57 protein-coding genes and 1 pseudogene (2 of these 58 cut by a window edge) are annotated in these 55,793 nt (G+C 72.5%); 43 read left to right on the top strand and 15 right to left on the bottom strand.

Annotation, left to right across the window (positions count from 1 at the left end; all coding sequences use genetic code 11):
* From leuD to ACFW6A_RS16610, 3 genes are all read left to right on the top strand, one after another.
* On the top strand, positions 1-461 hold the 3' portion of the coding sequence (leuD, locus tag ACFW6A_RS16620) for a 3-isopropylmalate dehydratase small subunit (protein ID WP_351843444.1). Its footprint begins 133 nt before the window's first position; the window shows 461 of its 594 coding nt (coding positions 134-594); its start codon lies off the left edge, out of view; its stop codon occupies positions 459-461.
* A 104-nt stretch (positions 462-565) separates the two neighbouring features.
* Entirely contained in the window at positions 566-793 is a 228-nt protein-coding gene (locus ACFW6A_RS16615) for a hypothetical protein (RefSeq protein ID WP_150231977.1), read from the top strand.
* A 143-nt stretch (positions 794-936) separates the two neighbouring features.
* A complete protein-coding gene (locus ACFW6A_RS16610) occupies positions 937-1,647 on the top strand; it encodes an HU family DNA-binding protein (protein WP_351843442.1) in 711 nt (236 codons plus the stop codon).
* An 86-nt stretch (positions 1,648-1,733) separates the two neighbouring features.
* Here ACFW6A_RS16610 and ACFW6A_RS16605 read toward each other — a convergent pair whose 3' ends face one another.
* Positions 1,734-1,943 carry a hypothetical protein gene (locus tag ACFW6A_RS16605; RefSeq protein WP_351843440.1) on the bottom strand — a complete coding sequence of 70 codons (210 nt, stop codon included), beginning with the start codon at positions 1,941-1,943 and terminating at the stop codon, positions 1,734-1,736.
* 10 nt (positions 1,944-1,953) lie between these two features.
* Positions 1,954-2,601 carry a 2-phospho-L-lactate guanylyltransferase gene (cofC, locus tag ACFW6A_RS16600; protein WP_351843438.1) on the bottom strand — a complete coding sequence of 216 codons (648 nt, stop codon included), beginning with the start codon at positions 2,599-2,601 and terminating at the stop codon, positions 1,954-1,956.
* Positions 2,602-2,728: 127 nt separating this feature from the next.
* On the opposite strand from cofC, the gene ACFW6A_RS16595 reads away from it, so the two are divergent.
* From ACFW6A_RS16595 to ACFW6A_RS16585, 3 genes are all read left to right on the top strand, one after another.
* Positions 2,729-3,481, top strand: a complete 753-nt coding sequence (locus ACFW6A_RS16595) for a lysophospholipid acyltransferase family protein (RefSeq protein WP_351843436.1) — start codon at positions 2,729-2,731, stop codon at positions 3,479-3,481.
* Positions 3,478-4,479 (top strand): NAD(P)H-dependent glycerol-3-phosphate dehydrogenase, encoded by a 1,002-nt coding sequence (locus ACFW6A_RS16590; protein WP_351843434.1) that lies wholly within the window; start codon positions 3,478-3,480, stop codon positions 4,477-4,479. The genes ACFW6A_RS16595 and ACFW6A_RS16590 overlap by 4 nt, the downstream gene beginning before the upstream one ends.
* A gap of 97 nt (positions 4,480-4,576) precedes the next feature.
* Entirely contained in the window at positions 4,577-5,716 is a 1,140-nt protein-coding gene (locus ACFW6A_RS16585; protein ID WP_351843432.1) for a D-alanine--D-alanine ligase family protein, read from the top strand.
* 43 nt (positions 5,717-5,759) lie between these two features.
* On the opposite strand, the gene ACFW6A_RS16580 is transcribed toward ACFW6A_RS16585, so the two are convergent.
* Together ACFW6A_RS16580 and ACFW6A_RS16575 are read right to left on the bottom strand one after the other, a co-directional pair.
* Positions 5,760-6,248 (bottom strand): DUF3515 domain-containing protein, encoded by a 489-nt coding sequence (locus ACFW6A_RS16580; RefSeq protein WP_351843430.1) that lies wholly within the window; start codon positions 6,246-6,248, stop codon positions 5,760-5,762.
* A 20-nt stretch (positions 6,249-6,268) separates the two neighbouring features.
* The gene (locus tag ACFW6A_RS16575) at positions 6,269-6,502 is read right to left on the bottom strand and encodes an Lrp/AsnC family transcriptional regulator (protein WP_017947604.1); all 234 of its coding nucleotides are present in this window, start codon (positions 6,500-6,502) and stop codon (positions 6,269-6,271) included.
* A 233-nt stretch (positions 6,503-6,735) separates the two neighbouring features.
* Between ACFW6A_RS16575 and ACFW6A_RS16570 the strand changes: the two genes are divergently transcribed.
* Positions 6,736-7,698 (top strand): thiamine-phosphate kinase, encoded by a 963-nt coding sequence (locus ACFW6A_RS16570; protein ID WP_043229333.1) that lies wholly within the window; start codon positions 6,736-6,738, stop codon positions 7,696-7,698.
* A complete protein-coding gene (gene thiD / locus ACFW6A_RS16565; RefSeq protein WP_351843428.1) occupies positions 7,695-8,498 on the top strand; it encodes a bifunctional hydroxymethylpyrimidine kinase/phosphomethylpyrimidine kinase in 804 nt (267 codons plus the stop codon). The genes ACFW6A_RS16570 and thiD overlap by 4 nt, the downstream gene beginning before the upstream one ends.
* A gap of 138 nt (positions 8,499-8,636) precedes the next feature.
* Here the strand turns inward: thiD and rpmB are convergent, their stop codons facing one another.
* Positions 8,637-8,822, bottom strand: a complete 186-nt coding sequence (rpmB, locus tag ACFW6A_RS16560) for a 50S ribosomal protein L28 (protein WP_003957616.1) — start codon at positions 8,820-8,822, stop codon at positions 8,637-8,639.
* A gap of 231 nt (positions 8,823-9,053) precedes the next feature.
* Here rpmB and ACFW6A_RS16555 point away from each other — a divergent pair, with 231 nt between their 5' ends.
* From ACFW6A_RS16555 to mutM, 9 genes are all read left to right on the top strand, one after another.
* Positions 9,054-10,745, top strand: coding sequence for a DAK2 domain-containing protein (locus tag ACFW6A_RS16555; protein WP_386641179.1), 1,692 nt, complete (start codon positions 9,054-9,056; stop codon positions 10,743-10,745).
* A gap of 62 nt (positions 10,746-10,807) precedes the next feature.
* Complete coding sequence (gene recG / locus ACFW6A_RS16550; RefSeq protein WP_351843424.1) at positions 10,808-13,012, top strand: ATP-dependent DNA helicase RecG; 2,205 nt, start codon at positions 10,808-10,810, stop codon at positions 13,010-13,012.
* 68 nt (positions 13,013-13,080) lie between these two features.
* Positions 13,081-13,662, top strand: a complete 582-nt coding sequence (rsmD, locus tag ACFW6A_RS16545) for a 16S rRNA (guanine(966)-N(2))-methyltransferase RsmD (RefSeq protein WP_351843422.1) — start codon at positions 13,081-13,083, stop codon at positions 13,660-13,662.
* Positions 13,663-13,688: 26 nt separating this feature from the next.
* Positions 13,689-14,168, top strand: coding sequence for a pantetheine-phosphate adenylyltransferase (gene coaD / locus ACFW6A_RS16540; RefSeq protein WP_351843480.1), 480 nt, complete (start codon positions 13,689-13,691; stop codon positions 14,166-14,168).
* Positions 14,169-14,278: 110 nt separating this feature from the next.
* Complete coding sequence (locus ACFW6A_RS16535) at positions 14,279-15,313, top strand: ATP synthase F0 subunit B (RefSeq protein WP_351843420.1); 1,035 nt, start codon at positions 14,279-14,281, stop codon at positions 15,311-15,313.
* 142 nt (positions 15,314-15,455) lie between these two features.
* Entirely contained in the window at positions 15,456-16,094 is a 639-nt protein-coding gene (locus tag ACFW6A_RS16530) for a DUF177 domain-containing protein (RefSeq protein WP_351843478.1), read from the top strand.
* Between the two features lie 2 nt (positions 16,095-16,096).
* Positions 16,097-16,270 (top strand): 50S ribosomal protein L32, encoded by a 174-nt coding sequence (gene rpmF / locus ACFW6A_RS16525; protein ID WP_043229344.1) that lies wholly within the window; start codon positions 16,097-16,099, stop codon positions 16,268-16,270.
* A gap of 20 nt (positions 16,271-16,290) precedes the next feature.
* Positions 16,291-17,085, top strand: a complete 795-nt coding sequence (gene rnc / locus ACFW6A_RS16520) for a ribonuclease III (protein WP_351843418.1) — start codon at positions 16,291-16,293, stop codon at positions 17,083-17,085.
* Positions 17,086-17,275: 190 nt separating this feature from the next.
* Positions 17,276-18,139, top strand: a complete 864-nt coding sequence (gene mutM, locus ACFW6A_RS16515; RefSeq protein WP_351843416.1) for a bifunctional DNA-formamidopyrimidine glycosylase/DNA-(apurinic or apyrimidinic site) lyase — start codon at positions 17,276-17,278, stop codon at positions 18,137-18,139.
* Between the two features lie 45 nt (positions 18,140-18,184).
* Here the strand turns inward: mutM and ACFW6A_RS16510 are convergent, their stop codons facing one another.
* Positions 18,185-18,583 (bottom strand): helix-turn-helix domain-containing protein, encoded by a 399-nt coding sequence (locus ACFW6A_RS16510; protein ID WP_351843415.1) that lies wholly within the window; start codon positions 18,581-18,583, stop codon positions 18,185-18,187.
* Between the two features lie 31 nt (positions 18,584-18,614).
* Positions 18,615-19,583 (bottom strand): CAP domain-containing protein, encoded by a 969-nt coding sequence (locus ACFW6A_RS16505; RefSeq protein ID WP_351843413.1) that lies wholly within the window; start codon positions 19,581-19,583, stop codon positions 18,615-18,617.
* Between the two features lie 226 nt (positions 19,584-19,809).
* On the opposite strand from ACFW6A_RS16505, the gene ACFW6A_RS16500 reads away from it, so the two are divergent.
* The 4 genes from ACFW6A_RS16500 to ACFW6A_RS16485 all read left to right on the top strand — a co-directional run bounded on the left by ACFW6A_RS16500 (position 19,810) and on the right by ACFW6A_RS16485 (position 26,051).
* The gene (locus tag ACFW6A_RS16500) at positions 19,810-20,091 is read left to right on the top strand and encodes an acylphosphatase (RefSeq protein WP_351843411.1); all 282 of its coding nucleotides are present in this window, start codon (positions 19,810-19,812) and stop codon (positions 20,089-20,091) included.
* Between the two features lie 420 nt (positions 20,092-20,511).
* The gene (locus ACFW6A_RS16495; RefSeq protein ID WP_351843409.1) at positions 20,512-20,727 is read left to right on the top strand and encodes a hypothetical protein; all 216 of its coding nucleotides are present in this window, start codon (positions 20,512-20,514) and stop codon (positions 20,725-20,727) included.
* Between the two features lie 232 nt (positions 20,728-20,959).
* Positions 20,960-24,511 carry a chromosome segregation protein SMC gene (gene smc, locus ACFW6A_RS16490; protein WP_351843407.1) on the top strand — a complete coding sequence of 1,184 codons (3,552 nt, stop codon included), beginning with the start codon at positions 20,960-20,962 and terminating at the stop codon, positions 24,509-24,511.
* Positions 24,512-24,617: 106 nt separating this feature from the next.
* Complete coding sequence (locus ACFW6A_RS16485; protein ID WP_351843405.1) at positions 24,618-26,051, top strand: sugar porter family MFS transporter; 1,434 nt, start codon at positions 24,618-24,620, stop codon at positions 26,049-26,051.
* 3 nt (positions 26,052-26,054) lie between these two features.
* Here the strand turns inward: ACFW6A_RS16485 and ACFW6A_RS16480 are convergent, their stop codons facing one another.
* The gene (locus ACFW6A_RS16480; RefSeq protein ID WP_351843403.1) at positions 26,055-27,026 is read right to left on the bottom strand and encodes an LLM class flavin-dependent oxidoreductase; all 972 of its coding nucleotides are present in this window, start codon (positions 27,024-27,026) and stop codon (positions 26,055-26,057) included.
* A gap of 150 nt (positions 27,027-27,176) precedes the next feature.
* Between ACFW6A_RS16480 and ftsY the strand changes: the two genes are divergently transcribed.
* Positions 27,177-28,403: a signal recognition particle-docking protein FtsY gene (gene ftsY / locus ACFW6A_RS16475; protein ID WP_351843401.1), complete on the top strand. Its 1,227-nt coding sequence runs from the start codon at positions 27,177-27,179 to the stop codon at positions 28,401-28,403.
* Between the two features lie 69 nt (positions 28,404-28,472).
* On the opposite strand, the gene ACFW6A_RS16470 is transcribed toward ftsY, so the two are convergent.
* The gene (locus tag ACFW6A_RS16470; protein WP_351843399.1) at positions 28,473-29,126 is read right to left on the bottom strand and encodes a bifunctional DNA primase/polymerase; all 654 of its coding nucleotides are present in this window, start codon (positions 29,124-29,126) and stop codon (positions 28,473-28,475) included.
* 438 nt (positions 29,127-29,564) lie between these two features.
* Between ACFW6A_RS16470 and ACFW6A_RS16465 the strand changes: the two genes are divergently transcribed.
* From ACFW6A_RS16465 to ftsH, 6 genes are all read left to right on the top strand, one after another.
* Positions 29,565-31,040 (top strand): hypothetical protein, encoded by a 1,476-nt coding sequence (locus tag ACFW6A_RS16465; RefSeq protein WP_351843397.1) that lies wholly within the window; start codon positions 29,565-29,567, stop codon positions 31,038-31,040.
* A gap of 345 nt (positions 31,041-31,385) precedes the next feature.
* Positions 31,386-32,732 carry an ammonium transporter gene (locus tag ACFW6A_RS16460; RefSeq protein ID WP_351843395.1) on the top strand — a complete coding sequence of 449 codons (1,347 nt, stop codon included), beginning with the start codon at positions 31,386-31,388 and terminating at the stop codon, positions 32,730-32,732.
* Complete coding sequence (locus tag ACFW6A_RS16455; RefSeq protein ID WP_015036464.1) at positions 32,729-33,067, top strand: P-II family nitrogen regulator; 339 nt, start codon at positions 32,729-32,731, stop codon at positions 33,065-33,067. The genes ACFW6A_RS16460 and ACFW6A_RS16455 overlap by 4 nt, the downstream gene beginning before the upstream one ends.
* Positions 33,068-33,241: 174 nt before the next feature.
* The gene (locus ACFW6A_RS16450; RefSeq protein ID WP_351843476.1) at positions 33,242-35,632 is read left to right on the top strand and encodes a [protein-PII] uridylyltransferase; all 2,391 of its coding nucleotides are present in this window, start codon (positions 33,242-33,244) and stop codon (positions 35,630-35,632) included.
* Between the two features lie 102 nt (positions 35,633-35,734).
* Positions 35,735-37,288 carry a signal recognition particle protein gene (gene ffh / locus ACFW6A_RS16445; protein ID WP_351843393.1) on the top strand — a complete coding sequence of 518 codons (1,554 nt, stop codon included), beginning with the start codon at positions 35,735-35,737 and terminating at the stop codon, positions 37,286-37,288.
* A 153-nt stretch (positions 37,289-37,441) separates the two neighbouring features.
* Positions 37,442-39,400 carry an ATP-dependent zinc metalloprotease FtsH gene (gene ftsH / locus ACFW6A_RS16440; RefSeq protein WP_351843391.1) on the top strand — a complete coding sequence of 653 codons (1,959 nt, stop codon included), beginning with the start codon at positions 37,442-37,444 and terminating at the stop codon, positions 39,398-39,400.
* 226 nt (positions 39,401-39,626) lie between these two features.
* On the opposite strand, the gene ACFW6A_RS16435 is transcribed toward ftsH, so the two are convergent.
* Positions 39,627-40,352, bottom strand: coding sequence for a methyltransferase type 11 (locus ACFW6A_RS16435; protein ID WP_351843389.1), 726 nt, complete (start codon positions 40,350-40,352; stop codon positions 39,627-39,629).
* Between the two features lie 363 nt (positions 40,353-40,715).
* On the opposite strand from ACFW6A_RS16435, the gene ACFW6A_RS16430 reads away from it, so the two are divergent.
* The 15 genes and pseudogenes from ACFW6A_RS16430 to ACFW6A_RS16360 all read left to right on the top strand — a co-directional run.
* Complete coding sequence (locus tag ACFW6A_RS16430; RefSeq protein WP_043229367.1) at positions 40,716-41,309, top strand: hypothetical protein; 594 nt, start codon at positions 40,716-40,718, stop codon at positions 41,307-41,309.
* 169 nt (positions 41,310-41,478) lie between these two features.
* Complete coding sequence (rpsP, locus tag ACFW6A_RS16425; protein WP_030496986.1) at positions 41,479-41,910, top strand: 30S ribosomal protein S16; 432 nt, start codon at positions 41,479-41,481, stop codon at positions 41,908-41,910.
* 2 nt (positions 41,911-41,912) lie between these two features.
* A complete protein-coding gene (locus ACFW6A_RS16420; RefSeq protein WP_005311361.1) occupies positions 41,913-42,152 on the top strand; it encodes an RNA-binding protein in 240 nt (79 codons plus the stop codon).
* A gap of 79 nt (positions 42,153-42,231) precedes the next feature.
* Positions 42,232-42,807, top strand: coding sequence for a ribosome maturation factor RimM (rimM, locus tag ACFW6A_RS16415; protein ID WP_351843386.1), 576 nt, complete (start codon positions 42,232-42,234; stop codon positions 42,805-42,807).
* On the top strand, positions 42,804-43,625 hold the full coding sequence (gene trmD, locus ACFW6A_RS16410) for a tRNA (guanosine(37)-N1)-methyltransferase TrmD (protein WP_351843384.1): 822 nt from the start codon (positions 42,804-42,806) through the stop codon (positions 43,623-43,625). Before rimM ends, trmD begins: the two co-directional genes overlap by 4 nt.
* A gap of 127 nt (positions 43,626-43,752) precedes the next feature.
* Positions 43,753-44,103 (top strand): 50S ribosomal protein L19, encoded by a 351-nt coding sequence (gene rplS / locus ACFW6A_RS16405; RefSeq protein ID WP_030496989.1) that lies wholly within the window; start codon positions 43,753-43,755, stop codon positions 44,101-44,103.
* 69 nt (positions 44,104-44,172) lie between these two features.
* The gene (gene lepB / locus ACFW6A_RS16400; protein WP_351843382.1) at positions 44,173-45,018 is read left to right on the top strand and encodes a signal peptidase I; all 846 of its coding nucleotides are present in this window, start codon (positions 44,173-44,175) and stop codon (positions 45,016-45,018) included.
* On the top strand, positions 45,011-46,021 hold the full coding sequence (lepB, locus tag ACFW6A_RS16395) for a signal peptidase I (protein ID WP_351843380.1): 1,011 nt from the start codon (positions 45,011-45,013) through the stop codon (positions 46,019-46,021). The genes lepB (ACFW6A_RS16400) and lepB (ACFW6A_RS16395) overlap by 8 nt, the downstream gene beginning before the upstream one ends.
* Positions 45,957-46,898 (top strand): signal peptidase I, encoded by a 942-nt coding sequence (gene lepB / locus ACFW6A_RS16390; RefSeq protein ID WP_351843378.1) that lies wholly within the window; start codon positions 45,957-45,959, stop codon positions 46,896-46,898. Before lepB (ACFW6A_RS16395) ends, lepB (ACFW6A_RS16390) begins: the two co-directional genes overlap by 65 nt.
* A gap of 53 nt (positions 46,899-46,951) precedes the next feature.
* Entirely contained in the window at positions 46,952-47,707 is a 756-nt protein-coding gene (gene lepB / locus ACFW6A_RS16385; RefSeq protein ID WP_351843376.1) for a signal peptidase I, read from the top strand.
* Positions 47,704-48,330: an NUDIX hydrolase gene (locus tag ACFW6A_RS16380; RefSeq protein WP_351843374.1), complete on the top strand. Its 627-nt coding sequence runs from the start codon at positions 47,704-47,706 to the stop codon at positions 48,328-48,330. Before lepB (ACFW6A_RS16385) ends, ACFW6A_RS16380 begins: the two co-directional genes overlap by 4 nt.
* A 55-nt stretch (positions 48,331-48,385) precedes the next feature.
* Positions 48,386-48,694 (top strand): DUF2469 domain-containing protein, encoded by a 309-nt coding sequence (locus ACFW6A_RS16375; RefSeq protein ID WP_005311352.1) that lies wholly within the window; start codon positions 48,386-48,388, stop codon positions 48,692-48,694.
* Between the two features lie 113 nt (positions 48,695-48,807).
* Positions 48,808-49,173 carry a YraN family protein gene (locus tag ACFW6A_RS16370; RefSeq protein ID WP_351843372.1) on the top strand — a complete coding sequence of 122 codons (366 nt, stop codon included), beginning with the start codon at positions 48,808-48,810 and terminating at the stop codon, positions 49,171-49,173.
* A 1-nt stretch (position 49,174) separates the two neighbouring features.
* On the top strand, positions 49,175-50,788 hold the full coding sequence (locus ACFW6A_RS16365) for a YifB family Mg chelatase-like AAA ATPase (protein ID WP_351843370.1): 1,614 nt from the start codon (positions 49,175-49,177) through the stop codon (positions 50,786-50,788).
* 116 nt (positions 50,789-50,904) lie between these two features.
* Positions 50,905-51,537 (top strand): annotated as a pseudogene (locus tag ACFW6A_RS16360) (DNA-processing protein DprA); the annotation flags it as partial.
* Positions 51,538-51,661: 124 nt separating this feature from the next.
* Here ACFW6A_RS16360 and ACFW6A_RS16355 read toward each other — a convergent pair.
* From ACFW6A_RS16355 to ACFW6A_RS16335, 5 genes are all read right to left on the bottom strand, one after another.
* Entirely contained in the window at positions 51,662-52,150 is a 489-nt protein-coding gene (locus ACFW6A_RS16355; RefSeq protein WP_386641167.1) for a PIN domain-containing protein, read from the bottom strand.
* A gap of 12 nt (positions 52,151-52,162) precedes the next feature.
* A complete protein-coding gene (locus ACFW6A_RS16350) occupies positions 52,163-52,339 on the bottom strand; it encodes a hypothetical protein (protein WP_386641164.1) in 177 nt (58 codons plus the stop codon).
* Positions 52,340-52,424: 85 nt separating this feature from the next.
* The gene (locus ACFW6A_RS16345) at positions 52,425-52,964 is read right to left on the bottom strand and encodes a DUF6262 family protein (protein WP_386641161.1); all 540 of its coding nucleotides are present in this window, start codon (positions 52,962-52,964) and stop codon (positions 52,425-52,427) included.
* Positions 52,961-55,438: a hypothetical protein gene (locus tag ACFW6A_RS16340; RefSeq protein ID WP_386641158.1), complete on the bottom strand. Its 2,478-nt coding sequence runs from the start codon at positions 55,436-55,438 to the stop codon at positions 52,961-52,963. The genes ACFW6A_RS16345 and ACFW6A_RS16340 overlap by 4 nt, the downstream gene beginning before the upstream one ends.
* Positions 55,438-55,793 carry the 3' portion of a tyrosine-type recombinase/integrase gene (locus tag ACFW6A_RS16335; protein WP_386641155.1) on the bottom strand. It continues 811 nt past the right edge of the window, so 356 of the gene's 1,167 nt are visible here — the last part of the coding sequence; its start codon lies off the right edge, out of view; the stop codon is at positions 55,438-55,440. Before ACFW6A_RS16335 ends, ACFW6A_RS16340 begins: the two co-directional genes overlap by 1 nt.

Below are 55,793 nucleotides of genomic sequence, written 5' to 3'. Positions count from 1 at the left end.
CCTGGCGCAAGGACTCCGAGTTCGTCCTCAACCGCCCCGAGCGGCAGGGCGCCACGGTCCTGGTGGCCGGCCCCGACTTCGGCACCGGCTCCTCCCGCGAGCACGCCGTCTGGGCGCTCCAGAACTACGGCTTCAAGACCGTCATCTCGGCCCGCTTCGCCGACATCTTCCGCGGCAACTCGCTGAAGAACGGTCTGCTGACCGTCGTCCTGCCCCAGGCGACCGTCGACGCCCTCTGGGAGCTGACCGAGGCCGACCCGACCGCCGAGATCACCGTCGACCTGGAGGCCCGCAAGGTCCTGGCGGCCGGGATCGACGCCGACTTCGAGCTCGACGAGAACGCCCGCTGGCGGCTCCTGAACGGTCTCGACGACATCAGCCTCACCCTTCAGAACGAAGCCGACATCGCGGCCTACGAGGCGGCAAGGCCGTCCTTCAAGCCCCGTACAATTACGGCCTGAGCAGCGCTTTTCCACGACTGCGCCCCCCACCCTCCGGTGGGGGGCGCAGTCGCTTGTTGAGACCCTGTCGGGCGACAACTCGCCCTAGATGGCACAATCGGTGCATGGAACGCGACAACCAACTCAAGCTCTACGAGGAAGTCGCCGACCGATTGAAAGAAGCGCACTCCCGGGTGCGCGCACTGCAAGTCCCGGAGGGCGTAAGGATGGCGCTGTCCCGGAAGCTGCTGGTCGTCACGGCCGCGGCGAAGCACGATCTCGCGGACGCGGCGACGCGTCTGGACCGGTTGATGAAGGACCTCGACGAGGGCCGATTCCCTGAAGGCGACTGACACCAGGAACTCCGCAACGGCACTTCCGCGTTGCGGCACAAGGGTGATTAGACCGTTTCGTGTTTGATTTGCGGTATATACATGCCTAACGTGCGAAAACGCTTGAACAGTTTCGTTCCGGCAAAGTCTCCGAAGGGGAAGACGTGAACAAGGCGCAGCTCGTAGAAGCGATTGCCGACAAGTTGGGCGGTCGCCAGCAGGCCGCCGAAGCCGTCGACCACGTGCTCGACGCCATCGTGCGCGCCGTGGTCTCCGGCGACCGGGTCTCGGTCACGGGCTTCGGCTCGTTCGAGAAGGTCGACCGCCCGGCCCGCTACGCCCGCAACCCCCAGACGGGTGAGCGCGTGCGGGTCAAGAAGACCTCCGTTCCGCGCTTCCGCGCGGGTCAGGGCTTCAAGGACCTGGTCAGCGGCTCGAAGAAGCTCCCCAAGGGCGGCGAGGTCTCCGTCAAGAAGGCCCCCAAGGGCAGCCTGACCGGCGCCGCCTCCGCCACCGTCAAGAAGGCCGCCGCCAAGAAGGCCACCACGGCCAAGAAGGCCGCCGCCAAGAAGGCGACCCCGGCGAAGAAGACCACCACCGCCGCCGTCGCGAAGAAGGCGACCCCGGCGAAGAAGACCGCCACCACCGCCGCCGCGAAGAAGACCTCCGCGGCCGCCAAGAAGACGACGACGGCCGCCAAGAAGACCACCACCACCGCCGCCGCCGCGAAGAAGGCGACCCCGGCCGCCACGGCCAAGAAGGCCACGGCGAAGAAGACCGCCCCGGCCAAGAAGGCCACGGCGAAGAAGGCGCCCGCCAAGAAGACCACGGCGCGCAAGACCGCCACGGCCAAGAAGGCCGCCGCCAAGAAGTAGGACGGTCGTCGCACGTCCGCCGGGCCGGGCTCCCACCACGGGAGCCCGGCCCGCGGCGCGTTCCCCCGGCCGGGCGGGGGAGCGGCTCAGAAGGTCTGCAGCGTCACCAGGGTGATCCGCGGGCCCGTGCCCGGCTCGCCCGGCTCGGTCTCGATCCGCACCCGCTGACCCGGACGGAGCAGTCGCAGCCCGCCCGCGTCGAACGCGTCCGCCCCGAACTCCACCGGGGTGCCGTCGTCGAGCAGCACGCTGCCGCTGCGCTGCTCGGGGTCGTACGTGTACGCGGTCGCCTGCATGGGCCGCAGCCTATCCGGCCGCCGCCGGCCGCCGGGCCGACGTCCGCGGGCCGAGGCCCAGGCGGCCCGCCGCCGCCAGGTCCTCGCCGGTGTCCACGTCCCGGCGGACGGAATCCACACCGGCCAGCAGGATTTCCACCGCCCCCGACGACAAATGCCGAAGCCGCGACGGGCCCCCGAATGCCGGTTCCAATTCCACCCCCGGCGCGGCCGAGAGGAATGTCGTACCTATTTCGGCGGCATCCGCGAGAAATGCCCTGGGGAATTGCCGGGCCGCCGCGAGGACCCGCGCCAGTTCCGCCGGGCGCAGCGCCGGCAGATCCGCGTTCAGCGCCGCCACGCGCGCGTGCGGCCGCCGCTCCCGCACCGCCCGGGCCCCGTGCGCCAGTGCCGCGTTGAGCCCCGCCGCCGGGGAGTCCGGCACCACCCGGGCCCCCAGCGCGGCCAGCGCCCGGCCCGCCGCCGGATCGTCCGTGACCACCACCACGCCCCGCACCCCCGGGCACTCCAGGGCCGCCGCCACGGTGTCCTCGGCGAAGGCCAGGGCCAGCCGGGGCCGCAGCAGCTCCCCGGCCGAGGGGCCCAGCCGGCTCTTCGCCAGGGCCAGGGGCTTCAGGGGTACGACCAGGGACCAGCCGTCGTCCGCATCCGTGTTCATCGCCGACCATTCTGTCCCGCCCCGGCGGTACCGCCCCGGCCCCGGGGCGTACGGTGTCCTCGACAGAGCAGGAGCAGGGGGCGACACTTGACCCCCTGCCAGCAAGACCCGGAGAAAGGTGCCCCGAGTGCCCCGCCGCAGAATCGGCTTCTGGTACCGCCTCGCGGCGGTCATCGCCAAACCCCCCCTGGTGGTTCTGTTCAAGCGGGACTGGCGCGGCACGGAGCACATTCCGGCCGAGGGCGGCTTCATCACGGCGGTCAACCACAACTCGTACCTGGACCCGCTCTCCTACGCGCACTACCAGTACAACACCGGCCGCGTGCCCCGCTTCCTGGCCAAGGCCGGCCTCTTCAAGGCCGGATTCGTCGGCACCATGCTCCGCAACACCGGCCAGATCCCCGTCTACCGCGAGACCGCGAACGCCCTGGACGCCTTCCGCGCCGCCGTGGACGCCATCGAGCGGGGCGAGTGCGTCGCCTTCTACCCCGAGGGCACCCTCACCCGCGACCCCGACATGTGGCCCATGCCCGGCAAGACCGGCGCCGCCCGCGTCGCGCTGCTCACCAAGGCGCCGGTCATCCCGGTGGCCCAATGGGGCGCCAACCTCGCGATGCCGCCGTACGCCAAGACCGACAAGTTCCGGCTCTTCCCCCGCAAGACGCTCATCGTGCAGGCCGGCCCGCCGGTCGACCTCTCCCGCTTCGACGGCCTGGAGCCCACCCCCGAGGTGCTGCGCGAGGCCACCGAGACGATCATGGCCGCCATCACCGCCCTCCTGGAGGAGGTCCGCGGCGAGCGGGCCCCCGCCGAGCCGTACGACCCGCGCCGGGCCCGCCAGGCCCAGCGCCGCAAGGCGGCCGAAGGGGGTGCCAAGTGACCAGGGCCGCCGTCTTCGGGAACGGGTCCTGGGGCACCGCCTTCGCCATGGTGATGGCCGACGCCGGCTGCGAGGTGAGCCTCTGGGGCCGCCGTCCCGCGCTCGCCGAGACCATCAACACCACCCGCACCAACCCGGACTACCTGCCCGGCGTCGAACTCCCCCGGGGCGTCACGGCCACCGCCGACGCGGCCGAGGCCGCCGAGGGGGCCGACTTCGCCGTCCTCGCCGTCCCCTCCCAGACGCTGCGCGAGAACCTCGCCGCCTGGGCGCCGAAACTCGGCCCCGACACCGTCTTCGTCTCCCTCATGAAGGGCATCGAACTCGGCACCGCCAAGCGGATGAGCGAGGTCATCACCGAGGTCGCCGGCGTCCCCGCCGAGCGCGTGGCCGTCCTCACCGGCCCCAACCTGGCCCGCGAGATCGCCGCCCGGCAGCCCGCCGCCGCCGTCGCCGCCTGCGTCGACGAGACGGTCGCCCAGCGGCTCCAGGCCGCCTGCATGACCCCGTACTTCCGCCCGTACACCAACACCGACGTCGTCGGCTGCGAACTCGGCGGCGCGGTGAAGAACGTCATCGGCCTCGCCGTCGGCATCGCCAACGGCATGGGCCTCGGCGACAACTCCAAGGCCACCCTCATCACCCGCGGCCTCGCCGAGACCACCCGCCTCGGCCTCGCCATGGGCGCCGACCCGCTCACCTTCTCCGGCCTCGCGGGCCTCGGCGACCTCGTCGCCACCTGCTCCTCGCCGCTCTCCCGGAACAACACCTTCGGCACCAACCTCGGCCGCGGGATGACCCTCCAGGAGGCCGTCGCGGCCACCAGGCAGACGGCGGAGGGCGTCAAGTCCTGCGAGTCGGTGCTCGACCTGGGCCGCCGGCACGGCGTCGACATGCCCATCACCGAGACCGTCGTCTCCATCGTCCACGACGGCAAGCCGCCGACGGTCGCCCTCAAGGAACTGATGTCGCGCAGCGCCAAGCCCGAACGGCGCTGAACCGTCCCGCCCCGGACCGACACCGCTGGTCCGGACGGGCGGGACGCCACGCGGGGCGCTCAGGAGTTCGGACACCGCAAGGTACGCTCAACGCGATATGAGCGAGAACACCCAGAGCCCCCGCAAGCCGCGCGTGGCCGTCGTCTTCGGCGGACGCAGCTCCGAGCACGCCATCTCCGTCGTCACCGCCGGCGCCGTCCTCAGGGCGATCGACCGGACCAAGTACGACGTGCTGCCCATCGGCATCACCCGGGAGGGGCGCTGGGCGCTGACCGCCGACGCCCCCGAGCGGATGGCGATCTCCGAGCGCTCCCTGCCGGACGTCGACCAGCTCGCCGAGTCGGAGACCGGCGGCGTGGTCCTCCCGGTCGACCCGGCGGACCGCGAGGCCGTCCTCCACGAGCCCGGCTCCCTGCCGAAGGCCCTCGGCGAGGTCGACGTCGTCTTCCCCGTGCTCCACGGCCCCTACGGCGAGGACGGCACCCTCCAGGGCCTCCTGGAGCTCTCCGGCATCCCGTACGTCGGCGCGGGCGTCCTCGCCTCCGCCGTCGGCCAGGACAAGGAGTACATGAAGCGGGTCTTCGTCTCCTACGGCCTGCCCGTCGGCCCGTACGAGGTGATCCGGCCCCGCGAGTGGGACCGCAACCCGGCCGAGGCCCGCAAGAAGATCGTCGAGTTCGCCGCCGATCACGGCTGGCCGCTCTTCGTGAAGCCGGCCCGGGGCGGCTCCTCCGTCGGCATCACCAAGGTCGACGACCTCTCCGGCCTCGACGAGGCCGTCGAGGAGGCCCGCCGCCACGACCCGAAGATCATCGTGGAGGCGCTGGTGCGCGGCCGCGAGATCGAGTGCGGCGTCCTGGAGTTCGAGGACGGCCCGCGCGCCAGCGTGCCCGCCGAGATCCCGCCGGTCACCGACCACGACTTCTACGACTTCGAGGCCAAGTACATCGACTCGGCCTCCGGCATCGTGCCCGCGCCGATCGGCGACGAGGCCACCGCCGAGATCCAGCGCCTGGCGGTCGCCGCCTACGACGCCGTCTCCTGCGAGGGCCTGGTCCGCGCCGACTTCTTCCTCACGGAGGACGGCGACTTCGTCATCAACGAGATCAACACCATGCCCGGCTTCACCCCGATCTCCATGTACCCCCGCATGTGGCAGGAGAGCGGCGTGAGCTACCCCGAGCTGGTCGACCGGCTCGTCCAGGCCGCGCTGACCCGCTCCACGGGCCTGCGCTAGCGCCCCCGGGGCCCGGCCGGGGAGACCGGGCCCGCGGCACGGCCTAACGGCACTCGGGCTCCAGGGCGCACGGCACCGCGCGGTCCACCGGAGCGGCCAGGTCGACCAGCGGCGCGATGTCGTGGGCGTACCGCTCGTCCAGGGCGACCTCGACGTACGTCTTCCGGTACACCGAGGTGAAACGGGGCCCGCCGGCCTCCGGCTGCTCCAGCATCCAGCGGACGTTCTCGGCCGAGACGCCCCGCGCCTGGGGATCGCTCATCTTTTCGGGCCGGGGGACCCCGCAGCGCAGTACGATCGCTCCGTCACCCCACCCGGCGGTCAGCTCCGAGTCGGGGGACGGATCGCTCCGCTCCTGCCCCGCCACGGTGTCCGGGAGCTCCTTCGCCAGCGCACGGCAGAGCGCCGCCTCCGCCGCGGGCGGCGTCGGCACCGGTACCGGCGCCCCGGCGCCGGTGGAACAGCCGGTGACGGCCAGCAGCAGGACGGCGACCGAGGCGGGCAGGCCGAGAGGCCGGTGGGAAGAGGTCACCGGCCAAGGGTAGACGGGGGCTACAGATGGACGACCGGGCAGGTCAGGGTGCGCGTGATGCCGTCCACTTGCTGGACCTTCGCGACCACCATGCGGCCGAGCTCGTCGACCGTGTCGGCCTGCGCCCGCACGATCACGTCGTACGGACCGGTCACGTCCTCTGCCTGGATCACCCCCGGGATCTTGGAGATGGTGTCGGCGACGGTCGACGCCTTGCCCACCTCGGTCTGAATCAGGATGTACGCCTGTACCACGGAACCTCCAGGGCGGCCACGAGGATCTTGTGGGAGAAAGAGACGCCACGGTACCGCGTCGCCGTTGGCCGCGGGGAGACCCGCGCCTTCCGGGGCGCCCGGGGTGTGGCGTACACAGGACAGAAGTTGACGGTCAACTTGACGGTACCCAGCACGGTGACGGCCCGCGACCCGCGGCGCGCACAGGCGCTCCGCCGACCCCAGGCCGGCACGACGACACGAGGTGAGACGCGGTGAAGGGCACAGTCGGAGAACTGGGCGAGTTCGGGCTCATCAAGGAGCTCACGTCCCGGCTCACCTCCACCCCGGCGGTACGGATCGGGCCCGGCGACGACGCCGCCGTGGTCTCCGCCCCGGACCGGCGCGTGGTGGCCAGCACGGACATCCTGCTCGAAGGACGTCACTTCCGCCGCGACTGGTCGACGGCCTACGACGTCGGCCGCAAGGCCGCCGCACAGAACCTCGCCGACATCGCGGCCATGGGCGCGGTCCCCACCGCGCTCCTCCTCGGCCTCGTCGTCCCCGCCGAACTCCCGGTCACCTGGCCCACGGAACTCATGGACGGGCTGCGCGACGAATGTCAGGTCGCGGGCGCCGCGGTGGTCGGCGGGGACGTCGTCCGCGGCGACACGATCATGGTCTCCATCACCGCCCTCGGCGACCTCCGCAACGCCGACCCGGTCACCCGGGGCGGCGCCCAGCCAGGCGACGTCGTCGCCTACACCGGCTGGCTCGGCTGGTCCGCCGCCGGCTACGCGGTCCTCTCCCGCGGCTTCCGCTCCCCGCGCGCCTTCGTCGAGGCCCACCGCCGCCCCGAACCGCCCTACCACGCGGGTCCGGCCGCCGCCGGGCTCGGCGCCACCGCCATGTGCGACGTCAGCGACGGCCTCATCGCCGACCTCGGCCACATCGCCGAGGCCAGCAACGTCCGCATCGACCTGCGCTCCGGACTCATCGACATCCCCGGCCAGATGCACGACATCGGCCAGGCCGTCGGCGTCGACCCCCTCCAGTGGGTCCTCACCGGAGGCGAGGACCACGCCATCGTCGCCACCTTCCCCCCGGACGTGAAGCTCCCCGCCCGCTGGAAGGTCATCGGAGAGGTCATCGCCCCCTCCGCGCTGCCCCAGGTGACCGTCGACGGCGCCCCCTGGCACAGCGTCGGCGGCTGGGACCACTTCGGGGAGACCGAGTGACCGCCCCGCCGCCCCTGGTGCTCACCGTCGCCGGATCCGACTCCGGCGGCGGCGCCGGCATCCAGGCCGACCTCAAGACCATGCTCGCCCTCGGCGTCCACGGCATGAGCGTGGTCACCGCCGTCACCGCCCAGAACTCGCGCGGGGTCCACGGCGTCTGGGAACTCCCCGAGGAGGCGGTCCGCGCCCAGTACCGGGCCGTCGCCGACGACATCGGCGTCCACGCCGTCAAGACCGGCATGCTCGCCACCGCCCCGCTCGTCGAGACCGTCGCCGAACTCCTCGCGGGCACCGACGCGCCCGTGGTCGTCGACCCGGTCGGCGTCTCCAAGCACGGCGACCCGCTGCTCGCGGCCTCCGCCCTGGAATCCGTACGGAAACGGCTGCTGCCGACCGCGACCGTCGCCACCCCCAACCTGGACGAGGTGACCCAGCTCACCGGCATCGAGGTCGAGGACGAGGACGGGATGCGCCGGGCCGCCGACGCGATCCTCGGGTACGGACCGCGCTGGGCGCTCGTCAAGGGCGGCCACCTGCCCGGGGGCGCCGCCGAGGCCGTCGACCTCCTCACCGACGGCACCGAGGAGCACTGGCTGCGCGCCCCCCGGTACGACAACCGGCACACCCACGGCACCGGCTGCACCCTCGCCTCGGCGGTCGCCTCGGGCCTCGCCAAGGGACTGCCCGTGCCGCAGGCCGTACGGGAGGCGAAGGCGTACGTGACCGGCGCGCTCGCCGCGGGCTTCGCCCTGGGGGAGGGCATCGGGCCCGTGGACCACGGATGGGAGGCGCGCCGCTGACACGGCGAAGGGCGGGCCCGGCCCCCGAGGCCGGACCCGCCCCCCGTCACGCGGGCAAGGCGAAAGGCCGGTCCACCGAGGTGGACCGGCCTTTCAAGGCAACCGCAGGGGCTGCGCTACGACTCGGAAACGTCGCGATTAGCGCGAGACCTTGCCGGCCTTGATGCACGAGGTGCAGACGTTGAGCCGCTTCGGCGTCCGACCGACCACGGCACGCACACGCTGGATGTTCGGGTTCCAGCGACGAGACGTACGGCGGTGCGAGTGCGAAATGTTGTTGCCGAAGCCCGGCCCCTTGCCGCAGACGTCGCAGTTGGCAGCCACGGGTCACTCCAAAGACTTCAGATTTACAGTGAGATCCGGCGCACCGGAATCAGGAGTCTGAAGTGGCTTGCCGGGGATGGCCCGGCGAGTGCCGGGCAACCGAAGCAGCATACAACGACTGCTCCGGTGGAACGAAACTACCACGGTCCGGTCCGACCCCGTCCCGGCCCCCGGATCCAGAAGGCCCCGGTCTACCCTGCGGTGAGCTTCACCGCCGAAGGAGGACCCCCGTTGTCGCGAGCCCCGCAGCCCTTCGACCCCGCCGTCCGGAGTGACGAGCGTCTCGTCCTCGACGCCGAGGCGGTCCGGGCCTGGAGCGCGCGGACGGCCGAGGCCCTCGGACGGGAACGGGCCGCGATCGACGCCATCAACGTCTTCCCCGTCGCCGACGGCGACACCGGCACCAACCTGTACCTGACCGCCGACGCCGCCCACCGGGCCGTCGAGGCCGTCTTCGCCGCCCCCGGAGCCTCCGGCGCCTCTGCCCCCGACACCGCGGACGCCGCCAGGGCCATGGCCCACGGCGCGCTCCTCGGAGCCCGCGGCAACTCCGGCACCATCCTCTCCCAGCTGCTCCGCGGCATGGCCGGCGTGCTCGCCGAGGGCGCCGACGGCGACCACCTGGCCCGCGCCCTCGCCGCCGCCGCCCGCGCCGCGCGCGAGGCCGTCGCCCACCCCCAGGAGGGCACCATCCTCACCGTCGCCACCGCCGCCGCGACCGGCTGCGCGGACGGCGGCACCCTCCCCGACGTGGCCAGGAGGGCCCACGAGGGGGCCAGGGCGGCCCTGGAGGCCACCCCGGACCAGCTGGCCGTGCTGGGCCGCGCCGGGGTCGTGGACGCGGGGGGACAGGGCCTGGTGGCCGTCCTCGGCGCGCTGGTGGAGACGGTGACCGGACGGGCACCGGAAGCCCTGCCGCCGTCCCCCGCCCCCGCCCCGCCCCCCGTCGGCACGGAGGAGGGCTGCGGGCCCGGCGGCGAGGGGCCCGGCTACGAGGTCCTCTACCTCCTGGAGGCCGAGGACGCCGCCGTCGAACTCCTCAAGGCCCGGCTGGACGCCCTCGGCGACTCCCTCGTCGTCGTCGGCGGCGACGGGCTCTGGAACGTCCACGTCCACGTCGACGACGCGGGCGCCGCCGTCGAGGCCGGGATCGAGGCGGGCCGCCCCCACCGGATCCGCATCACCCACTTCGCGAGCACCGCCCCCGCGCCGGAGGCCGGCCGCGCGGACGCGGCGCCCGCCCCCGCGCGCGGCGAACGCGCCCACCGGGCCGTCGTCGCCGTCCTCCCCGGCGAAGGCCTCGCCGGGCTCTGCGCCGAGGCCGGCGCCACCACCGTCCAGGCCCGGCCCGGCGAACCGCCCGCCGGAGACGACCTCCTCGCCGCCGTCCGCCGCGCCCACGCGCGCGAGGTGGTCCTCCTGCCCAACGACACCGACCTGCGGGCCGCCGCCGCGAACGCCGCCGAACGGGCCCGCGCCGAGGGCATCCGGGTCGCCCTCATCCCCACCCGGGCCGCCGTCCAGGGCATCGCCGCCCTCGCCGTCCACGAACCCGACCGCAGCTTCGACGAGGACGTCGTCGCCATGACCGCCGCCGCCGGAGCCACCCGCTACGCCGAACTCGCCGTCGCCGAGCGCCAGTCCTTCACCAGCGCAGGCGTCTGCCAGGCCGGCGACGTCCTCGGCCTCATCGAGGGCGACGTCGCCGTCATCGGCCAGGACCTCACCGACACCGCCCGCACGGTCCTCGACCGGATGCTCCAGGCCGGCGGCGAACTCGTCACCCTCGTCGTCGCCGACGGCACCCCGCCCGGCCTCGCCGCCACCCTGGAGACCCACGTCCGGCGCGGCTACCTCGCCGTCGACACCGTCACGTACCACGCGGGCGAAGGCGCCCCGCCGCTCCTCATCGGCGTCGAGTAGCCGGGTCCCGACCGGCGGGTCGCCCACGGGCCCCGCCCCGGCTGTCGGCGCCGTGGTGTGCAATGGGACGCGTGCCCGCGCTCGACGAACCCCTCAAGAAGTCCCTCGGCCCCGCCACCGCCAAGGTCATGGCCGAGGCCCTCGACCTGCACACGGTGGGCGACCTCCTGCACCACTACCCCCGGCGGTACACCGAGCGGGGGGAGCTGACCACCCTCTCCGACCTGCCGCTCGACGAGCACGTCACGGTCGTCGCCCAGGTCGCCGACGCCCGGGTGCACACCTTCAACGGCCCCAAGGGCCGCAACCAGCGCCTCGAAGTGACCATCACCGACGGCTACGGCCGCCTCCAGCTGGTCTTCTTCGGCAAGGGGGTCCACAAGCCGCACCACGACCTGGTCCCCGGCACCCGCGCGATGTTCTCCGGCAAGGTCTCGCTCTTCAACCGCCGCCTCCAGCTCGCCCACCCCGCCTACGAACTCCTGCGCGGCGACGGCGACGCGGCGGTGGACACCTGGGCCGGCGCCCTCATCCCGATCTACCCGGCCACCACCAAGCTGGAGTCCTGGAAGATCGCCAAGGCCGTCGACACGGTCCTGCGGACCACCACCCCCGCCGACGTCGTCGACCCGCTGCCGCCCGCCCTGCGCGAGGGCCGCGGCCTCGCCGAACTCCCCGACGCCCTCCGCCTGATCCACCACCCCCGCACCCAGGCGGACGTCGCCGCCGCCCGCGACCGGCTCAAGTGGGACGAGGCCTTCGTCCTCCAGGTCGCCCTCGCCCGCCGCCGCCACGCCGACACCCAGCTCCCCGCCGTCCCCCGCCGCCCCGCCGCCGACGGCCTCCTCACCGCCTTCGACGCCAAGCTCCCCTTCACCCTCACCGACGGCCAGAACAAGGTCTCCCGCGAGATCTTCGACGACCTCGCCACCGACCACCCCATGCACCGCCTCCTCCAGGGCGAGGTCGGCTCGGGCAAGACCATGGTCGCGCTCCGCGCCATGCTCGCCGTCGTCGACGCCGGGGGGCAGGCCGCGATGCTCGCCCCCACCGAGGTCCTCGCCCAGCAGCACCACCGGTCGGTCACCGAGATGATGGGCGAGCTGGCCGAGGGCGGGATGCTCGGCGGGGCCGAGCGGGCCACCAAGGTCGTGCTGCTCACCGGCTCCATGGGCACCCCCGCCCGCCGGCAGGCGCTGCTCGACCTGGCCACCGGCGAGGCCGGGATCGTCATCGGCACCCACGCGCTCATCGAGGACAAGGTCAAGTTCCACGACCTCGGCCTCGTCGTCGTCGACGAGCAGCACCGCTTCGGCGTCGAACAGCGCGACGCCCTCCGGGGCAAGGGCAAGCAGCCGCCGCACCTGCTGGTCATGACCGCCACGCCGATCCCCAGGACGGTCGCCATGACCGTCTTCGGCGACCTGGAGACCTCCGTCCTCGACCAGCTCCCCGCCGGCCGCTCCCCGATCGCCAGCCACGTCGTCCCCGCCGCCGACAAGCCGCACTTCCTCACCCGCGCCTGGGAGCGGGTCCGCGAGGAGGTCGCCAAGGGCCACCAGGCGTACGTGGTCTGCCCCCGCATCGGGGACGAGGAGGACCGGAAGAAGACCGCCAGGCGCAAGCCCTCCGCCGAGGACGAGGCCGAGAAGCGGCCCCCGCTCGCCGTCCTCGACGTCGCCGGGAAGCTCGGCGCGGGCCCCCTCGCCGGCCTCCGGATCGCCGTCCTGCACGGGCGCATGCACCCCGACGACAAGGACGACGTCATGCGCCGCTTCGCCGCCGGCGAGCTCGACGTCCTCGTCGCCACCACCGTCATCGAGGTCGGCGTCAACGTGCCCAACGCCACCGCCATGGTGATCATGGACGCCGACCGCTTCGGCGTCTCCCAGCTCCACCAGCTCCGCGGCCGGGTCGGCCGAGGCTCCGCCCCCGGACTCTGCCTCCTCGTCACCGAGATGCCCGAGGCGAGCCCCGCCCGCCGCCGGCTCGGCGCCGTCGCCTCGACCCTCGACGGCTTCGAGCTCTCCCGCATCGACCTCGAACAGCGCCGCGAGGGCGACGTCCTCGGCCAGGCCCAGTCCGGCGTCCGCTCCTCCCTCCGGGTCCTCGCCGTCATCGAGGACGAGGAGGTCATCGCCGCCGCCCGCGAGGAGGCCACCGCCCTCGTCCTCGCCGACCCGGACCTGGAGGCCCACCCGGGGCTGCGCACCGCCCTGGACGCCCTGCTGAGCGAGGAGCGGGAGGAGTACCTGGAGAAGGGCTGACCGGGCCCCCGGCCCGTACGGCCATATCCTGGGGCGTACGCACTGGACGACGCAGGACGAGGAAACCGATGACCCGCGTGATCGCCGGCACCGCCGGCGGGCGGCGCCTGGCCGTGCCCCCGGGCAACGGCACCCGCCCCACCTCCGACCGGGCGCGCGAGGGCCTCTTCTCCACCTGGGAGGCGCTCCACGGCATCGAGGGGGCCCGGGTCGCCGACCTGTACGCCGGCTCCGGCGCCGTCGGCCTGGAGGCGCTCTCCCGCGGCGCCGTCCACGCGCTGCTCGTCGAGGCCGACGCCCGCGCCTCGCGCACCGTCCGGGAGAACGTGCGCGCCCTCGGCCTGCCCGGCGCCGAGGCCCGCACCGGCAGGGCCGAGCAGATCGTCACAGGACCGGCCCCCGCCGAGCCGTACGACCTGGTCTTCCTCGACCCGCCCTACGCGGTCCCGGACGACGAGCTGCGGGAGATCCTCCTCACACTGCGCTCGGGGGGCTGGCTGAGCGAGGATGCCGTCGTCACCGTGGAGCGCAGCACCCGAGGCGGCGCCTTCGGCTGGCCGGACGGCTTCGAACCACTGCGGTCCCGTCGCTACGGCGAGGGAACGTTTTGGTACGGTCGCGCCGCCTCTACGTGCGAAGACGCACGATGACCGGACCGGAGAGCGAGGGAACCAGGGTGCGCCGCGCCGTCTGCCCGGGGTCGTTCGACCCCATCACCAACGGACATCTCGACATCATCGCCCGCGCCTCCAAGCTGTACGACGTCGTGCACGTCGCGGTGATGATCAACCAGTCCAAGAAGGGCCTGTTCACGGTCGACGAGCGGATCGAGCTGATCCGCGAGGTCACCGCGGACTTCGGCAACGTCGAGGTGGAGTCCTTCCACGGCCTGCTCGTCGACTTCTGCAAGCAGCGGGACATCCCCGCCATCGTCAAGGGCCTGCGCGCGGTCAGCGACTTCGACTACGAGCTCCAGATGGCCCAGATGAACATCGGCCTGTCGGGCGTCGAGACGCTGTTCGTGCCCACCAACCCGACGTACAGCTTCCTCTCGTCCTCGCTGGTCAAGGAGGTCGCGGCCTGGGGCGGCGACGTCTCCCACCTGGTGCCCGCGCCGGTCCTCGGCCGGCTGACCGAGCGGCTCCGCCGCACGTGACGCGCGGCCACCGCCGCTGACGTTCCGTCACCTGGTGTCGGACGGGCCGCGACTGCCCTTACAGTCGTCCCGTCCGTCTCCATCCAGCTGTAGAGAGTGGCGAGCACCCGGTGGACGTGCAGAAGAAGCTCGACGAGATCGTCGCGACCGTACAAGGCGCCCGCTCGATGCCCATGTCGGCCTCCTGCGTGGTCAACCGCGCCGAGCTCCTCGCCCTCCTCGAGGAGGTGCGGGACGCCCTGCCGAACTCCCTCGCCCAGGCCCAGGAGCTCATCGGCGGGCGCGAGCAGATGGTCGAGCAGGCCCGCCGGGAGGCCGAGCGGATCATCGAGGCCGCCCACGCCGAGCGCGGCACGATCGTCTCCGACACCCAGATCGCCCGGCAGTCCCAGGAGGAGGCCGACCGGATCCTCTCCGAGGCCCGCCGGGAGGCCGAGGAGGTCCGGGCCGAGGCCGACGAGTACGTCGACTCCAAGCTCGCCAACTTCGAGGTCGTCCTCAACAAGACCATCGGCTCCGTCGACCGCGGCCGCGAGAAGCTGCTCGGCCGCGGCCCGGGCCTGGACGAGCACGGCTACGCCGACGAGGACGCCCCCGAGTACAGCGCGGACCCGCAGACCCTGATCGCGCGCGCCGACGAGTACGTGGACGCCAAGCTGGGCGCCTTCGAGGCGGTCCTCTCCAAGACCCTGGAGGCCGTCGGCCGCGGCCGGCAGAAGCTGCACGGCCGCATCGCCACCGACGACCTCGGCGAGCACATGGCCGCCCAGGACGGCCTCGGCCACGCCGTGCACACCAGCGACGCCGACTACCTCGCCGGCCTCGCGGAGCTCGCCGACCCGGAGCCGGCCGCGCCCGCCGCCGCCCCCGCGCCCGTCGCCGCGCAGATCCCGGCCCAGCAGGACCCCTACGGCTACCAGCAGCCCCAGCAGGTCGACCCGTACGGCTACCCGCAGCAGGACCCCTACGCGTACCAGCAGCCGCAGCAGGCCGACCCCTACGGCTACCCGCAGCAGGACCCGTACGGCTACGGGCAGCAGCCCCAGGTCCAGCCCCAGCCGGCCGCGCTCGACGAGACCAGCTTCTTCGACACGAGCATGATCGACCTGGAGCAGCTGCGCCGCTACGAGCAGGGCCGGCAGTAGCCGGAGCGGGGGCCGATTGGGCCCTGGGCGGAGCGTCCAGTATCCTGGCTCTTCGGTCGCGTGTATGCCCGCGATCCCCGCTGCCCGCAAGCGGCAGCCCCCGTGAACTTGCCACGCGAACGATCCGAAAGCAGGAAGAACCCTGAGCACGCGCCTCGACCACCGCAACCCCCTCGTGTTCGACACGCACGAGCTGGGGCGGCGTCCCGGTGCCCTCCAGCGGATCTCCCGCACGGTCGACGCGCCCGCCGATCTCGGTGTCGCCGGGGTCGTCGGAGTGCCCGAGGGCGCTCCGGTGGAGATCGAACTCCGACTCGAGTCCGTCATGGAAGGGGTGCTTGTCACAGGCACCGCCCGTGCGTCGGCCGAGGGGGAGTGCGTAAGGTGTCTGGAGCCCGTCGAGCTGGAGCTCGACGCGGATTTCCAGGAGATGTTCTCGTACCCCGAATCCGACGACCGGGGCCGCGTCAAAGCGGTCGCGGACGACGAGGACGATGAAGACGAGAGCATGATCCCCCTCGAGGACGGCATGTTCGACCTCGAACCCGTGCTGCGTGACGCAGTGGTACTCGCGCTGCCCATGCAGCCGGTGTGCCGGGAGGACTGTGCGGGTCTGTGTTCCGACTGCGGAATCAACCTGAACGACCACCCCGACCACCACCACGACGCCACCGACATCCGTTGGGCGGCACTGCAGGAACTCGCCGGCTCGCTGGGAGCCGACGAGAAGGACAACATGAGCGACGCCGCTACCGGTGTCGACGAGAAGCAGGAGAAGTAGCCGTGGCTGTTCCGAAGCGGAAGATGTCGCGCAGCAACACGCGCCACCGCCGGTCGCAGTGGAAGGCTGCGGTCCCCACCCTGGTTTCGTGTGAGCGTTGCCAGGAGCCGAAGCTGCAGCACATCGCGTGCCCGAGCTGCGGCACCTACAACAAGCGCCAGGTCCTCGCGGTCTGAGCGGGCTGGTGAGAGGCACGATGTCTGACAACATCAACAGCGCCTCGTCCCACACGCTTCTGGAAGGGCGGCTCGGGTATCACCTCGAGTCCGCCCTTCTGGTGCGTGCGCTGACCCACCGCTCGTACGCGTACGAGAACGGCGGTCTGCCCACCAACGAGCGGCTGGAGTTCCTCGGGGACTCCGTGCTCGGCCTGGTGGTCACCGACACCCTCTACCGCACCCACCCCGATCTGCCCGAGGGCCAGCTGGCCAAGCTCCGGGCCGCGGTGGTCAACTCGCGTGCGCTGGCGGACGTCGGGCGCGGCCTCGACCTGGGCTCCTTCATCCGGCTGGGCCGGGGCGAAGAGGGCACGGGCGGCCGGGACAAGGCATCCATCCTCGCCGACACCCTCGAAGCGGTGATCGGCGCGGTCTATCTCGACCAGGGCCTCGAAGCGGCGTCCGAGCTGGTGCACCGGCTCTTCGACCCGCTCATCGAGAAGTCCTCGAACCTCGGTGCCGGCCTGGACTGGAAGACCAGCCTCCAGGAACTCACCGCGGCCGAAGGGCTCGGTGTCCCGGAGTACCTCGTCTCCGAGGAGGGCCCGGACCACGAGAAGACCTTCACTGCTGCCGCCCGCGTCGGTGGTGTCTCGTACGGCACCGGCACCGGCCGCAGCAAGAAGGAAGCGGAGCAGCAGGCCGCCGAGTCCGCGTGGCGCGCGATCCGCGCCGCCGCGGACGAGCGGGCGGCGGCGGCCAAGGCCGACGCCGACGCCGGCGCGATCGGCGAGCAGGACCGGACGGACGGGGCCACCCCGGCCACCGCCTGACCGCGCCTCGCGCCGGCCGGCTCCCGCGTCCTTCAGCGGAGTCTCACCGCCCGCCCCCGCCAGGGGCGGGCGGAGCCGTTTCCGGAGGAGGGCGTTCCCCGGACCGGGGGCCGTCCCCGGGAGCCCCGGCCGTCGCCCGCCGGCGGTAGGCTGCGAGGACCACCACCCCGTACCCCTCCGGAGGAGTCCCGTGCCCGAGCTGCCCGAGGTCGAGGTCGTCCGGCGCGGACTGGAGCGCTGGGTCGCCGGACGGACCGTGGCCGGTGTCGAGGTGCTCCACCCCCGGGCCGTACGCCGCCACCCGGCGGGCGGCGCGGACTTCGCCGCCCGGCTCGTCGGACACCGCTTCGAACCGGCCCGGCGCCGCGGCAAGTACCTGTGGCTGCCGCTCGCCGACACCGGCACCTCGGTCCTCGGGCACCTCGGGATGAGCGGGCAGCTCCTGGTACAGCCGGAGGGCGCCCCCGACGAGAAGCACCTGAGGATCCGGATCCGCTTCGACGACCGGACCGGTACGGAGCTCCGCTTCGTCGACCAGCGCACCTTCGGCGGTCTCTCGCTGCACGACACGGCCCCCGACAGTGCCGACGGGCTGCCGGACGTCATCGGGCACATCGCCCGCGACCCGCTCGACCCGGCCTTCGACGACGCCGTCTTCCAGGCCGCGCTCCGGCTGCGCCGCACCACGATCAAGCGGGCGCTCCTCGACCAGTCGCTGATCAGCGGCGTCGGCAACATCTACGCCGACGAGGCCCTGTGGCGGGCCAGGCTGCACTACGACCGGCCGACCGCCACCCTCACCCGCCCGCGCTCGGCCGAACTCCTCGGCCACGTCCGCGACGTGATGAACGCGGCGCTCGCCGCCGGCGGCACCAGCTTCGACAGCCTCTACGTGAACGTGAACGGCGAGTCCGGCTACTTCGACCGCTCGCTCGACGCCTACGGGCGGGAGGACGAGCCCTGCCGCCGCTGCGGCACGCCGATGCGCCGCCGCGCCTGGATGAACCGCTCCAGCTACTTCTGCCCGCGCTGCCAGCGTCCGCCGCGTCCCTGACCGCTCGGCCGGCGACGGACCGGCCCCGGCCGAGCGGGCGCCGGCTCAGCCCGTGACCGCCCGGTCCGTGGCGGCGGCGCGCTCGGCGTCGTACGCCCGCCGCGCCGCGACGACCTCCGGCATCCGCCCCTCCACCAGCGCGATCAGCCCGACCAGGCGCTCGGCGACGTCCCGCCCGAGCGGGGTGAGCCGGTAGTCGACCCGGGGCGGATTGACCGGCTGCGCCTCACGGTGCACCAGCCCGTCCCGCTCCAGCGCGTGCAGCGTCTGCGCCAGCATCTTCTCGCTGACGCCGTCCACCCGGCGCCGCAGCTCGTTGAAGCGGAAGGACCCCTCGTGCAGGGCGCCCAGGGTGAGGGCGCCCCACCGGCCCGTGACGTGCTCCAGCGTCACCCGCGAGGCACACTCCCGCGCGAAGACATCAAAGGCGAGATCGTCGGTCATACCCCCCACGGTAACCGTGGGGGAGGCCGGTTCAGTAGCCGAAGTCCTGGGTCCACCACGGGCCGCCGTCACCGAAGTGGACGCCGACGCCGAGGGTGGTGAAGTCGCAGTTCAGGATGTTGGCGCGGTGGCCGTCGCTGTTCATCCAGGAGACCATCACGGCGGTCGCGTCGACCTGGCCGCGGGCGATGTTCTCGGCACCGAGGCCGGTGACGCCGACCGCCTGGGCGCGGGACCAGGGGGTCGCGCCGTCGGGGTCGGTGTGGTCGAAGAAGTTCCGGGCGGCCATGTCGGCGCTGAAGGCGCCGGCCAGCCGGGCGAGGTCCTCCGAGGGCCGTATCGGGGAGCAGCCGACCTTGCCGCGCTCGACGTTCACCAGGCGCAGCACCTCGGCCTCGGCGGCGTCCGCGCGGTCGGCGGTGGAGCCCGCCGCCGTCGCCTCCTCGGCCGGGGCCTCGGTGGTGGGGGCGGGCTTCGGGGCGGCGGCCCGGGTGGTGGCCGGGGCCTTCGTCGGCTCGGGCAGCGGCTTCGCCGGGGTGGTGGCGGGGGCCGCGGCGCGCGTCTTCGACGGGGTGGGGGAGGGCGTCGCGGACTTCGTGGGAGCGGGCGTGGTTTTGGGGGAGGCCGGGGCCGTGGACTTCTTCGGAGCCGCCGTGCGGGTGTCCGTGCCCTTCCCGGCGCCCGTGCCGGTGCTCGTCGACGTGTCGGCCGGGGTGCGGGTCGCCCCGCCCTGCGTGGTCAGCTCCGGGGTCTGCCGGGTCTCCGTGGCGGTGGTGGGCCTGCCGCTGCCCACGCTGCCGGCGGTGAGGGTCTCCCCGCCGGGGAGGAGTCCCGTGGCGACCGCGACGGCACCGACGGCGACCGCCGCCGAGGCGCCGATCAGTCCGGTGCGGACCGGGCGGCCGCGCCGCTTGCGGCGGGGACCCCCGTGATCGCGGCCGGTGCCGGTCGCGTAGTCTGCCTCGGCGGGCGCGGCGCCGGAGCGACGGTGGCGTCCCATCTGCCTGCCTCCCTGAGCTGGCTCTCTGCTGGACCTTCGGAGCGGGGCTCCCGAAGCCGGATCTTTGCGGCCTTTGCTTTCGGCATGCTCTCCGTGGAGCGTGACGCTCCGTACGGACGGCCGAGAGGGGCGCACCCGTACGGGTGAGGCGCATTCCGTCGGACTGTACGCCATGGGAAGCCGCCGCGACGTGCTGTCCGGGCAATCCGCCCGCTAGCGTGCAGCCATGAGTGACGACGTACGGATGACCGCCTGGGTGCGCGGACGGGTACAGGGAGTGGGCTTCCGCTGGTTCACCAGGGCAAACGCTCTGGAGATCGGCGGTCTCAGCGGCTTCGCCCTGAACCTCGACGACGGCCGGGTCCAGGTCGTGGCCGAGGGCCCGAGTGAGAATTGCCACCGTCTCCTCGACTGGCTGCGGACCGGTGACACGCCCGGCCGCGTGGACGGTGTCACCGAGATATGGGGCACACCCCGGGGCGGATACGACGGCTTCGCCATCCGCTGACCCCCGCCCCCGGGAACCCTCCGCACCTCGCGCCGGCCCGCCCTCCGGACGCCCCCGGCAGGCACCGGCCGGAGGGCGGCTTTCGGGCGGATGAACAGGAGGAGTGCCTGGTGGTTGCCAAGGTCCGGCACTCGTGCAAGGCTTCCCGGACGAGGATGATCGCCACGCCCCGGAGCCACGGGTCGAGAGGCGCCGCCGCCTGCGAAGCGGCCGCGAACTCCCCCTGTGCCGCGCCGATCGGGGCGTGATCGTGTTGACCGTCAAACTTTTTGGTGAGACTCTGGAAGCCCCGCGCACCTTAGCTGTGTGGCAGTAGAACACCGGCACGACTCAGGTACTGCCGAGCACCGCGGGTGCGAATCCATCCCTCACGACCCACACCGCAATCGGTCGGTCACTCAGTGTGGAGGACCACTCATCATGGCAAAGGCGCTTCTCGGTTACGTCGGCGGCTCCGACCCGCGACTCCTCGCCGAGATGCGACGGCTTCAGCAGCGCGTCCAGGATCTGGAATCCGAGCTCGTACGGATCCAGACCGAGAACGACGCGCTCGCCGCTGCCGCCGCTCAGCAGGGCGAGTCGCTGCTCGACCGCATCGACCTCGACGTACCCCAGGCGGAGCCTGCGCTCACCTGACACCCCAAGCCCGACGGGCTCAGGTGGGAACAGCTGAATAGGCAAGGGGCGCCTCGGCGTCCCTTCTTTTCTTCACCCCGCGACCGTCTTCTCCGACGACCGTCGCGCCCTCCGCGACCCCTTCTTTCCCCCGCGGACACCTCGCGTCCCCCCGCGTCACACCTCTTCCCACCCGAGGGTCTGCCCTGCGCGATCACCGGTGAAACGCGACACCCCGGGTAGAGTCCCGGGGGTGCACCTCAAGGCCCTCACGCTCCGCGGATTCAAGTCCTTCGCCTCCGCCACCACGCTGAGGTTCGAACCCGGGATCACCTGCGTCGTCGGCCCCAACGGCTCCGGCAAGTCCAACGTCGTGGACGCGCTGTCCTGGGTCATGGGCGAGCAGGGCGCCAAGTCGCTGCGCGGCGGCAAGATGGAGGACGTCATCTTCGCCGGCACCACCGGGCGGCCCCCGCTCGGCCGCGCCGAGGTCTCGCTCACCATCGACAACTCCGACGGCGCCCTGCCCATCGACTACGCCGAGGTGACGATCACCCGGATCATGTTCCGGGGCGGCAGCAGCGAGTACCAGATCAACGGCGACACCTGCCGGCTGCTCGACATCCAGGACCTCCTCTCCGACTCCGGCATCGGCCGCGAGATGCACGTCATCGTCGGCCAGGGCCAGCTCGACTCGGTGCTGCACGCCGACCCGATGGGCCGGCGCGCCTTCATCGAGGAGGCCGCCGGCGTCCTCAAACACCGCAAGCGCAAGGAGAAGGCGCTGCGGAAGCTCGACGCGATGCGGGCCAACCTCGCACGCGTCCAGGACCTCACCGACGAACTCCGCCGCCAGCTCAAGCCGCTCGGCCGGCAGGCCGCCGTCGCCCGCCGCGCCGTCGTCATCCAGGCCGACCTGCGCGACGCCCGCCTCCGCCTCCTCGCCGACGACCTCGTCCGCCACCAGCGCGCCCTGCGGGCGGAACTCGCCGACGAGGCCGCCCTCCTGGCCCGCAAGGAGGCCACCGAGGAGGAGCTGCGCGCCGCGCTCGCCCACGAGGCCGCGCTGGAGGCCGAGGTCCGCGCCCTCGCCCCCCGCCTGGAGCGCGCCCAGCAGAGCTGGTACGCCCTCTCCCAGCTCGCCGAACGCGTCCGCGGCACCGTCTCCCTCGCCGACGCCCGCGTGCGGAGCGCCACCGACGCCCCCGCCGAGGAACGCCGCGGCCGTGACCCCGAGGACCTGGAGCGCGAGGCAGCCCGCGTCCGCGAGCAGGAGGCCGAACTGGAGGCCGCCCTGGAGGCCGCCGAGCGGGCCCTGGAGGACACCGTCGACCACCGGGCCGAGCTGGAGCGGGCCCTCGCCGCCGAGGAACGCCGCCTCAGGGACGCCGCCCGCGCCCTCGCCGACCGCCGCGAGGGCCTCGCCCGGCTGCACGGCCAGGTCAACGCCGCCCGCTCCCGCGCGGCCTCCGCCCAGGCCGAGATCGACCGGCTGACCGCCGCCCGCGACGAGGCCGCCGACCGCGCCGCCGCCGCCCAGGAGGAGTACGAACGGCTCAGGGCCGAGGTCGACGACCTCGACGCCGCCGACACCGAGCACGCCGAACGGTACGAGGAGGCCCGCAGGGCCCTCGCCGACGCCGAGACCGCGCTCGGCGCCGCCCGCGAGGAGGCCGCCACCGCGGAGAGCCGCCGCGCCGCCACCCGCGCCCGGCACGACACCCTCGCGCTCGGGCTCCGCCGCAAGGACGGCACCGGCGCCCTGCTCTCCGCAGGCCTCACCGGGATCCTCGGCCCCGCCGCCGAGCTCCTCACCGTCGCCCCCGGCCACGAGATCCCCGTCGCCGCCGCCCTCGGCGCCGCCGCCGACGCCCTCGCCGCCGACGGACCCGCCGCCGCCGTCGAGGCCCTCCGCCTCCTCCGCAAGCAGGACGCCGGCCGGGCCGCCCTGATCCTCACCGCGCCCCCCGGCCCCGCCCCGGCCCCGCGCCCCCTGCCCGCCGGCGCGGTGGCCGCCGCCGCCCTGGTCTCCGGCCCCGACGGCCTGCTGGACTCCGTCCGCCGGCTGCTCGACGGCGTCGTCGTCGTCGACGGCCTCGACGAGGCCCGCGACCTCGTCCGCGCCCACCCCGGACTCACCGCCGTCACCGCCGACGGCGACCTGCTCGGCGCGCACCACGCGCAGGGCGGCGCCGCCGGAGCGCCCAGCCTCCTCGAAGTCCAGGCCCAGGTGGACGAGGCCGCCGTCGAACTGGCCGAACTGACCGTCCGGTGCGAGGAGTCGGCCCGAGCCAAGGAGGAGGCCGCCGAACACCGCCGCGCCGCCGCCGCCCGCGTCGAGGAGCTCGACGCCCTCCGGCGCACCGCCGAGAAGGAGAAGGCGTCCGTCGCCCAGGCCCTCGGACGGCTCGCCGGCCAGGCCAGGGGAGCGGCCGGCGAGGCCGAGCGGACCGCCGCCGCCGTCGCCCGCGCCCAGGAAGCCCTCGAACGCGCCCGCGCCGAGGCCGAGGAACTGGCCGAACGACTGCTCGTCGCCGAGGAGGCGCCGGCCGAGGAGGAACCCGACACCTCCGTCCGCGACCGGCTCGCCATCGACGGCTCCAACGCCCGCCAGACCGAGATGGAGGCCCGCCTCCAGGTCCGCACCCACGAGGAGCGGGTCAAGGGCCTGGCCGGCCGCGCCGACTCCCTCGACCGCGCCGCCCGCGCCGAACGGGATGCACGCGCGCGTGCCGAGCAGCGCCGGGCCCGCCTCCGCCACGAGGCCCGGGTCGCGGGCGCGGTCGCCGCCGGAGCCCGTACCCTTCTCGCCCACGTCGAGGTCTCGCTGGAGCGGGCCGAACGCGAGCGCGCCGCGGCCGCCGCCGCCCGCGCCGACCGCGAGCAGGGCCTCGGCGCCGCCCGCGCCCGGGGCCGCGAACTCAAGGCCGCCCTCGACAAGCTCACCGACTCCGTCCACCGCGGCGAGGTCCTGGGAGCGGAGAAGCGGCTGCGGATCGAACAGCTGGAGGCGAAGGCCCTGGAGGAGTTCGGGGTCGAGACGGGCGCGCTCACCGCCGAGTACGGCCCCGACCAGCCCGTGCCGCCGTCGCCGCCCGCCGAGGGCGAGACGCTCCCCGACGACCCCGAGGACCCCCGCAACCAGCCGCGCCCCTTCATCCGTTCGGAGCAGGAGAAGCGGCTGAAAGCGGCCGAGCGCGCCTTCCAGCAGCTCGGCAAGGTCAACCCGCTCGCCCTGGAGGAGTTCGCGGCCCTGGAGGAGCGGCACCGCTTCCTCTCCGAACAGCTGGAGGACCTGAAGAAGACCCGCGCCGACCTCCTCCAGGTCGTGAAGGAGGTCGACCAGCGCGTCGAGCAGGTCTTCACCGAGGCGTACCACGACACCGCCCGCGAGTTCGAGGGCGTCTTCTCCCGCCTCTTCCCCGGCGGCGAGGGCCGGCTGGTGCTCACCGACCCCGACAACATGCTCACCACCGGCATCGACGTGGAGGCACGGCCGCCCGGCAAGAAGGTCAAACGGCTCTCGCTGCTCTCCGGCGGCGAGCGCTCGCTGACCGCCGTGGCCCTGCTCGTCTCGATCTTCAAGGCCCGGCCGAGCCCCTTCTACGTCATGGACGAGGTCGAGGCGGCGCTCGACGACACCAACCTCCAGCGCCTGATCCGGATCATGCGGGAGCTCCAGGAGTCCTCGCAGCTCATCGTGATCACCCACCAGAAGCGGACGATGGAGGTCGCGGACGCGCTGTACGGGGTCTCCATGCAGGGCGACGGCGTCTCGAAGGTGATCAGCCAGCGGCTCCGCTGAAGTGGTGGCGGGACCGAAGGTGTGCGCCACTGGGAATCCTGGGTAACCGGAAGCCTCCTGGAGATCCGGGAAGAGGACCGAAGGACCGCCACACCGAGGAGTCCATGTGACCGACACCGCACATGTCCCCACGCCGCCGCCCTCCGAAGGCAGGGCGGCCCACCCGGACCACCTCGGCCACGTCATCTTCATCACCGCCTCGGCCGCCATGGGCGGCTTCCTCTTCGGCTACGACAGCTCCGTCATCAACGGCGCCGTCGAGGCCATCCGCGACCGCTACGACATCGGCTCCGCGACCCTCGCCCAGGTCATCGCCATCGCCCTGATCGGCTGCGCCATCGGCGCCGCGACCGCCGGCCGGATCGCCGACCGCATCGGCCGCATCCGCTGCATGCAGATCTCCGCAGCCCTCTTCACCGTCAGCGCCGTCGGCTCCGCGCTCCCCTTCGCCCTCTGGGACCTCGCCTTCTGGCGGATCGTCGGCGGCTTCGCCATCGGCATGGCCTCCGTCATCGGCCCCGCCTACATCGCCGAGGTCGCCCCCGCCGCCTACCGCGGCCGGCTCGGCTCCTTCCAGCAGGCCGCCATCGTCATCGGCATCGCCATCTCCCAGCTCGTCAACTACGGCATCCTCCAGCTCGCCGACGGCGAGCAGCGCGGCGAGATCGGCGGCCTGGAGGCCTGGCAGTGGATGCTCGGCGTGATGGTCGTCCCCGCCCTCCTCTACGGGCTGCTCTCCTTCGCCATCCCCGAGTCCCCCCGCTTCCTCATCTCCGTGGGGAAGACCGAGCGGGCCAAGGAGGTGCTCGCCGAGGTCGAGGGCAAGGGCGTCGACCTCGACCACCGGGTCGCCGAGATCGAGAACGCGATGCGCAGCGAGCACAAGTCCACCTTCAAGGACCTGCTCGCCCCCGGCAGCCGCTTCCGCCTGCTGCCCATCGTCTGGGTCGGCATCGGCCTCTCCGTCTTCCAGCAGCTCGTCGGCATCAACGTCGCCTTCTACTACTCCTCGACGCTCTGGCAGTCCGTCGGCATCGACCCGTCGAGCTCGTTCTTTTACTCGTTCACCACGTCGATCATCAACATCATCGGCACCGTGATCGCGATGGTCCTGGTCGACCGGGTCGGCCGCAAGCCGCTCGCCCTCGTCGGCTCCGTCGGCATGGCGATCGCCCTCGCCTTCGAGGCCTGGGCCTTCTCCGCCGACCTCGTCGACGGCAAGCTCCCCGAGACCCAGGGCGTCGTGGCCCTCGTCGCCGCCCACGTCTTCGTGCTCTTCTTCGCCCTCTCCTGGGGCGTGGTCGTCTGGGTCTTCCTCGGCGAGATGTTCCCCAACCGGATCCGCGCCGCCGCCCTCGGCGTCGCCGCCTCCGCGCAGTGGATCGCCAACTGGGCCATCACCGCCAGCTTCCCGTCCCTGTCGGACTGGAACCTCTCCGGCACCTACGTCATCTACACCGTCTTCGCCGTGCTCTCGATCCCCTTCGTGCTCAGGTACGTCAAGGAGACCAAGGGCAAGGCGCTGGAGGAGATGGGCTGACGGCTACGCCCCGACGCGCGGCAGCACCTCCTCGCAGAACAGCCGCAGGCTCCGCCACCCCTCCTCCACCGGCATCCCCCCGCACAGCGGGTGCAGCACCAGGCTCTCCAGGCCGAGCTCCGCGCACTCCCCGGGCGTCACCACCCGGTAGACCCCCTCCGCGCGGAGCTCCGCCACGCTCGACGCCGCCGACCGGACCGCCGAGCGGATGTCCTTCGACTGCCAGGAGGCGTAGGTCCGCGCCTCGTGCAGGAAGTGCTCCCCGTACTCCGCCCAGGTCCGGTCCGGGTCCTCCGACACGTGCAGCAGCGGCGTCTCCCGCGCCGGCATCATCGTCCAGCCCTCGGTGCCGTACTCCGCGCACCGCTCCCGGTAGTACGCCTCCAGCTCCGGCAGGTGCGCCGACGGGAAGAACGGCAGCCCCAGCCGCGCCGCCCGCCGCGCCGCCGCCTTCGACGAGCCCCCGACCAGCAGCAGCGGGTGCGGCCGGGTGAAGGGCCGCGGGGTGACCCGCGCCGTACGCCCCCGGTACGCGAAGGGCTCGCCCGTCCAGGCGGCGAGCAGGGTCTCCAGGAGCTCGTCCTGGAGCTTCCCGCGCCGCCCCCAGTCGACCCCGCGCTCCTCGTACTCCTCCGGCCGGTAGCCGATCCCCGCCACCGTCATCAGCCGGCCGCGGCTCAGCAGGTCGAGCACCGCGACGTCCTCCGCCAGCCGCAGCGGGTCGTGCAGCGGGCCGATGACCGCGGAGACCGTGACCGCGATCCGGCGGGTGGCGCCGAAGACCGCGCCGGCGAAGACGAAGGGGGAGGGGAGCCAGTTGTTCTCCACCCCGTGGTGCTCCTCGGTCTGCACGGTGTCCACCCCGTGCCCGTCGGCGTAGGCCGCCATCTCCAGGGCGGCGCGGTAGCGCTCCGCGAGGGACTCGGGGGTGGCGCGCGGGTCGACCAGGTTGAAACGTACGACGCTGAAGGCCATGGGGTTCCCTCCGCGGGTGGGCTGCCGGCGAGGGGCGACCATAGCTGACGGGGTGTCAGATGAGAACGCCCCGGACGGCCCCCGACCCGCGACCCACGCTGCGTGCGTACGGCGTCACCGGGCGGCTCGTGTCCGATACTGGTGGACGTTATGGAACTCATCCTTGCTGTAGTCATCGCTCTGGTCGTCGCGGTCGCCGTGACCAGCGGACTCGTGATCAGCGGTCGCAAGAAGAAGCAGCTGCCGCCGGCCGAGCCGCCGTCCACCACGCCGACCATCACCGCTCCGCCCGCCGAGCCGCACGTCGGCGACGAGGCGGAGACACCGCGGGAAGAACCACGCCGCACCGTCGAGGAGCTCGGCCTCCCCACCGCCGAGGAGGCGGTCGAGACCCCCGCCGCCGTCGAGGACCCGGTCGTCGCCGAGGCCCCGCCCGCGCCCGAGATCGAGGTGCCCGAGCCCACCGCCGGACGCCTCGTCCGCCTCCGGGCCAGGCTCGCCCGCTCCCAGAACTCGCTGGGCAAGGGCCTGCTGACCCTGCTCTCCCGCGAGCACCTCGACGAGGACACCTGGGAGGAGATCGAGGAGACCCTCCTCACCGCCGACGTCGGCGTCGCCCCCACCCAGGAGCTGGTCGAGCGGCTGCGCGAGCGCGTCAAGGTGCTCGGCACCCGCACCCCCGAGGAGCTGCGCGGCCTGCTCCGCGAGGAGCTGATCGCCCTCCTCGGCGAGTACGACCGCACCGTCCACACGGAGAGCCCCCAGGACGTCCCGGGCGTCGTCATGGTCGTCGGCGTCAACGGCACCGGCAAGACCACCACCACCGGCAAGCTCGCCCGCGTGCTGGTCGCCGACGGCAAGTCCGTCGTCCTCGGCGCGGCCGACACCTTCCGCGCCGCCGCCGCCGACCAGCTCCAGACCTGGGGCGACCGGGTCGGCGCCCGCACCGTCCGCGGCCCCGAGGGCGGCGACCCCGCCTCGATCGCCTTCGACGCGGTCAAGGAGGGCATCGCCGAGAAGGCCGACGTCGTCCTGATCGACACCGCCGGCCGCCTGCACACCAAGACCGGCCTCATGGACGAGCTCGGCAAGGTCAAGCGCGTCGTGGAGAAGCACGGCCCGCTCGACGAGATCCTCCTCGTCCTCGACGCCACCACCGGCCAGAACGGCCTCATCCAGGCCCGCGTCTTCGCCGAGGTCGTCGACATCACAGGCATCGTCCTGACCAAGCTCGACGGCACCGCCAAGGGCGGCATCGTCGTCGCCGTCCAGCGCGAGCTGGGCGTCCCCGTCAAGCTCGTCGGCCTCGGCGAGGGCCCGGACGACCTGGCCCCCTTCGAGCCCGCCGCCTTCGTCGACGCCCTCATCGGCGACTGACCCCCGCGACGGCACGGACAAGGGCCCCCGCTCCTCACGAGCGGGGGCCCTTCCTCGTACGCGGACGGCTCAGCCGTGCGTCCGGTGGCACATGTACGCCAGCGTGCCGAGCAGCAGCCGGGCCTGCGGCGGCGCCCCCGCCGTGTCCAGCGTCGGCGGCCGCAGCCAGCGCACCGGACCCAGCCCGCCGAGGTTCGACGGGGGAGCGGTGATGTGGCTGCCCGGCCCCAGACAGTGCAGGTCCAGGTCCGCGTCGTCCCAGCCCATCCGGTACAGCAGCCGCGGCAGCTCCGCCGCCGCGCCCGGCGCCACGAAGAACTGCGCCCGGCCGTTCGGCGTCGCGCAGACCGGCCCCAGCGGCAGCCCCATCCGCTCCATCCGGACCAGCGCCCGCCGGCCCGCAGCCTCGGCCACCTCGATCACGTCGAAGGCGCGGCCCACCGGCAGCAGCAGCGCCGCCCCGGGGTACTCCGACCACGCCTTGGTCGCGTCGTCGAGCCCCGCGCCCGCCGGCACGGGCGACGCGAAGGAGAGAGGATGCGCGCCCGGGGCCGTGCAGGCCCGGTCGCCGCAGGAGCACTGGCCGGAGACGGCCCGCGCGCCGGGCTGGACGTCCCAGCCCCAGAGTCCGGTGTACTCGGCCACCGCGGTGCACTCGGTGGTGCGCGCGCGGCGCCGTGAGCCGGACCGCATCTCACGAATGCCGCCGATCGTGAAGCCCATGCCCCCTCCAACGGGTCGGACGCGCCGGTGGTTACGACCCGGAGCACCTGTGTCACGGAAGGTGACGACCCGCCCGGGATGCGCCGCCCGGGGTGGCGCACAGTGGCGAACGGGGTGGTGCGCACGGTGGCGCGCGCCTCTCCGCGCTTCCGTCCGCCGACTCCGGGTCGTCGCATGTCAAGTGAATCGTGTGGAGCCCCCGGCGAGTTCATTCGAAGGGGTGGCGAATGGTGGCGTTTCTTGTCACGCCCTCACGGCAGGGGTGATCGTAGGATTACTTTCGGTACCCGGAGCCCGGAGGGGCGTGCACGGGTGGGTATGCCGGAGGCAAGCCGGTTTCCCGTTCGAAGGAGTCGGAACACCGAGCGGGGAGCCGCGGGACGCGGCATTCTGATAGGGGTTCGCACGACAGGCAATCAGGTGGATGGGGGCGTTCCAGTGGGCGGCAGCGGCACGGACGGTACGAATGCCGGCAAGCGCCCCAACGAGCGGCTCGGCTCGTGGTTCGTGCGCAGCGGCTGGTCCAAGGGCGAGCTGGCCCGCCAGGTGAACCGCAGGGCGCGCCAGATGGGCGCCCACCACATCTCCACCGACACCTCCCGGGTGCGCCGCTGGCTCGACGGCGAACAGCCCCGCGAACCCATTCCGAGAATCCTCTCCGAGCTGTTCTCCGAGCGCTTCGGCTCCGTCGTCGCCATCGAGGACCTCGGACTGCGCACCGCCCACCAGTCCCCCTCCGTCTCCGGCGTCGACCTGCCCTGGGCCGGACCGCAGACCGTCTCCCTGCTCAGCGAGTTCTCCCGCAGCGACCTCATGCTCGCCCGGCGCGGCTTCCTCGGCTCCTCGCTCCAGCTCGCCGCCGGCCCCGCCCTCATCGAGCCCATGCAGCGCTGGCTCGTCCCCACCCCCACCGGCGAACCCGCCCCCGCCGACCCCGCGTCCGACGGGCGCCGCCCGCGCCGGCTCTCCGAGATCGAGCTCGACCTCCTCGAATCCACCACCGCCATGTTCCGCAAGTGGGACGCCCAGTGCGGCGGCGGACTGCGCCGCAAGGCCGTCGTCGGCCAGCTCCACGAGGTCACCGACCTCCTCCAGGAGGCCCAGCCGGCCCCCGTCTCCCGGCGCCTCTTCACCGTCGCCGCCGAACTGGCCGAACTCGCCGGCTGGATGAGCTACGACGTGGGCCTCCAGCCCACCGCCCAGAAGTACTTCGTCCTCGCCCTGCACGCCGCCAAGGAGGCCGGCGACAAGCCGCTCGGCTCGTACATCCTCTCCTCCATGAGCCGGCAGATGATCCACCTCGGCCGCCCCGACGACGCCCTCGAACTCATCCACCTCGCCCAGTACGGCAGTCGGGACTGCGCCACCCCCCGCACCCAGGCCATGCTGTATGCGATGGAGGCCCGCGCCTACGCCAACATGGGCCAGCCCTCCAAGTGCAAGCGGGCCGTCCGGATGGCCGAGGACACCTTCGCCGACGCCACCTTCGAAGGCGGGCCCGAGCCCGACTGGATCCGCTTCTTCACCGAGGCCGAGCTCAACGGCGAGAACTCCCACTCCTACCGCGACCTCGCCTACGTCGCCGGACGCTCCCCGAGCTACGCCTCGCTGGCCGAACCCGTCATGGAGCGGGCCGTCGAACTCTTCGAGAAGGACCCCGACCACCAGCGGTCGTACGCCCTCAACCTCATCGGCATGGCCACCGTCCACCTGCTCAAGCGCGAACCCGAGCAGTCCGTCGTCCTCGCCGAGAAGGCCCTCGGGGTCGCCCGCTCGATCCGCTCCGAGCGGGTCAACAACCGGCTCCGCAAGACCGTCGACACCGCCGCCCGCGACTTCGGCGACGTCGCCGAGGTCGTCGACCTCACCGACCGGCTCACCCTGCTCCTGCCCGAGTCCGCCGAGGCCGTCTGACCGCCCCGCGAGCCCCACGACCCCGGCCGCGCCGGACGTCCCGTACTGCCCGAATCGGCTCCCCCGCCGCACAGGTCACACGGACGCCGGCGCGGCCGGTCCGCGTTCCCGCCCCCGCCCGGACCCGCCCGCCGGGCCGGGAGCGTACGCCCGTTACCTCCCCGTGACCCGGGTGTTCACGGTCGCGTAACACGTCCCCTCCCTTCGTCACTGCCCCGAAACATCGAGCGGCATCGTCGGAAACCGCGCTGCGCGAATCTCTGGCCCATAACCGGCCATCCCTCAGGCCGCCGCTCACCGCCGGCCCCGCCCCGCACAGGCCGCACCGACGACGAGGAGACGCCGATGGCACCAGCCATCACGACCCTGGCAGCAGACGCCCCCGAGCTGTCCGCCGCCAACACCGGGTTCATGCTCATCTGCTCCGCCCTGGTCATGCTGATGACCCCGGCCCTCGCCTTCTTCTACGGAGGCATGGTCCGCGTGAAGTCCACCCTCAACATGCTGATGATGAGCTTCATCAGCCTCGGGATCGTCACCGTCCTGTGGGTGCTCTACGGCTTCAGCGTCGCCTTCGGCACCGACTCCGGCGGCCTCGTCGGCTGGTCCTCCGACTACCTCGGCCTCAGCGGCATCGGCGTCACCGAGCTCTGGGACGGCTACACCATCCCGGTGTACGTCTTCGCCGTCTTCCAGCTGATGTTCGCCATCCTCACCCCCGCCCTGATCAGCGGCGCCCTCGCGGACCGGGTCAAGTTCACCGCCTGGGCCCTCTTCATCACCCTCTGGGTCACGGTCGTCTACTTCCCCGTCGCCCACTGGGTCTGGGGCGCGGGCGGCTGGCTCTTCGAGATGGGCGTCATCGACTTCGCGGGCGGCACGGCCGTCCACATCAACGCCGGCGCGGCCGCCCTCGGCGTCATCCTCGTCATCGGCAAGCGCGTCGGCTTCAAGAAGGACCCGATGCGCCCGCACAGCCTCCCGCTGGTCATGCTCGGCGCCGGTCTCCTCTGGTTCGGCTGGTTCGGCTTCAACGCCGGCTCGTGGCTCGGCAACGACGACGGCGTCGGCGCCGTCATGTTCGTCAACACCCAGGTCGCCACCGGCGCCGCCATGCTCGCCTGGCTCGCCTACGAGAAGCTCCGCCATGGCTCCTTCACCACCCTCGGCGCGGCCTCCGGCGCCGTCGCCGGCCTCGTCGCCATCACCCCCGCCGGCGGCTCCTGCTCCCCGCTCGGCGCCATCGCCATCGGCGCCATCGCCGGTCTCGTCTGCGCCATGGCCGTCGGCCTCAAGTACAGGTTCGGCTACGACGACTCCCTCGACGTCGTCGGCGTCCACCTCGTCGGCGGCGTCCTCGGCTCCCTCCTCGTCGGCCTCTTCGCGACCGGCGGCGTCCAGTCCGACGCCAAGGGCCTCTTCTACGGCGGCGGCCTGGAGCAGCTCGGCAAGCAGGCCGTCGGCGTCTTCGCCGTCCTCGCCTACTCTCTGGTCGTCTCCGCGATCCTCGCCCTGGTCATCGACAAGACCATGGGCATGCGGGTCGACGAGGACGACGAGGTCTCCGGCATCGACCAGGTCGAGCACGCCGAGACCGCCTACGACTTCAGCGGAGCCGGCGGCGGCGCCTCCGGGCGCACCACCGCCGTCGCCGCGCCGGTTGTCACGGAGAACAAGAAGGTGGACGCATGAAGCTCATCACCGCGGTCGTGAAGCCGCACCGGCTCGACGAGATCAAGGAGGCCCTCCAGGCCTTCGGGGTCCACGGCCTCACCGTCACCGAGGCCAGCGGGTACGGACGCCAGCGCGGCCACACCGAGGTCTACCGCGGAGCCGAGTACACCGTCGACCTCGTCCCCAAGATCCGCATCGAGGTCCTGGTCGAGGACGAGGACGCCGAACAGCTCATCGACGTCGTCGTGAAGGCCGCCCGCACCGGCAAGATCGGTGACGGAAAGGTGTGGAGCGTCCCGGTCGAGACCGCCGTCCGCGTCCGCACGGGCGAGCGCGGACCGGACGCCCTCTAGGAGCACGGCCCGACGGACCCACCGGTCCGCCGGGCCGTTTCCGCATCCCCAGCCGCACGGAAGGAGCCGCCGGTGACCACCCCCGAACCGCAGGACGCGACCGCAGCCCAGGGAGGGGGGTCCCCCTCGGCCGAGCCGGGCCGGGAGCCCGGGGGAGGCTACGCGGCGGCCCGGCTGCGGCTCCTCCGGGAGAAGGCGCCGTCCGGACCGGAGCGCCGCACCGCCCTCGCCCGCCTCACCGACGACTGGCTCGCCGGACTCTTCGCCGCCGCCGCACCGCCCAAGGGGGTCGCCCTCGTCGCCGTCGGCGGCTACGGCCGCGCCGAACTCTCCCCGCGCAGCGACCTCGACCTCCTCCTGCTGCACGACGGCAGCGCCCCCAAGGAAGCGGTCGCCGCGCTCGCCGACCGCCTCTGGTACCCCGTCTGGGACCTCGGGATCGCCCTCGACCACTCCGTCCGCACCCCCGCCCAGGCCCGCGCCACCGCCGCCGAGGACCTCAAGGCCCAGCTCGGCCTCCTCGACGCCCGGCCCCTCGCCGGAGACACCGCCCTCGCCGCCGCCCTGCGCTCCACCGTCCTCGCCGACTGGCGCAACCAGGCCGTCCGCCGCCTCCCCGAACTCGCCGAACTCTGCCGCGACCGCGCCGAACGGGCCGGCGAGCTCCGCTTCCTCCTCGAACCCGACCTCAAGGAGGCCCGCGGCGGCCTCCGCGACGTCCAGGCCCTGCGCGCCGTCGCCGCCTCCTGGCTCGCCGACGCCCCCCGCGACGGCCTCGACACCGCCCGCCGCCGCCTCCTCGACGCCCGCGACGCCCTCCACCTCGCCACCGGCCGCGCCACCGACCGCCTCGCCCTCCAGGAACAGGACGCCGTCGCGAAGGAGCTCGGACTCCTCGACGCCGACACCCTGCTCCGCGAGGTCTACGAGGCCGCCGGCACCGTCGCGTACGCCTCCGACGTCACCTGGCGCGAGGTCGGCCGCGTCCTCAAGGCCCGCTCCGCCCGCCCCCGGCTCCGCACCCTCCTCGGCGGCCGCTCCGGCGAGCGGAAACAGCCCGTCGAGCGCACCCCGCTCGCCGAAGGCGTCGTCGAGATGGACGCCGAGGCCGTCCTCGCCCTCACCGCCCGCCCCGAACACGACCCCGCCCTCCCGCTCCGCGCCGCCGCCGCGGCCGCCCAGCACGGCCTGCCGCTCTCCCCGCACGCCGTACGACGGCTCGCCGCCACCGCCAAGTCGCTGCCCGTGCCCTGGCCCGCCGAGGCCCGCGAGGCCCTCGTCACCCTCCTCGGCGCCGGCGCCCCCGCCGTCCCCGTCTGGGAGGCCCTGGAGGCCGAGGGCATCGTCACCCGCCTGCTGCCCGACTGGGAACGCGTCCGCCACCGCCCCCAGCGCAACCCCGTCCACACCTGGACCGTCGACCGCCACCTCGTCGAGACCGCCGTCCGCGCCGCCTCCCTCACCCGCCGCGTCGGCCGGCCCGACCTCCTCCTCGTCGCCGCCCTCCTCCACGACATCGGCAAGGGCTGGCCCGGCGACCACTCCGTCGCCGGCGAGACCATCGCCCGCGACCTCGCCGCCCGCATCGGCTTCGACCGCACCGACACCGCCACCGTCGCCACCGTCGTCCGCCACCACCTCCTCCTCGTCGAGACCGCCACCCGCCGCGACCTCGACGACCCCGCCACCGTCCAGTCCGTCGCCGCCGCCGTCGGCACCGTCGGAACCCTCGAACTCCTCCACGCCCTCACCGAGGCCGACGCGCTGGCCACCGGACCCGCCGCCTGGTCCGCCTGGCGCGCCTCCCTCGTCGCCGACCTCGTCAAACGCGTCACCGGCGTCCTCGCCGGCGAGCCGCTGCCCGACCCCGAGGCCGCCGCCCCCAGCGCCGAACAGGAACGGCTCGCCGTCGAGGCCCTGCGCACCGGCGAACCCGCCCTCGCCCTCCACACCCGGGGCGAGCAGCCCCTCGACCCCGACGAGCCCGAAGCCGTCGGCGCCGAACTCCTCGTCGCCCTGCCCGACCAGCCCGGCGTCCTGCCCGCCGTCGCCGGCGTCCTCGCCCTCCACCGGCTCACCGTCCGCGCCGCCGACCTGCGCGCCGTGGAACTCCCCGCCGAACTCGGCTCCGGCCCCGGCTCCGTCCTCGTCCTCGCCTGGCGGGTCGCCGCCGAGTACGGCTCCCTGCCCCAGGGCCACCGGCTCCGCGCCGACCTGCTGCGCGCCCTCGACGGCTCCCTCGACATCCCCGCCCGCCTCGCCGAGCGCGAGGCCGCCTACCCGCGCCGCCGCGGCGTCCCGGCCCCGCCGCCCCGCGTCACCGTCGCCCCCGCCGATTCCCGCCTCGCCACCGTCCTGGAGGTCCGCGCCCAGGACGCCCCCGGCCTCCTCCACCGCATCGGCCGGGCCCTGGAGGGGGCGGCGGTCCGCGTCCGCAGCGCCCACGTCTCCACGCTCGGCGCCAACGCCGTGGACACCCTGTACGTGACCCGTCCCGACGGCTCCCTCCTCCCGGACGAGGAGGCGATCGACCTGGCCCGGGCACTGGAGGCGGCGCTGGGGTGAGCAGGACCTCGCCGGCCGATCCGACCGGCGAGGACAGCGCCCGCCCGGCTCCGGATACCCTGGGTGGCGACCATCCGCCCCGACCCGAGGATCGCGACCACCGTGTTCGATACGCTTTCCGACCGCCTCAGCGCGACTTTCAAGTCCCTCCGGGGCAAAGGCCGCCTCTCCGAGCAGGACATCGACAGCGCGGCCCGGGAAATCCGTATCGCCCTCCTCGAGGCCGACGTCGCCCTGCCGGTCGTCCGCGCGTTCATCAAGAACGTCAAGGAGCGGGCCCTCGGCGCCGAGGTCTCCAAGGCGCTGAACCCCAGCCAGCAGGTCATCAAGATCGTCAACGACGAGCTGATCTCGATCCTCGGCGGCGAGACCCGCCGGCTGCGGTTCGCCAAGACCGCGCCCACCGTGATCATGCTCGCCGGTCTCCAGGGCGCCGGTAAGACCACCCTCGCCGGAAAGCTCGGCCTCTGGCTGAAGGGGCAGGGCCACTCGCCGCTGCTCGTCGCCTGCGACCTCCAGCGCCCCAACGCCGTCAACCAGCTCTCGGTCGTCGCCGACCGCGCGGGCGTCGCCTTCTACGGCCCGCAGCCGGGCAACGGCGTCGGCGACCCGGTCCAGGTCGCCAAGGACTCCATCGAGTACGCGCGCACCAAGCTGTACGACGTCGTCATCGTCGACACCGCCGGCCGCCTGGGCATCGACCAGGAGCTGATGCAGCAGGCCGCGGACATCCGCGACGCCGTCGGCCCCGACGAGATCCTCTTCGTCGTCGACGCCATGATCGGCCAGGACGCGGTCAACACCGCCGAGGCCTTCCGCGACGGCGTCGGCTTCGACGGCGTGGTGCTCTCCAAGCTCGACGGCGACGCCCGCGGCGGTGCCGCGCTCTCCATCGCGCACGTCACCGGCAAGCAGATCATGTTCGCCTCCAACGGCGAGAAGCTGGACGACTTCGACGCGTTCCACCCGGACCGCATGGCGTCCCGCATCCTCGGCATGGGCGACATGCTCTCGCTCATCGAGAAGGCCCAGCAGACCTTCGACGAGGAAGAGGCCGCCAAGATGGCCTCGAAGCTCGCGTCGAAGAAGGGCCAGGACTTCACCCTGGACGACTTCCTCGCCCAGATGGAGCAGGTCCGCAAGATGGGCTCCATCTCCAAGCTCCTCGGCATGCTGCCCGGCATGGGCCAGATGAAGGAGCAGATCGCCAACATCGACGAGCGCGAGGTGGACCGCACCGCGGCCATCATCAAGTCGATGACCCCGGCCGAGCGCCAGGACCCGACGATCATCAACGGCTCCCGCCGCGCCCGCATCGCCAAGGGCTCCGGCGTCGAGGTCAGCGCCGTGAAGGGCCTGGTCGAGCGGTTCTTCGAGGCCCGCAAGATGATGTCCCGCATGGCCCAGGGCGGCGGCCTGCCCGGCATGCCCGGCATCCCGGGCATGGGCGGCGGCCCCGGCCGGCAGAAGAAGCAGGTCAAGCAGGCCAAGGGCAAGCGCAAGAGCGGCAACCCGATGAAGCGGAAGGCCGAGGAGCAGGCGGCCCAGGAGAGGCGGGAGCAGGCCCAGCAGGGCGGCGCCTTCGGGCTGCCGGGCGCCGGCCAGGGCCCGCAGGACTTCGAGCTCCCGGACGAGTTCAAGAAGTTCATGGGCTGACACCCGTCGCCCACCCGTCGGCTCGAAGGGCCCGGGGCGGTTTCGTCTCACCGAAACCGCCCCGGGCCCTTCTTCGTCCGCCCGGACCACCCGGAATGCCTCCTTTGTCATGATCTTCGATACTGGGGCCACTGCCGCCCCGAGGAGAGCCCAGTGGCCAACCCCGTACCCCCGCGCGACCGGACCGACCAGCCCTGGCGCTCGGAAGGGGCTCCGCCGCCCCCGTCGCCGAAGAAGCGGATGCCGGGGGGCTGGGGCAGCCTCGTCCTCACCGCACTCGCCGTGTACCTGATCGCCAACATCGTGCTGTCGTTCTTCAACGAGGGCGACGGGCCGACGATCTCGTACACCGAGTTCGACAAGCAGGTCGCCGCGGGGAACGTCACCAAGATCTACTCCAAGGGCGACGCCATCCAGGGCCAGCTGAAGGAGAAGCAGCCGGTGCCCGACGGCAAGGGCGACTACACCAAGTTCCAGACCCAGCGCCCCGCCTTCGCCGACGACGACCTGTGGGCGCAGCTGACCAAGCAGAAGGTGACCGTCACCGCCGAACCCGTGGTGCAGGAACGCTCCTTCCTCTCCAACCTCCTCCTCTCGCTCGCCCCGATGCTGCTCCTCGTCCTCCTCTGGGTCTTCATCGCCCGCCGGATGAGCGCCGGCATGGGCGGCGCCGGCGGCATGCTCGGCCGCAAGCAGCCGCCGAAGCCCGTCGAGGTGGAGGGCGGCAGGCGCACCACCTTCGCCGACGTCGCCGGCATCGACGAGGTCGAGGGCGAACTCAACGACGTCGTCGACTTCCTGAAGAACCCGCAGGCCTACCGCGAGATGGGCGCCAAGATGCCGCGCGGCGTCCTCCTCGCCGGCCCTCCCGGCACCGGCAAGACCCTCCTCGCGCGGGCCGTCGCCGGCGAGGCCGGGGTGCCCTTCTTCTCCGCCTCGGCCTCCGAGTTCATCGAGATGATCGTCGGCGTCGGCGCCTCCCGGGTCCGCGAGCTCTTCGCCGAGGCCCGCAAGGTCGCCCCCGCGATCATCTTCATCGACGAGATCGACACCATCGGCCGGGCCCGCGGCGGCGGCTCCGGCATGGGCGGCCACGACGAACGCGAGCAGACCCTCAACCAGATCCTCACCGAGATGGACGGCTTCACCGGCTCCGAGGGCGTCATCGTCCTCGCCGCCACCAACCGCGCCGACGTCCTGGACCCGGCCCTCACCCGCCCCGGCCGCTTCGACCGGATCGTCCACGTCAACCCGCCCGACCGCGGCGGCCGCGAGGCCATCCTCAGGATCCACACCCGGCAGATCCCGCTCGCCAAGGACGTCGACCTGGAGCAGGTCGCCCGCACCACCCCCGGCATGACCGGCGCCGAACTCGCCAACCTCGCCAACGAGGCCGCCCTCCTGGCCGTCAAGCGCGCACAGAAGGCCGTCACCCAGTCCGACCTCTCCGACGCCCTGGAGAAGGTCCAGCTCGGCGCCGAACGCCCCCTCGTCATGCCCGAGGAGGAACGCCGCCGCACCGCCTACCACGAGAGCGGCCACGCCCTCCTCGGCATGCTCCAGCCCGGCGCCGACCCCGTCCGCAAGATCACCATCGTGCCCCGCGGCCGCGCCCTCGGCGTCACGTTGTCCACACCCGACGCCGACAAATACGCTTATACGGAGGAGTATCTGCGGGGCCGGATCATCGGCGCCCTCGGCGGGATGGCGGCCGAGCAGGTCGTCTTCGGCGTCATCACCACCGGCGCCGAGAGCGACCTCGAACAGGTCACCCACATCGTCCGCGGCATGGTCGGCCGCTGGGGCATGAGCGAGACCGTCGGCCGGCTCACCGCCATCCCGAGCGACGCCCAGCAGGCGTACGGCCTCTCCGCCGCCCCCGCGACCCTCGACACCGTCGACGCCGAGATGCGCCGGATCGTCGACGAGTGCTACGAGGACGCCGTGCGCCTCCTGCGCGAGCACCGCGACAAGCTCGACGCCCTCAGCGCCGCGCTGCTCGCCAACGAGACGCTGGAGGAGGCGGAGGCCTACCGCGCGGCGGGCATCGCACGCCCGGACCCGAACGCCCCCGAGCCGGGCGTCGGCCCCAACCCGGAGCCGCCCGCCTGAGGCCCTCGCCCGAGACGCCCGCCCGGGACGAGAAGCCCGCCCGAAGCCCTCGCCCGAGACGCCCGTGCGAGGCGCCCGGCCGGGACGAAGCCCGTCTGAAGCCCCGCCCGGGAGCCCGTGCGAGGCGCCCGCCCGGGACGAAGCCCGCGTGAAGCCCTCGCCCGGGAGCCCGTGCGAGGCGCCCGGCCCCGTGCCGAGCGGCCCGGCCCCGTGCCGGACGCGGCCCCTATGCCACGCGTGCGACGACGTACCGGAAGACGTTCGGCATCCACACCGTGCCGTCGGGACGCCGGTACGGGGCCAGGGCCTCCTCGATCTCCTTCTCCACCTGCGGGAGGTCGGTGAGCCGCACGGCCGCGTCGAAGGCCCCGGTGGACAGCAGCCCGCGCACCGCGCTCGCCTCGTCGGCGTACCCGAAGGGGCAGGAGACCCGCCCCGCGCCGACCGGCCGCAGCCCGGCCCGCACGGCGAGTGCGCCCAGGTCGGCACCGGGGGAGGGGCGCCGCTCCGCCAGCCGGTCCGCGAGCCGCAGCAGCGGCTCCGTCGCGCACCGCTCCGGCGGTCCCCAGCCGGCCAGCACGACCGCCGTGTCCGGTTGGGCCGCCCGGGTGAGGTCGGCCGGCCCGAAGGAGGTGCGGTCGGCCGCGTGGAAGGCGGTGACCACGTCGTACGGGCCGTCGCCCGGCACGTCCGGGGTGACCCGTACGGCCTCGGGGAGCCGGGCCCTGGCCAGCTCCACGCGCGCGTGGTCCCGCTCCGCCCCGGCGGCCGAGGCGCCCCGCGCCGCCGCCATCAGCAGGGCCAGGCCGGTGCCGCAGTCCAGGCCCAGCAGGCGGGTGCCGGGGCCCACGCCGAGGCGTTCGTAGGCCGCCTCGTAGAGCGGGACGAGCATCCGTTCCTGGATCTCGGCCCAGTCGCGCGCGGGGTGGTGCGGGACGAGCGTAGGTGTCATGGATCAGGCCCCATTCCGTGCCGGACGACAGCCCCCCGTAGTCAGGGAACTGCGCTTCGCGCCCGGCGTCCAGTGCTCGCGCCGGACGACTCCGGACGAGTTCGGGCCACCCCCGCGCGCCCCGGCGCACGGGGCGCGGGGGCGCGCGCCCGCGCGGGAGGGGGCCGGTGCCCGAACTCGGGCACCGGCCCGGTAGTGTCCCCTCCCACACCGCTCCGGCGCGCGTGACACGACCGCGCGCCGGGGCGTATGCGCCGCTGTGCACCAGCTGTGGACGCCTCGCCACCGACTGACGGGTACGTGCAAAATATTTGAGTTGCCCCGGAATGGAACCCGGAGGCGATCCGGCTCGTTGTACCCGACGTGAGCACGACACCACCTGTCCTCGCCGCAGAGCTGGCGCAGGCGTGGGCCGACATTCAGCGGCACCACCCCGAGCTGCCGGACCTCGCCGCGCCCGAGTCCCTGATCGGAGAGTCCTCGTCCGCCTGCGGCGCCGAACTCTCCTTCGAGCGACTGCTCCACGAGGCAGTCCACGGCATCGCCGCCGCCCGGGGTGTCCGCGACACCTCCCGCGCCGGCCGCTACCACAACCGCAGATTCCTCGCGATCGCCGAGGAGATGGGCCTCGACCATCCCGAGGAGCCGCACGCCAGCAGCGGCTTCTCCCTGGTCACGCTCAACCCCGAGGCGAAGCGGCGGTACCGGCCCACCATCGAGCGGCTCCAGCGAGCCCTCAAGGCGCACACGGTCGCCACGGCCTCCGACACCAAGCGCTCCTTCCGCGGACCGGCCGCCCGGCACGGCTCCTCGGGCGGCGGCGTCCGCGTCAAGGCCGTCTGCGACTGCGGGCGCAACGTGCGCGTGGTGCCCTCGGTGCTCGCCCAGGCCCCGATCGTGTGCGGCGGCTGCGGCAAGCCCTTCCGGATCCCCGAGACGGTGGGCGCCGCCGGCTGACCCGGCGGCGAGCGGCGCGGCGGCGTGTGGCACAATGGACAGCTGTACTCGACAGTCGCACAGGACCCCTCTCTCCTCCGGCTGACGCGTCCATCGGGCACCCGAGTACCGCAACCCCACGTGGCATCTCAAGTGCCCCACCACGTCAAGACCAGGAGACACCACTCCAGTGGCAGTCAAGATCAAGCTCAAGCGCCTCGGCAAGATTCGCCAGCCGCACTACCGCATCGTCGTCGCCGACTCGCGCACCCGCCGTGACGGCCGCGCGATCGAGGAGATCGGCCTCTACCACCCGACGTACAACCCGTCGCGCATCGAGGTCGACTCCGAGCGCGCGCAGTACTGGCTCTCCGTCGGCGCCCAGCCGACCGAGCCCGTCCTCGCCATCCTGAAGCTCACCGGCGACTGGCAGAAGCACAAGGGCCTCCCCGCCCCGGAGAAGCCGCTGCTCGCCCCGGCGACCAAGGAAGAGAAGCGCGCTTCCTTCGACGAGTTCGCCAAGGCGCTCGAGGGTGCCGAGGACAAGGGTGAGGCCATCACCCCGAAGGCCAAGAAGGCGAAGGCGGACGAGGCCGAGGCCGAGTCCACCACCGAGGCCTGATCATGCTCGAGGAGGCTCTCGAGCACCTCGTGAAGGGCATCGTCGACAACCCCGACGACGTGCAGGTCGCCTCGCGCAACCTGCGTCGCGGCCGCGTGCTGGAGGTCCGGGTCCACCCCGACGACCTCGGCAAGGTGATCGGCCGCAACGGCCGCACCGCTCGCGCGCTGCGCACCGTCGTGGGCGCCATCGGCGGCCGTGGCATCCGCGTCGACCTCGTCGACGTGGACCAGGTCCGCTGAAAGTTTGACACCGGCACGGGCCGGGGAGGGCAGACCGCCCACCCCGGCCCGTTGCCGTACGACAGGAAGAGTTCATCCAGTGCAGTTGGTAGTCGCGCGGATCGGCCGCGCCCACGGGATCAGGGGCGACGTCACCGTGGAGGTGCGCACCGACGAGCCCGAACTGCGGCTCGCTCCCGGCGCCGTCCTGCTCACCGACCCGGCCTCCGCCGGTCCGCTGACCATCGAGTCCGGCAAGGTGCACAGCGGCCGGCTGCTCCTCCGCTTCGAGGGCGTCCGCGACCGCAACGCCGCCGAAGCGCTCCGCAACACCCTCCTCATCGCCGAGGTCGACCCGGCGGAACTCCCCGAGGAGGAGGACGAGTACTACGACCACCAGCTCGTCGACCTCGACGTGGTCCTCGCCGACGGCACCGAGATCGGCGTCATCACCGAGATCTCCCACCTGCCCTCGCAGGACCTGTTCATCGTGGAACGCCCCGACGGCACCGAGCTGATGATCCCCTTCGTCGAGCAGATCGTCACCGAGATCGACCTGGAGAACCAGCGGGCCGTCATCGACCCGCCGCCCGGCCTCATCGACGACCGCGCCGAGATCGCCTCCGCCCGCGACGACGAGTCCGCGGAGGACGCCGAAGAGGACGGCCAGGCATGAGGCTCGACGTCGTCACGATCTTCCCCGAGTACCTCGAACCGCTGAACGTCTCCCTCGTCGGCAAGGCACGCGCCCGCGGACAGCTCGACGTCCACGTCCACGACCTGCGCCGGTGGACGTACGACCGGCACAACACCGTCGACGACACCCCCTACGGCGGCGGCCCCGGCATGGTCATGAAGACCGAGCCCTGGGGCGAGGCCCTCGACCAGACCCTCGCCGACGGCTACGACGCCGGAGCCCACGGCCCCGTCCTCGTCGTCCCCACCCCCAGCGGCCGCCCCTTCACCCAGGAACTCGCCGTCGAGCTCTCCGAACGGCCCTGGCTGATCTTCACCCCGGCCCGCTACGAGGGCATCGACCGCCGGGTGATGGACGAGTACGCCACCCGCGTGCCGGTCTACGAGGTCTCCATCGGCGACTACGTGCTCGCCGGCGGCGAGGCCGCCGTCCTGGTGATCACCGAGGCCGTCGCCCGCCTCCTGCCCGGCGTCCTCGGCAACGCCGAGTCGCACCGCGACGACTCCTTCGCCCCCGGCGCCATGGCCAACCTCCTCGAAGGCCCCGTCTACACCAAGCCCCCCGAGTGGCGCGGCCACGCCATCCCCGACGTGCTGGTCAGCGGCCACCACGGCAAGATCGCCCGCTGGCGCCGCGACGAGGCCTTCCGCCGCACCGCCGCCAACCGGCCCGACCTCATCGAGCGCTGCGACCCCGCCGCCTTCGACAAGAAGGACCGCGAGACCCTCTCGATCCTCGGCTGGGCCCCCGAGCCCGGCGGCCGATTTTGGCGCAGGGTCGAGGGCGTGGAAGAATAGGCGACCGCCGTACGTCCGGCGCGCGCCCCTGCCACAGGGGGAGCCGCCCGCCATCGACCGTACGGCACTCCCATGATTCGTACGTCACCGCTGATGACCTGTGGCATCGGCGAGGAAAGAGACCTCCATGGCCTCCCTGCTCGACCAGGTGAACGCGGCTTCCCTCCGCTCCGACCTGCCCGCCTTCCGTCCCGGCGACACCGTGAACGTCCACGTGCGCGTCATCGAGGGCAACCGCTCCCGCATCCAGCAGTTCAAGGGCGTCGTCATCCGCCGCCAGGGCTCCGGCGTCTCCGAGACCTTCACCGTCCGCAAGGTCTCGTTCTCCGTCGGCGTCGAGCGCACCTTCCCGGTCAACAGCCCGATCTTCGAGAAGATCGAGCTCGTGACCCGCGGTGACGTCCGTCGCGCCAAGCTCTACTACCTCCGCGAGCTGCGCGGCAAGGCCGCGAAGATCAAGGAGAAGCGCGACAACTGAGCTCCGGCTCACCCCTCGCGCGACGCTTCACGCTCCCCGTACAGGCGGGCCGGATAGGCTCACCCCCCGATGGACACCGAAGCACAGCACACGGAGCGCGACCCCTCCTCCCCGGCCGATCCCCCGACGGATCCGGCCCCGGACGACGGGTCGCGCTCCGTGCGCGTTTCCGAGGAGCCCGAGGAGGACCCGGACACCGGCTCCGGACGCGACCCCTCAGGCCCCTCCTGGCGCAGGACGGGCCTGCTCGGCGCCGCCTGCGTGGTCTTCCTGCTGCTCCTCAGCCACTTCGTGGCCCAGCCCTTCCTGATCCCCAGCGGCTCCATGGAACCCACCCTCCAGGTCGGGGACCGGATCATGGTCAACAAGCTGGCGTACCGTTTCGGCAGCGAGCCGCGCCGCGGCGACGTCGTCGTCTTCGACGGCACCGGATCCTTCGTCCAGGAGGAGCCGGCGGGCGATCCCGTCACCGGCCTGCTCCACGACACGGCCGCCGCCCTCGGGCTCGCGGCCCCCGACGAGACCGACTTCGTGAAGCGGGTCGTCGGCGTCGGCGGCGACCGGGTCGTCTGCTGCGACGGCACCGGCCGGATCACCGTCAACGGCGCCCGCGTCCAGGAGCCGTACCTCACCCCCGGCGACCGCCCCTCCGACGTGCCCTTCGACATCGTCGTCCCCCCGGGCACCCTCTGGGTGATGGGCGACCACCGCAGCCAGTCCAGCGACTCCCGTGACCACCTCGGCAGCCCCGGTGGCGGCGTCGTCCCCGTCGACCGGGTCGTCGGCCGCGCCGACTGGACCGTCTGGCCCTTCGGCCGCTGGACCACCGTGACCGAGACCGACGCGTACGACTCCGTACCGGCGCCCCCGGCCGGCGGACACCCGACCGGCCCGCGGGGGAGGGGACATGGGTAGCCGCGGCCGCCGGGCGGCCGGCGAACCGGGCGGCACCGACGCGCCGCCGCCCGGCCGCGCCGAACGCCGCAGGCTCGCCCGCAAGGTCAAGCGCCGCCGGCAGCGCTCCGCCCTCCGGGAGATCCCCATCCTCGTCGGCGTCGCGGTGCTGATCGCGCTCGTCCTCAAGACCTTCCTCGTCCAGGCGTTCGTCATCCCCTCCGGCTCCATGGAGCAGACGATCCGCATCCACGACCGGGTGGTCGTCGACAAGCTCACCCCGTGGTTCGGCTCCGAGCCCCGGCGCGGGGACGTCGTGGTCTTCAAGGACCCCGGCAACTGGCTCCACCAGGAGCCCGCCCCCGCCGCCGACGACCCCGTCGGCATCAAGCAGGTCAAGCAGGCGCTGACCTTCATCGGCCTGATGCCCTCCGCCGACGAACGGGACCTCATCAAGCGGGTGATCGCGGTCGGCGGCGACACCGTCCGCTGCTGCGGCGACGACGGGCGGATCACCGTCAACGGCGTCCCGGTGGACGAGCCGTACCTCAACCCCGGCGACAAGCCCTCCACGATCCCCTTCGACGTGAAGGTCCCCGAGGGCCGGATCTTCGTCCTCGGCGACCACCGCTCCGACTCCGCCGACTCGCGCTACCACCTGGACGAGCCGGGCCGGGGCACCGTCGCCGAGGAACAGGTCGTGGGCCGCGCCGTGGCGATCGCCTGGCCGCTCGGCCACTGGCGCGGCCTGGAGGAGCGGGACACCTTCGCCGCCGTGCCGGACGGACGTGCGACCTCCGAGACCGCGCTCGGCATGTCGCATAGTGTGTCCTCGCGGAACGTGAACGGAATGCCCTGGCCGCCGACCCCTGCGGAACTCCTGCTCGTTATGGGAGTGGCGGGCCTGTCCCTGTTCCGGGACGGGCAGTTGCACGGAGTGAGGAGTGGATGTGGGGGAAGTGGCCGTCGGCGCACGTTCCGGACACGACGGGCCCGAGGACAGGGCCGACGGGGCCAGAGGTGAGAACGTGACGGAAGAGAACAACAGCGGCGGCACGCCGCCGTCCGGCGACCGGCCGGACCACGGCGACGGGACCGACGACGCCGGGAGCACCGAGGGGACGGACGCGCGGCCCAGGCAGCGTTCCTTCTGGAAGGAGCTGCCCCTCCTCATCGGCATCGCGCTGATCCTCGCCCTGCTCATCAAGACCTTCCTGGTGCAGGCGTTCTCGATTCCCTCGGAATCGATGATGAACACCCTGAAGAAGGGCGACCGGGTCCTCGTCGACAAGCTGACCCCCTGGTTCGGCTCCGAGCCCGAGCGCGGCGAGGTCGTCGTCTTCCACGACCCGGGCGGCTGGCTGGAGACCGCCGAGACCCCCAAGCCCAACGCGGTCCAGAAGTTCCTCAGCTTCATCGGCCTCATGCCGTCCGCCGAGGAGAAGGACCTCATCAAGCGGGTCATCGCGGTCGGCGGCGACACCGTCTCCTGCAAGGAGGGCGGCAAGGTCGTCCTCAACGGCAAGGAACTCGACGAGACCGCCTACCTCTACCCCGGCTCCGTCCCCTGCCAGGACTCCTTCGGCCCGATCAAGGTCCCCCAGGACCGCATCTGGGTCATGGGCGACAACCGGCAGAACTCGCTCGACTCCCGCTTCCACCAGGAACTCCCCGGCGGCGGCACCATCGCCAACGACCAGGTCGTCGGCCGCGCCGTGGTCGTCGCCTGGCCGATCACCCGCTGGGCCACCCTCCCGGTCCCGGACGTCTTCGACCAGCCCGGCCTCGACCCGGCCGCCGCCGCCCCGGCGATGGCCCCGGCTGCGGCAGGCCTCGCCGGAGCCCTCCCCCTGGTGCTCTGGCGCCGGAGGAAGCGGGCCGCACGGCATACCGCCGAGTAGCTTCCCGCGGGTAGGGTGCCGTCCCAGACCGTCGACAGACCTCTGGGGTGCACATGAGCGGAACGACCGAGAACCGCGACGGCCACGGCCGGCTCGGCAGCGTGCTGTCCGGGCTGGCCGTGGCCGTCGGCTTTCTGCTCTTCCTCGGCGGCTTCGCCGGCGGAGCCCTGCTCTATCAGCCCTACACCGTCCCCACCGGCTCCATGGCCCCCACCCTCGCCACCGGCTCCAAGGTCCTCGCCCAGCGGATCGACGGCGACGAGGTGCGACGCGGCGACGTCGTCGTCTTCAAGGACCCGCTGTGGGGCGGCGCCACCATGGTCAAGCGGGTCGTCGGCATCGGCGGCGACACCGTCGCCTGCTGCGGCACCGACGGCCGCCTCACCGTCAACGGCACCCCGATCGACGAGCCCTACCTGGAGTCCGGGACGGGCGGCGCGGGCGGCGTCGTCCCCGAGGAGTTCCACGCCACCGTCCCCGAGGACAGCCTCTTCCTCCTCGGCGACGACCGCACCACCTCCCTCGACTCCCGCAGCCACCTGGAGGACGCCGCCCAGGGCTCGGTGCCCCGCGCCACCGTCGTCGCCCGCGTCGACTCCGTCGTCTGGCCGCTCGACGGCGGCCTCGTGGACCGGCCGGCCGCCTTCGCCGCCCTCCCCGGCGGCGTCTCCACCCCCGGCCCCGTCGGCCTCCTCCTCACCGCCATCGCCGCCGGCGCCTTCCTCATCCTCGCCGGCGCCGCCCACGGCCCCCTGGCCAAGCTGCTGGCAGGGCGCCGCAAGCCCGCCCGGGAGAAGGTGAAGGCATGACGAGCGGTACGGGCTCCGCTCCGGGCGCTACGGGCGTGGGCCCGGGCTCGGGCGGTGCGGGCCCGGGTTCCGGGGGCGCGGGTCCCGGTTCCGGCGGTACGGGCCCGGGTTCCGGCGACACGGGCGCGGCCGGCGACACGGTCCGGCAGGTCGCGCGGGTGATCCTGCTCGACCCCGACGACCGCGTCCTGCTCATGCACGGCCACGAACCCGACGACCCCACCGACACCTGGTGGTTCACCCCCGGCGGCGGACTGGAGGGCGACGAGACCCGCGCCCAGGCCGCCCTGCGCGAACTCGCCGAGGAGACCGGCCTCACCGACGTCGAACTCGGCCCCGTCCTCTGGCGCCGCCGCTGCTCGTTCCCCTTCGCCGGCCGCCGCTGGGACCAGGACGAGTGGTACTACCTCGCCCGCACCCGCCACACCGGCCCCGTACCCGGCCCCCAGGCCCTCACCCGACTGGAGACCCGCAGCCTCTCCGGCCTGAGATGGTGGACCTCCGCCGAACTGTCGGCGGCCCATGAGACCGTGTACCCCATCAGGCTCGCCGAGCTGCTGCGCACGCTGCTCGACGAGGGACCCCCCAGCACGCCCGTCGTTCTCGCCCCGGAAATCGTTTAGGGGCACGCGCGGCTGGCGCACAATAGGGGGACGCACGGCTGAAGGGGAACATGCCATGAGCGCCGAGGACCTCGAGAAGTACGAGACCGAGATGGAGCTGAAGCTCTACCGGGAGTACCGCGACGTCGTCGGGCTGTTCAAATACGTGATCGAGACCGAGCGCCGCTTCTACCTCACCAACGACTACGAGATGCAGGTGCACTCGGTCCAGGGCGAGGTCTTCTTCGAAGTCAGCATGGCCGACGCCTGGGTCTGGGACATGTACCGGCCCGCCAGGTTCGTCAAGCAGGTCCGCGTCCTCACCTTCAAGGACGTCAACATCGAGGAGCTCAACAAGAGCGACCTCGAACTGCCCGGCAGCTGACCCCGCTCCTCTCACCCGTGTGAGTGAGCCGGTCTCCCGCGACCGCCCACTCGTCCACAGCCCCGCACACGCCCGGCGCCACCTCCGTCACAGTCGGTGACGGAGGTGGTCCCATGAACGCGACCCAAGCACTCGGACGGTACGGAGAAGAACTGGCGGCCCGCCGGCTCACCGAGACCGGCCTGCACATCCTCGCCCGCAACTGGCGCCACGGCCGGGCGGGAGAGATCGACATCGTCGCCCGCGACGGCAAGACCCTCGTCATCTGCGAGGTCAAGACCCGAAGGATCGGCGCCTTCGAACACCCCATGGCCGCCGTCACCCCGCACAAGACCGCCCGGCTCCTGCACCTCGCCGCCTGCTGGCTCGACCACACCGGCACCCCGCCCCCCGCGGGCGGCGTCCGCATCGACCTCATCGGCATCGTCCTGCCCCGCCGCGGCGCCCCCGTCCTCACCCACGCCCGGGGGGTGGCCTGAGATGGGATTCGCCCGCACCTGCTCCGTCGCCCTCGTCGGCGTCGAAGGCGTCGTCGTCGAGGTCCAGGCCGACCTCGAACCCGGCGTCGCCGCCTTCACCCTCGTCGGCCTCCCCGACAAGAGCCTCAGCGAGAGCCGCGACCGCGTCCGCGCCTCCCTCGTCAACTCCGGAGCCGAATGGCCCCAGAAGAAACTCACCGTCGGCCTCAGCCCCGCCTCCGTCCCCAAATCCGGCAGCGGATTCGACCTCGCCATCGCCGCGAGCGTCCTCGGCGCGGCCGAACGCATCGACCCGCGCTCCATCGCCGACCTCGTCCTCATCGGCGAACTCGGCCTCGACGGACGCATCCGCCCCGTCCGCGGCATCCTCCCCGCCGTCCTGGCCGCCGCCGACGCCGGATACCACCAGGTCGTCGTCCCCGAGCAGACCGCCGGAGAAGCCTCCCTCGTCCCCGGCGTCTCCGTCCTCGGCGTCCGCACCCTCCGCCAGCTCATCGCCGTCCTCACCGGCGAACCCGTCCCCGACGAGGACCCCGCGGAACACGGCCGGCCCGACGCCATGCTCGCCGGACTCCTCGTCCCCGGCGCCGGCATCGGCACCGGACTCGCCCCCGACCCCGGCGAAGGCCCCGACCTCGCCGATGTCGCCGGACAGCACACCGCCCGCCGCGCCCTGGAGATCGCCGCCGCCGGCGGCCACCACCTGCTCCTCACCGGACCACCCGGCGCCGGCAAGACCATGCTCGCCGAACGGCTCCCCGGCATCCTCCCGCCCCTCACCCGACAGGAATCCCTCGAAGTCACCGCCGTCCACTCCGTCGCCGGCATCCTCCCGCCCGGCGAACCCCTCGTCCGCCGCGCCCCCTACTGCGCGCCCCACCACTCCGCCACCATGCAGTCCCTCGTCGGCGGCGGGAACGGCGTCCCCCGGCCCGGCGCCGTCTCCCTCGCCCACCGAGGCGTCCTCTTCATGGACGAAGCCCCCGAGTTCTCCGCCAAATCCCTCGACGCCCTCCGCCAGCCCCTCGAATCCGGGCACGTGGTCATCGCCCGCGCCGCCGGCGTCGTCCGCCTCCCCGCCCGCTTCCTCCTCGCCCTCGCCGCCAACCCCTGCCCCTGCGGCCGCCACACCCTCCACGGCGCCGGCTGCGAATGCCCGCCCTCCGCCGTCCGCCGCTACCAGGCCCGCCTCTCCGGCCCCCTCCTCGACCGCGTCGACCTCCGCGTCGAAGCCGAACCCGTCACCCGCAACGACCTCCTCGGCCGCGGCAGCCGGGGCGAACCCACCACCACCGTCGCCGACCGCGTCCGCGAAGCCCGCGCCCGCACCACCGCCCGCCTCACCGGCACCCCCTGGACCCTCAACAGCGAGATCCCCGGCCACGAACTCCGCACCCGCTACCTCGCCGCCCCCGGCGCCCTCGCCCACGCCGAACGCGACATCGAACGAGGACTCCTCACCGCCCGCGGCCTCGACCGCGTCCTCCGCGTCGCCTGGACCATCGCCGACCTCGCCGGACACGACCGCCCCGACCACGACGACATCGCCCACGCCCTCGAACTCCGCACCGGCATCGCCCGAGGCGTCCCCCTCACCACCGGAGACCGACCGTGACCGACCACCACCCCACCGAAACCCCCGCCCCCGCCCCTGCCTCCGACACCGTCCCTGCCTCCGACACCGCCCCTGCCTCCGACACCGAACGCCTCGCCCGCGCTGCCCTCACCCGCATCCTCGAACCCGGCGACGAACAAGCCGGCCACGCGCTCCGCACCCACGGAGCCACCCGACTCCTGGCCCTCCTCCGCGACCCCCGGGAACCCCCGCTGCCCGGCACCGGCCCCCGCCGCCTCGCCGGCTGGCGCCACCGCGCCCGCACCACCGCGCCCGAAGCCGACCTCGACCGCATCACCCGGCTCGGCGGCCGCTTCCTCGTCCCCGGCGACCCCGACTGGCCCACCCAGCTCGACGACCTCGGCGCCACCCGGCCCATCGGCCTCTGGATCCGGGGCCCCGCCCCCCTGCGCACCTGGGCACTGCGCTCCGTGGCCCTCGTCGGCGCCCGCGCCTGCACCCCCTACGGCGCCCACACCGCCGCCGAACTCGCCACCGGCCTCAGCCGCCACGGCTGGGTCGTCGTCTCCGGAGCCGCCTACGGCATCGACGGCGCCGCCCACCGAGGCGCCCTCGCCGCCGGCGGAGCCACCGCCGCCGTCCTCGCCAGCGGCGTCGACACCCCCTACCCCCGAGGCCACGCCGGACTCCTCGACCGCATCGGCCACCAGGGACTCCTCATCGGCGAACTCCCACCCGGAAGCCACCCCACCCCCAGCCGCTTCATCCTCCGCAACCGCGTCATCGCCCATTCTCTGGGGCAAGCGGCTGTCGCGATGGCTCAGCTAACTCGTTTCCGCAGCTCAGTGGCGGTTCTGATGACCGTAGCTAGCGCAACACGTGTGGTGCAATCGCTAGTTCGGGTGATCAGCTTTAGGCGACCTGGCCAAGGGGCGCCTGCGGAGTCGTGGACTCCCAGAACTGAGGTTGGGCGAGTGGATTCGCGTCGCGGTGAATCCGAGTGTTGACCAGTCCTGTAGCTTCAGAGATGCGCACGAAGTCGGCGTCAAGGCTGAGGGTCTGAAGCCCAAAAAGGGCGGCGTTGGCTGCGCAGAGCAGATCAATTGCGCGGGGTGATCGCTGCCACGTGTGGTTGGTTATCTCCTCTTGGAAGTCCAACGCGATTTCGTCTGCGAAGTCTGCAGAGAAGACTGGCACGAACAGCGTGTCCAAGTCTTCCTGGAGTTCGATGCGATCACCAGGGTTTCTCGCGCTGGACAGCATTTCTAGGAGGATCACAGGACACATGGCCACGAGTCCTTGAGTGAGCCGGTCGTGCCAGTCTGCTCGAAGGTCAGCTTCGCTCAGGATCGTCGAGGCGGCGCAGGTGTCGATCAGATAGGTGCAGGGAGAGGTGGGCATGATGTGCCGCCTTCACTGGTTCCTCTTGGAGGCGTGCTGTCGATGCTCATCCAAGAGGTGATCAAACTGCCCCTTCTTCGCGCGCTCCGCAAGGCGAGTGAGGGCACCCTCTCTCTCCTCTGGCGTGACTTTTCGGGTCCGCCGGAGGCGGATCTCCTGGCGCTTGACCTTGTCGATCGGCTTCTTCATGAGGAACCTCGATCCCTGCGGCCCGGTCATTCCATGTTAGGGCGTTGGCGTGAAACGCACTTGTCTGTTCCTCTCTGGATGGTGATCATCGATTTTCCGATCCCGCCATCAAGTTCAGAGAGCGGGTCAGTTCTCGGTTGGCGGCCCGAGCAGCCTCCAGCTCTGCATTCCGTTCCTCCAGGTTCGACGCCAGCTCGACGTTCCTCTGTTCCAGCCGGGTGATCGTGCGCTGGAGCTCCTCGATGTCCGTGGGGGCGCCCAGACCGGACTCGCGCCAGGTCTGTTCACCCATGAGCTTCGACAGACGGTTCTCCAGCTGCTGGACTCGGGAGACGAGTCTGGTGTTGCGGTCGTGAGCGTTGGCGAGGTCGACCTGTAGCGAGGCCAGGCTCACTGGTGAAGCGGTGCTCGGGTCGTTCCGGGACGGTTCGAGTTCGGCGGCGTGGACCAGGGCGAGGAGGTCGCGGTGGCGATAGAGGAAGGTGCGATCCACTCCTGCCTGGCGGGCGATGGAGGAGACGCTGATTGGGGCGTTGTCCTTGGTCGCGTTCTTGATCGCTGCCATCACGCGTTTCCGGCGGCGTTCAGAGTCGGCTTTGCGGCCGTCGGCCATGGCGGAACTCATGCTGACCTCCTGGGACGGACGTCGGGCAGTGGCTGGCCGACGCGTGGCATGCCGAGCATCACTGTCCGGCTTCGCCGGACCACGGAGATGGCCTGCTCGATCTGTGCCCGGTCTTCCGGGGTCAGGTCGTCGAGGTCAGCCTTGACGCGATTGATGAGCCGGCGGACTCGACGGATCTCCTCCTCGGAGGGCATCGCCTCGCTGCGGGCCCAGTCGTCTGCTTCGAACGCGGACATCAGCCGTTCTCGGCTTCGCAGCAGGTCAGCGAGATATGCCTCAAGGTCGGGCAGGTATGAGACGTCCGTGTTGAAGTGTTCGCAGCCCAGACAGCGGAATCGGAGGGGGCAGCTCTGGCCACCTGCCGCGACGTTGGACGGCTCCTTGCAGACTCCGTAGGCGGTGGCGACTTCGCCGATCGCTCGCCTCACGTGCTCGGATTCCAGGAGGCTCTGTGCCTTGCGCCAGACGCGGTTGCCGTGCCGGTCGAACTGCAGGGCAGTAACCCGGTTGACGGCCTCGCGGCGACGCTCCTGACTCACCCGGTAGTAACCCTGAGTAGTTTTCAGTTGGCGGTGGTCCATGAGCTCCTTGAGGACGTCGGGCGGAACCCCGGCGTCGGCATGCCGCTGGGCATAGGTGTGCCGGTAGGCATAGGTGAAGATCTTGGACTTGTCGGAGGGAAGCATCTTCGTCGTCGGCTCCCCTTTGTCGTGGACCACGACCGGGATCAGGAACTCCGGCAGTGAGTCGACCCAGTCGCGGTGGGTGTCGGAGAACAGAGCGATCGACTTCTTCCCTTCCGGGTTGGCCCGGGTGGTCGGCAGGAGCTTCAGCTCGCTGACCGGTGTGTCGGGAAATCGTTGCCGTACTCGTTCTTGCTGTCCTGTGATCACCGCCGCGGTCTCCTTGGCGATGGGCAAGCGTCGGCCGAGCCGGTAGGACTTGTGGTTGTCGTAGACAAGGACAGGAGAACCGTCCGGTTCCCGCTGCAAGCAGTCCCAGGGCAGCGTGCAGATCTCGTCCGGGCGGCGGCCCGTGTCGATCATGAGCTCCGTGGCGACCCGGACTTCCGTGCTGCTGGACTCTTCCAGCAGATCCAGGTTGTCGCAGAGCTGCCGCATCACCTCGTCCGGCAGATCCCTGCCAGCCTCGGTGTCCTCCGGCTCGTCAGGAACGTCCTCGGGGAACAGGGTGAACTGCGGGGGCATGCCCTCCAGGACCTGGCCCGAGGAGGCCAGCCCGAGGCTCCGCATGCGGCCCATGACCAGCCGGATTTTGCGGATCACGTTCAGCCGGGTGTGCTGGCTGATCTGGCCGTCCTCGGCCAGGAACGCCAGCCGGTTGCAGAAGTTGACCATGTCGGTGCGGCTCAGAAGAGCCGGGATGTGGCCGCCGTCGTCCCGCTGCAGCCGCAGGCTCTCCGAGAGCAAGGCCATCGCCGCGATGTGCTGCTGAAGGTGTTGCCGGACCGACTTGCTTCGCCGCCGAGGGAGGTCGTCGTAGGTCCAGATCTTCATCGCTTCGCGCAGTGGTCGTTGCTGGATGGCGGTGAAGTTCAAGGAGCCGGAGTGACCGAAGACTGTGAGGTCCCAGAGGTCCTTGCGGCACTCGGTCTCCGGGGTCGCCCCCAGGCGCCCGAGGATCGTCAGCCCGGCGGTGACGATCGAGCTGACCTGTGCCCCGAGGCCCGTCTCGTCCATGGCCATGGTCTCTTGAAGGCTCGGCGTCTGCAGGACACGGAGCCGGTCGGCCAGAGGCCGCAGCCAGAAGTCCCGGGTCCGGATCCCCTTCGTCGTGCGGACCTGCAGAACGTAGAGGATCTCGGCGACCACCCGGCGGGGCAGACCCCGCAGGCTGACCTCCCGGTCCGCAGCGACCGCCGATGCGGTCAGCCGCCATGCGGCCTCGTCCCCGTCGAACTCGCCCCTTCGGATCATCCCGGTGAGCCGGTTCTGGTGGGCGTGACAGTGGACGATCTTCGGACTGTGGCGCGTGCGGTAACAGGAGACGACCTCGCATCGGCCGAATCCCGGCAGCGGCTTCACGTCCGGATGCTGCAGGTACTCCTCGAGCGAGAGCTTGAGCGTCTTGGTGCGCTGGAAGTGATGGGCATCGCAGAGCAGAGGACCCTTGCCCTTCCAGGGGCGCTGGCAGCCGGCCACCCTGCAGGGCTCCTGCCCGATCGACCGCCAGGTCCTTCTCGCCGTCGCGACGAACTCGTTAAACGGCAGCCCTGTCTTCTTCCAGCGGACCCGGCATCCAAGACACATCGGGTCGCCGAAGTACGTGCCCTTCTCGCAGCCGGTGACCTGGCAGTCCGGCATGCCCAGGACGGGGTGGCTCTTCGGATAGAAGATCACCCGCAGGTCCCAGTCCCAGCTGAGCAACTGCAAGAACTCCGGGTCCAGGGCGTCGATGATCTCCTGAGTCCGGGTGTCCTCGGGATCTCCGACGAGAGGCAGAGGCGTTGCCATCACCGGCCCTCCCGTCGGTGCAGCCCCCGCGGCGAGGGAACACGTTCGACGGCCTCCCTCAGCCGGGCCCTGTCCGGGATCAGGTAGGGACGGACCGACTCCGGGGAATCCTGCCCGAGCAGTGCCTGGACCTCGTCGGGCGAGCCGCCGGCATCCGCGACGTTGCTGCCGAACGCCCGGCGCCCCATGTGCGGCGTGACCCTCCGGGACAGCTTCGCGCGCCGGCTCAGGCGGTCGAACAGCTCGTTGAGAGCGTCCGGCGGCATCGGTGCCCCCAGCGGCTCTCGGAAGAGGTTGACCAGCAGGAAGTCGCTGCCCCCGGCGCCGAGGATCTCGTGACGTTCGTCGAAGTACT

Origin of the sequence: Streptomyces sp. NPDC058758 (assembly GCF_042746075.1) — a bacterium.
In the GTDB taxonomy this organism is placed as follows: Bacteria; Actinomycetota; Actinomycetes; order Streptomycetales; family Streptomycetaceae; genus Streptomyces.
Note: the sequence above shows the minus strand (reverse complement) of the source record. Positions and strands in the feature narration are given on the sequence as shown.

Excerpts from the sequence above, each read along its gene's own strand:
- rsmD (WP_351843422.1), top strand. The coding sequence starts at position 13,081 with ATGACCCGCGTGATCGCCGGCACCGCCGGCGGGCGGCGCCTGGCCGTG.
- recG (WP_351843424.1), top strand. The coding sequence starts at position 10,808 with ATGGGACGCGTGCCCGCGCTCGACGAACCCCTCAAGAAGTCCCTCGGC.
- ACFW6A_RS16605 (WP_351843440.1), bottom strand. The coding sequence starts at position 1,943 with ATGCAGGCGACCGCGTACACGTACGACCCCGAGCAGCGCAGCGGCAGC.
- ACFW6A_RS16505 (WP_351843413.1), bottom strand. The coding sequence starts at position 19,583 with ATGGGACGCCACCGTCGCTCCGGCGCCGCGCCCGCCGAGGCAGACTAC.
- ACFW6A_RS16455 (WP_015036464.1), top strand. The coding sequence starts at position 32,729 with ATGAAGCTCATCACCGCGGTCGTGAAGCCGCACCGGCTCGACGAGATC.
- lepB (WP_351843380.1), top strand. The coding sequence starts at position 45,011 with ATGGGTAGCCGCGGCCGCCGGGCGGCCGGCGAACCGGGCGGCACCGAC.
- ACFW6A_RS16370 (WP_351843372.1), top strand. The coding sequence starts at position 48,808 with ATGAACGCGACCCAAGCACTCGGACGGTACGGAGAAGAACTGGCGGCC.
- ACFW6A_RS16375 (WP_005311352.1), top strand. The coding sequence starts at position 48,386 with ATGAGCGCCGAGGACCTCGAGAAGTACGAGACCGAGATGGAGCTGAAG.
- cofC (WP_351843438.1), bottom strand. The coding sequence starts at position 2,601 with ATGAACACGGATGCGGACGACGGCTGGTCCCTGGTCGTACCCCTGAAG.
- ftsY (WP_351843401.1), top strand. The coding sequence starts at position 27,177 with ATGGAACTCATCCTTGCTGTAGTCATCGCTCTGGTCGTCGCGGTCGCC.
- ACFW6A_RS16350 (WP_386641164.1), bottom strand. The coding sequence starts at position 52,339 with ATGAAGAAGCCGATCGACAAGGTCAAGCGCCAGGAGATCCGCCTCCGG.
- lepB (WP_351843382.1), top strand. The coding sequence starts at position 44,173 with ATGGACACCGAAGCACAGCACACGGAGCGCGACCCCTCCTCCCCGGCC.
- ACFW6A_RS16460 (WP_351843395.1), top strand. The coding sequence starts at position 31,386 with ATGGCACCAGCCATCACGACCCTGGCAGCAGACGCCCCCGAGCTGTCC.
- ACFW6A_RS16420 (WP_005311361.1), top strand. The coding sequence starts at position 41,913 with ATGCTCGAGGAGGCTCTCGAGCACCTCGTGAAGGGCATCGTCGACAAC.
- ACFW6A_RS16470 (WP_351843399.1), bottom strand. The coding sequence starts at position 29,126 with ATGGGCTTCACGATCGGCGGCATTCGTGAGATGCGGTCCGGCTCACGG.
- rplS (WP_030496989.1), top strand. The coding sequence starts at position 43,753 with ATGGCCTCCCTGCTCGACCAGGTGAACGCGGCTTCCCTCCGCTCCGAC.
- ACFW6A_RS16480 (WP_351843403.1), bottom strand. The coding sequence starts at position 27,026 with ATGGCCTTCAGCGTCGTACGTTTCAACCTGGTCGACCCGCGCGCCACC.
- trmD (WP_351843384.1), top strand. The coding sequence starts at position 42,804 with ATGAGGCTCGACGTCGTCACGATCTTCCCCGAGTACCTCGAACCGCTG.
- ACFW6A_RS16435 (WP_351843389.1), bottom strand. The coding sequence starts at position 40,352 with ATGACACCTACGCTCGTCCCGCACCACCCCGCGCGCGACTGGGCCGAG.
- ACFW6A_RS16340 (WP_386641158.1), bottom strand. The coding sequence starts at position 55,438 with ATGGCAACGCCTCTGCCTCTCGTCGGAGATCCCGAGGACACCCGGACT.
- ACFW6A_RS16380 (WP_351843374.1), top strand. The coding sequence starts at position 47,704 with ATGACGAGCGGTACGGGCTCCGCTCCGGGCGCTACGGGCGTGGGCCCG.
- ACFW6A_RS16365 (WP_351843370.1), top strand. The coding sequence starts at position 49,175 with ATGGGATTCGCCCGCACCTGCTCCGTCGCCCTCGTCGGCGTCGAAGGC.
- ACFW6A_RS16510 (WP_351843415.1), bottom strand. The coding sequence starts at position 18,583 with ATGACCGACGATCTCGCCTTTGATGTCTTCGCGCGGGAGTGTGCCTCG.
- rnc (WP_351843418.1), top strand. The coding sequence starts at position 16,291 with ATGTCTGACAACATCAACAGCGCCTCGTCCCACACGCTTCTGGAAGGG.
- ACFW6A_RS16615 (WP_150231977.1), top strand. The coding sequence starts at position 566 with ATGGAACGCGACAACCAACTCAAGCTCTACGAGGAAGTCGCCGACCGA.
- ACFW6A_RS16495 (WP_351843409.1), top strand. The coding sequence starts at position 20,512 with ATGGCAAAGGCGCTTCTCGGTTACGTCGGCGGCTCCGACCCGCGACTC.
- ACFW6A_RS16345 (WP_386641161.1), bottom strand. The coding sequence starts at position 52,964 with ATGAGTTCCGCCATGGCCGACGGCCGCAAAGCCGACTCTGAACGCCGC.
- ACFW6A_RS16500 (WP_351843411.1), top strand. The coding sequence starts at position 19,810 with ATGAGTGACGACGTACGGATGACCGCCTGGGTGCGCGGACGGGTACAG.
- ACFW6A_RS16355 (WP_386641167.1), bottom strand. The coding sequence starts at position 52,150 with ATGCCCACCTCTCCCTGCACCTATCTGATCGACACCTGCGCCGCCTCG.
- ACFW6A_RS16585 (WP_351843432.1), top strand. The coding sequence starts at position 4,577 with ATGAGCGAGAACACCCAGAGCCCCCGCAAGCCGCGCGTGGCCGTCGTC.
- lepB (WP_351843376.1), top strand. The coding sequence starts at position 46,952 with ATGAGCGGAACGACCGAGAACCGCGACGGCCACGGCCGGCTCGGCAGC.